Source organism: Pseudomonas lini, from assembly GCF_001042905.1.
In the GTDB taxonomy this organism is placed as follows: domain Bacteria; phylum Pseudomonadota; class Gammaproteobacteria; order Pseudomonadales; family Pseudomonadaceae; genus Aquipseudomonas; species Aquipseudomonas lini.
Genome location: NZ_JYLB01000012.1, coordinates 57,672 through 113,326, shown reverse-complemented (window position 1 = coordinate 113,326; position 55,655 = coordinate 57,672). Strand labels below are relative to the sequence as shown.

57 protein-coding genes and 1 pseudogene (1 of these 58 only partly in view) are annotated in these 55,655 nt (G+C 58.2%); 27 read left to right on the top strand and 31 right to left on the bottom strand.

The genetic code is table 11. The features are described from left to right. The first annotated feature begins 98 nt into the window (after positions 1–98). Positions 99–380: a GNAT family N-acetyltransferase gene (locus tag TU81_RS27470; RefSeq protein WP_030132333.1), complete on the top strand. Its 282-nt coding sequence runs from the start codon at positions 99–101 to the stop codon at positions 378–380. Positions 381–450: 70 nt separating this feature from the next. Here TU81_RS27470 and TU81_RS27465 read toward each other — a convergent pair whose 3' ends face one another. Beyond that, complete coding sequence (locus tag TU81_RS27465; protein ID WP_038982203.1) at positions 451–1,527, bottom strand: 3-deoxy-7-phosphoheptulonate synthase; 1,077 nt, start codon at positions 1,525–1,527, stop codon at positions 451–453. A 163-nt stretch (positions 1,528–1,690) separates the two neighbouring features. Next, positions 1,691–2,119 (bottom strand): PilZ domain-containing protein, encoded by a 429-nt coding sequence (locus tag TU81_RS27460; RefSeq protein ID WP_038982204.1) that lies wholly within the window; start codon positions 2,117–2,119, stop codon positions 1,691–1,693. Between TU81_RS27460 and TU81_RS27455 the strand changes: the two genes are divergently transcribed. From TU81_RS27455 to cysB, 5 genes are all read left to right on the top strand, one after another. After that, positions 2,118–2,504, top strand: coding sequence for a thioredoxin family protein (locus TU81_RS27455; RefSeq protein ID WP_048397596.1), 387 nt, complete (start codon positions 2,118–2,120; stop codon positions 2,502–2,504). The two genes, TU81_RS27460 and TU81_RS27455, sit on opposite strands and share 2 nt — an antisense overlap. After that, positions 2,501–3,457 carry a putative 2-dehydropantoate 2-reductase gene (locus TU81_RS27450; RefSeq protein ID WP_048397595.1) on the top strand — a complete coding sequence of 319 codons (957 nt, stop codon included), beginning with the start codon at positions 2,501–2,503 and terminating at the stop codon, positions 3,455–3,457. Before TU81_RS27455 ends, TU81_RS27450 begins: the two co-directional genes overlap by 4 nt. Positions 3,458–3,482: 25 nt before the next feature. Further along, positions 3,483–4,388, top strand: a complete 906-nt coding sequence (locus tag TU81_RS27445; protein ID WP_008075703.1) for a 5'-nucleotidase — start codon at positions 3,483–3,485, stop codon at positions 4,386–4,388. A gap of 97 nt (positions 4,389–4,485) precedes the next feature. Beyond that, the gene (locus TU81_RS27440; RefSeq protein ID WP_007899922.1) at positions 4,486–4,989 is read left to right on the top strand and encodes a universal stress protein; all 504 of its coding nucleotides are present in this window, start codon (positions 4,486–4,488) and stop codon (positions 4,987–4,989) included. A 113-nt stretch (positions 4,990–5,102) separates the two neighbouring features. Further along, positions 5,103–6,077 (top strand): HTH-type transcriptional regulator CysB, encoded by a 975-nt coding sequence (gene cysB / locus TU81_RS27435; protein ID WP_007899921.1) that lies wholly within the window; start codon positions 5,103–5,105, stop codon positions 6,075–6,077. Between the two features lie 9 nt (positions 6,078–6,086). Here the strand turns inward: cysB and TU81_RS27430 are convergent, their stop codons facing one another. Together TU81_RS27430 and TU81_RS27425 are read right to left on the bottom strand one after the other, a co-directional pair. After that, the gene (locus TU81_RS27430; protein WP_048397593.1) at positions 6,087–6,569 is read right to left on the bottom strand and encodes a GreA/GreB family elongation factor; all 483 of its coding nucleotides are present in this window, start codon (positions 6,567–6,569) and stop codon (positions 6,087–6,089) included. A gap of 14 nt (positions 6,570–6,583) precedes the next feature. Next, positions 6,584–6,985, bottom strand: coding sequence for a hypothetical protein (locus tag TU81_RS27425; RefSeq protein WP_048397592.1), 402 nt, complete (start codon positions 6,983–6,985; stop codon positions 6,584–6,586). Positions 6,986–7,109: 124 nt separating this feature from the next. On the opposite strand from TU81_RS27425, the gene earP reads away from it, so the two are divergent. Then, complete coding sequence (gene earP / locus TU81_RS27420; protein ID WP_048397590.1) at positions 7,110–8,267, top strand: elongation factor P maturation arginine rhamnosyltransferase EarP; 1,158 nt, start codon at positions 7,110–7,112, stop codon at positions 8,265–8,267. 48 nt (positions 8,268–8,315) lie between these two features. Beyond that, positions 8,316–8,885 carry an elongation factor P gene (locus TU81_RS27415; RefSeq protein ID WP_007943632.1) on the top strand — a complete coding sequence of 190 codons (570 nt, stop codon included), beginning with the start codon at positions 8,316–8,318 and terminating at the stop codon, positions 8,883–8,885. A gap of 167 nt (positions 8,886–9,052) precedes the next feature. Here the strand turns inward: TU81_RS27415 and TU81_RS27410 are convergent, their stop codons facing one another. The 4 genes from TU81_RS27410 to TU81_RS27395 form a co-directional block, all read right to left on the bottom strand. Beyond that, on the bottom strand, positions 9,053–10,066 hold the full coding sequence (locus TU81_RS27410) for an alpha/beta hydrolase (protein ID WP_038982210.1): 1,014 nt from the start codon (positions 10,064–10,066) through the stop codon (positions 9,053–9,055). A gap of 32 nt (positions 10,067–10,098) precedes the next feature. Further along, positions 10,099–10,518: an organic hydroperoxide resistance protein gene (locus TU81_RS27405; protein WP_048397588.1), complete on the bottom strand. Its 420-nt coding sequence runs from the start codon at positions 10,516–10,518 to the stop codon at positions 10,099–10,101. A gap of 329 nt (positions 10,519–10,847) precedes the next feature. Then, complete coding sequence (locus tag TU81_RS27400; protein ID WP_048397610.1) at positions 10,848–11,309, bottom strand: MarR family winged helix-turn-helix transcriptional regulator; 462 nt, start codon at positions 11,307–11,309, stop codon at positions 10,848–10,850. Positions 11,310–11,378: 69 nt separating this feature from the next. Then, a complete protein-coding gene (locus TU81_RS27395) occupies positions 11,379–12,335 on the bottom strand; it encodes a LysR family transcriptional regulator (protein ID WP_048397581.1) in 957 nt (318 codons plus the stop codon). Between the two features lie 109 nt (positions 12,336–12,444). Here TU81_RS27395 and TU81_RS27390 point away from each other — a divergent pair, with 109 nt between their 5' ends. After that, a complete protein-coding gene (locus TU81_RS27390) occupies positions 12,445–13,194 on the top strand; it encodes a sulfite exporter TauE/SafE family protein (protein WP_390176106.1) in 750 nt (249 codons plus the stop codon). On the opposite strand, the gene TU81_RS27385 is transcribed toward TU81_RS27390, so the two are convergent. Continuing rightward, positions 13,184–14,038: a LysR substrate-binding domain-containing protein gene (locus TU81_RS27385; protein WP_038982213.1), complete on the bottom strand. Its 855-nt coding sequence runs from the start codon at positions 14,036–14,038 to the stop codon at positions 13,184–13,186. The two genes, TU81_RS27390 and TU81_RS27385, sit on opposite strands and share 11 nt — an antisense overlap. A 96-nt stretch (positions 14,039–14,134) precedes the next feature. On the opposite strand from TU81_RS27385, the gene TU81_RS27380 reads away from it, so the two are divergent. Together TU81_RS27380 and TU81_RS27375 are read left to right on the top strand one after the other, a co-directional pair. After that, positions 14,135–14,350: a DUF1127 domain-containing protein gene (locus tag TU81_RS27380; RefSeq protein ID WP_038982214.1), complete on the top strand. Its 216-nt coding sequence runs from the start codon at positions 14,135–14,137 to the stop codon at positions 14,348–14,350. A gap of 58 nt (positions 14,351–14,408) precedes the next feature. Then, a pseudogene (locus TU81_RS27375) lies at positions 14,409–15,643 on the top strand (winged helix-turn-helix domain-containing protein). A gap of 116 nt (positions 15,644–15,759) precedes the next feature. Here TU81_RS27375 and TU81_RS27370 read toward each other — a convergent pair. Continuing rightward, a complete protein-coding gene (locus tag TU81_RS27370; protein ID WP_008009408.1) occupies positions 15,760–17,106 on the bottom strand; it encodes a class II 3-deoxy-7-phosphoheptulonate synthase in 1,347 nt (448 codons plus the stop codon). Positions 17,107–17,269: 163 nt separating this feature from the next. Between TU81_RS27370 and TU81_RS27365 the strand changes: the two genes are divergently transcribed. Continuing rightward, positions 17,270–18,025 carry a spermidine synthase gene (locus tag TU81_RS27365; RefSeq protein WP_038982217.1) on the top strand — a complete coding sequence of 252 codons (756 nt, stop codon included), beginning with the start codon at positions 17,270–17,272 and terminating at the stop codon, positions 18,023–18,025. A 110-nt stretch (positions 18,026–18,135) separates the two neighbouring features. Here TU81_RS27365 and TU81_RS27360 read toward each other — a convergent pair whose 3' ends face one another. Continuing rightward, the gene (locus tag TU81_RS27360) at positions 18,136–18,927 is read right to left on the bottom strand and encodes a crotonase/enoyl-CoA hydratase family protein (protein ID WP_048397579.1); all 792 of its coding nucleotides are present in this window, start codon (positions 18,925–18,927) and stop codon (positions 18,136–18,138) included. Positions 18,928–19,359: 432 nt separating this feature from the next. Here TU81_RS27360 and TU81_RS27355 point away from each other — a divergent pair, with 432 nt between their 5' ends. Then, on the top strand, positions 19,360–21,033 hold the full coding sequence (locus TU81_RS27355; protein WP_007943712.1) for a DEAD/DEAH box helicase: 1,674 nt from the start codon (positions 19,360–19,362) through the stop codon (positions 21,031–21,033). A gap of 215 nt (positions 21,034–21,248) precedes the next feature. Here the strand turns inward: TU81_RS27355 and TU81_RS27350 are convergent, their stop codons facing one another. After that, complete coding sequence (locus tag TU81_RS27350) at positions 21,249–22,016, bottom strand: DODA-type extradiol aromatic ring-opening family dioxygenase (protein WP_048397577.1); 768 nt, start codon at positions 22,014–22,016, stop codon at positions 21,249–21,251. A gap of 103 nt (positions 22,017–22,119) precedes the next feature. Here TU81_RS27350 and TU81_RS27345 point away from each other — a divergent pair, with 103 nt between their 5' ends. Further along, the gene (locus TU81_RS27345; RefSeq protein ID WP_048397572.1) at positions 22,120–22,776 is read left to right on the top strand and encodes a thiopurine S-methyltransferase; all 657 of its coding nucleotides are present in this window, start codon (positions 22,120–22,122) and stop codon (positions 22,774–22,776) included. Positions 22,777–22,970: 194 nt separating this feature from the next. On the opposite strand, the gene htpX is transcribed toward TU81_RS27345, so the two are convergent. Then, on the bottom strand, positions 22,971–23,858 hold the full coding sequence (htpX, locus tag TU81_RS27340) for a protease HtpX (RefSeq protein WP_007895034.1): 888 nt from the start codon (positions 23,856–23,858) through the stop codon (positions 22,971–22,973). Positions 23,859–24,175: 317 nt separating this feature from the next. Beyond that, entirely contained in the window at positions 24,176–25,387 is a 1,212-nt protein-coding gene (locus tag TU81_RS27335) for a pyridoxal phosphate-dependent aminotransferase (protein ID WP_038982221.1), read from the bottom strand. Between the two features lie 225 nt (positions 25,388–25,612). Here TU81_RS27335 and msrB point away from each other — a divergent pair, with 225 nt between their 5' ends. The 3 genes from msrB to TU81_RS27320 all read left to right on the top strand — a co-directional run bounded on the left by msrB (position 25,613) and on the right by TU81_RS27320 (position 27,139). Further along, on the top strand, positions 25,613–26,008 hold the full coding sequence (gene msrB / locus TU81_RS27330) for a peptide-methionine (R)-S-oxide reductase MsrB (protein WP_048397570.1): 396 nt from the start codon (positions 25,613–25,615) through the stop codon (positions 26,006–26,008). A gap of 187 nt (positions 26,009–26,195) precedes the next feature. Beyond that, a complete protein-coding gene (locus TU81_RS27325; RefSeq protein WP_038982223.1) occupies positions 26,196–26,681 on the top strand; it encodes a glutathione peroxidase in 486 nt (161 codons plus the stop codon). Further along, the gene (locus TU81_RS27320; RefSeq protein WP_038982224.1) at positions 26,678–27,139 is read left to right on the top strand and encodes a MarR family winged helix-turn-helix transcriptional regulator; all 462 of its coding nucleotides are present in this window, start codon (positions 26,678–26,680) and stop codon (positions 27,137–27,139) included. The genes TU81_RS27325 and TU81_RS27320 overlap by 4 nt, the downstream gene beginning before the upstream one ends. Here the strand turns inward: TU81_RS27320 and TU81_RS27315 are convergent. Continuing rightward, positions 27,123–29,444, bottom strand: coding sequence for a hybrid sensor histidine kinase/response regulator (locus TU81_RS27315; RefSeq protein ID WP_038982225.1), 2,322 nt, complete (start codon positions 29,442–29,444; stop codon positions 27,123–27,125). The two genes, TU81_RS27320 and TU81_RS27315, sit on opposite strands and share 17 nt — an antisense overlap. 153 nt (positions 29,445–29,597) lie before the next feature. On the opposite strand from TU81_RS27315, the gene TU81_RS27310 reads away from it, so the two are divergent. Continuing rightward, positions 29,598–30,488: an ATP-binding protein gene (locus TU81_RS27310; protein WP_038982226.1), complete on the top strand. Its 891-nt coding sequence runs from the start codon at positions 29,598–29,600 to the stop codon at positions 30,486–30,488. Further along, positions 30,485–30,967 (top strand): GAF domain-containing protein, encoded by a 483-nt coding sequence (locus tag TU81_RS27305; protein ID WP_007940023.1) that lies wholly within the window; start codon positions 30,485–30,487, stop codon positions 30,965–30,967. The genes TU81_RS27310 and TU81_RS27305 overlap by 4 nt, the downstream gene beginning before the upstream one ends. On the opposite strand, the gene TU81_RS27300 is transcribed toward TU81_RS27305, so the two are convergent. The 9 genes from TU81_RS27300 to TU81_RS27260 form a co-directional block, all read right to left on the bottom strand. Beyond that, positions 30,968–33,913, bottom strand: a complete 2,946-nt coding sequence (locus TU81_RS27300; RefSeq protein ID WP_048397567.1) for an HD domain-containing phosphohydrolase — start codon at positions 33,911–33,913, stop codon at positions 30,968–30,970. It lies immediately after the preceding gene. Between the two features lie 49 nt (positions 33,914–33,962). Further along, a complete protein-coding gene (locus tag TU81_RS27295; protein ID WP_048397565.1) occupies positions 33,963–37,607 on the bottom strand; it encodes a transporter substrate-binding domain-containing protein in 3,645 nt (1,214 codons plus the stop codon). Positions 37,608–37,615: 8 nt separating this feature from the next. Next, positions 37,616–38,242, bottom strand: a complete 627-nt coding sequence (locus TU81_RS27290; protein ID WP_038982229.1) for a response regulator transcription factor — start codon at positions 38,240–38,242, stop codon at positions 37,616–37,618. A gap of 256 nt (positions 38,243–38,498) precedes the next feature. Further along, complete coding sequence (locus TU81_RS27285) at positions 38,499–38,903, bottom strand: response regulator (protein WP_038982245.1); 405 nt, start codon at positions 38,901–38,903, stop codon at positions 38,499–38,501. A 169-nt stretch (positions 38,904–39,072) separates the two neighbouring features. Next, positions 39,073–40,404, bottom strand: coding sequence for a deoxyguanosinetriphosphate triphosphohydrolase (locus TU81_RS27280; protein ID WP_038982246.1), 1,332 nt, complete (start codon positions 40,402–40,404; stop codon positions 39,073–39,075). A gap of 67 nt (positions 40,405–40,471) precedes the next feature. Continuing rightward, positions 40,472–41,635: an EAL domain-containing protein gene (locus tag TU81_RS27275; protein ID WP_048397564.1), complete on the bottom strand. Its 1,164-nt coding sequence runs from the start codon at positions 41,633–41,635 to the stop codon at positions 40,472–40,474. Positions 41,636–41,758: 123 nt separating this feature from the next. Next, a complete protein-coding gene (locus tag TU81_RS27270; RefSeq protein WP_038982248.1) occupies positions 41,759–42,094 on the bottom strand; it encodes a hypothetical protein in 336 nt (111 codons plus the stop codon). Next, the gene (locus TU81_RS27265; protein ID WP_007895049.1) at positions 42,091–42,480 is read right to left on the bottom strand and encodes a phage holin family protein; all 390 of its coding nucleotides are present in this window, start codon (positions 42,478–42,480) and stop codon (positions 42,091–42,093) included. Before TU81_RS27265 ends, TU81_RS27270 begins: the two co-directional genes overlap by 4 nt. A gap of 1 nt (position 42,481) precedes the next feature. Beyond that, complete coding sequence (locus tag TU81_RS27260) at positions 42,482–42,796, bottom strand: DUF883 family protein (protein ID WP_008009371.1); 315 nt, start codon at positions 42,794–42,796, stop codon at positions 42,482–42,484. Positions 42,797–43,101: 305 nt separating this feature from the next. Here TU81_RS27260 and TU81_RS27255 point away from each other — a divergent pair, with 305 nt between their 5' ends. Next, positions 43,102–44,310 carry an ammonium transporter gene (locus TU81_RS27255; protein WP_038983648.1) on the top strand — a complete coding sequence of 403 codons (1,209 nt, stop codon included), beginning with the start codon at positions 43,102–43,104 and terminating at the stop codon, positions 44,308–44,310. Position 44,311: 1 nt separating this feature from the next. Here the strand turns inward: TU81_RS27255 and TU81_RS27250 are convergent, their stop codons facing one another. Further along, the gene (locus TU81_RS27250) at positions 44,312–46,024 is read right to left on the bottom strand and encodes a cation:proton antiporter (protein ID WP_038982249.1); all 1,713 of its coding nucleotides are present in this window, start codon (positions 46,022–46,024) and stop codon (positions 44,312–44,314) included. Between the two features lie 208 nt (positions 46,025–46,232). On the opposite strand from TU81_RS27250, the gene TU81_RS27245 reads away from it, so the two are divergent. From TU81_RS27245 to TU81_RS27235, 3 genes are all read left to right on the top strand, one after another. Next, positions 46,233–46,469, top strand: coding sequence for a glutaredoxin family protein (locus tag TU81_RS27245; RefSeq protein ID WP_038983650.1), 237 nt, complete (start codon positions 46,233–46,235; stop codon positions 46,467–46,469). A gap of 163 nt (positions 46,470–46,632) precedes the next feature. Then, a complete protein-coding gene (locus tag TU81_RS27240; RefSeq protein WP_007895054.1) occupies positions 46,633–46,953 on the top strand; it encodes a hypothetical protein in 321 nt (106 codons plus the stop codon). Between the two features lie 72 nt (positions 46,954–47,025). Continuing rightward, positions 47,026–47,916, top strand: coding sequence for a pseudouridine synthase (locus TU81_RS27235; RefSeq protein ID WP_048397561.1), 891 nt, complete (start codon positions 47,026–47,028; stop codon positions 47,914–47,916). An 89-nt stretch (positions 47,917–48,005) separates the two neighbouring features. Here the strand turns inward: TU81_RS27235 and TU81_RS27230 are convergent, their stop codons facing one another. Both TU81_RS27230 and mobA read right to left on the bottom strand, forming a co-directional pair. Continuing rightward, on the bottom strand, positions 48,006–48,227 hold the full coding sequence (locus TU81_RS27230) for a YgdI/YgdR family lipoprotein (protein WP_038982251.1): 222 nt from the start codon (positions 48,225–48,227) through the stop codon (positions 48,006–48,008). Positions 48,228–48,303: 76 nt separating this feature from the next. After that, positions 48,304–48,906, bottom strand: a complete 603-nt coding sequence (gene mobA / locus TU81_RS27225; RefSeq protein WP_048397559.1) for a molybdenum cofactor guanylyltransferase MobA — start codon at positions 48,904–48,906, stop codon at positions 48,304–48,306. Between the two features lie 81 nt (positions 48,907–48,987). Here mobA and moaB point away from each other — a divergent pair, with 81 nt between their 5' ends. Then, the gene (gene moaB, locus TU81_RS27220; protein WP_008075630.1) at positions 48,988–49,527 is read left to right on the top strand and encodes a molybdenum cofactor biosynthesis protein B; all 540 of its coding nucleotides are present in this window, start codon (positions 48,988–48,990) and stop codon (positions 49,525–49,527) included. After that, positions 49,511–50,737, top strand: a complete 1,227-nt coding sequence (locus tag TU81_RS27215; RefSeq protein WP_048397556.1) for a molybdopterin molybdotransferase MoeA — start codon at positions 49,511–49,513, stop codon at positions 50,735–50,737. The genes moaB and TU81_RS27215 overlap by 17 nt, the downstream gene beginning before the upstream one ends. 65 nt (positions 50,738–50,802) lie before the next feature. Here the strand turns inward: TU81_RS27215 and TU81_RS27210 are convergent, their stop codons facing one another. After that, a complete protein-coding gene (locus TU81_RS27210) occupies positions 50,803–51,111 on the bottom strand; it encodes a hypothetical protein (protein WP_038983652.1) in 309 nt (102 codons plus the stop codon). Between the two features lie 324 nt (positions 51,112–51,435). Between TU81_RS27210 and yegS the strand changes: the two genes are divergently transcribed. Continuing rightward, a complete protein-coding gene (yegS, locus tag TU81_RS27205) occupies positions 51,436–52,353 on the top strand; it encodes a lipid kinase YegS (RefSeq protein WP_038983654.1) in 918 nt (305 codons plus the stop codon). Here yegS and TU81_RS27200 read toward each other — a convergent pair. From TU81_RS27200 to TU81_RS27190, 3 genes are all read right to left on the bottom strand, one after another. Beyond that, entirely contained in the window at positions 52,337–52,996 is a 660-nt protein-coding gene (locus tag TU81_RS27200; RefSeq protein WP_038982254.1) for a response regulator, read from the bottom strand. The two genes, yegS and TU81_RS27200, sit on opposite strands and share 17 nt — an antisense overlap. Continuing rightward, positions 52,993–53,886, bottom strand: a complete 894-nt coding sequence (locus tag TU81_RS27195; RefSeq protein WP_038982255.1) for a sensor histidine kinase — start codon at positions 53,884–53,886, stop codon at positions 52,993–52,995. Before TU81_RS27195 ends, TU81_RS27200 begins: the two co-directional genes overlap by 4 nt. Before the next feature lie 476 nt (positions 53,887–54,362). Continuing rightward, positions 54,363–54,833: a hypothetical protein gene (locus TU81_RS27190; RefSeq protein WP_038982256.1), complete on the bottom strand. Its 471-nt coding sequence runs from the start codon at positions 54,831–54,833 to the stop codon at positions 54,363–54,365. Between the two features lie 463 nt (positions 54,834–55,296). Between TU81_RS27190 and TU81_RS27185 the strand changes: the two genes are divergently transcribed. Beyond that, positions 55,297–55,655, top strand: partial view of a chemotaxis protein CheV gene (locus tag TU81_RS27185; RefSeq protein ID WP_038982257.1) — the start only. 577 nt of this gene lie beyond the right edge of the window; the window shows 359 of its 936 coding nt (coding positions 1–359); the start codon lies at positions 55,297–55,299; its stop codon lies off the right edge, out of view.

Here is a 55,655-nt window from a genome sequence, read left to right as displayed (position 1 = left end):
CTCGGTGTCCATTCAGGCACGGGGTGGCGTAGATGTTCCTTCGCCGGAAAAACATCGGTAAGGTAGGGGTCAGAATTAAAGACCCGCGAGGAGTAGTGATGAGCGAGGCGTTGTCCATCCACCATGACCAGGCTGGTCATCAGTTCGAGACCACTGTGGACGGTTATCGTGCCTACCTGACCTATATGGATCTGGGAAAACAGACCCTGGATATTTATCGCACCTTTGTGCCCAACGCGCTGCGTGGTCGCGGCATCGCGGCGGCGTTGACCGAGCAGGCACTGCAATACGCCGAGGAAATGGGCTACACGGTCATTCCATCGTGTTCCTACGTGGAGCGCTACATGGAACGCCACCAGCGGCATGCCGCCAAGCTGTGAACAAAGCGAACGCATAAAAAAACGCCAGGTTTGAACCTGGCGTTTTTTTATGCGTGAAACGAAACGGCGATCAGCTGCGATTGCGTTTGGGCAGCACATCCTTGAGCTTGGCGTGCATGCTGCGCAAGGTGTTCTCGGTAGCGGTCCAGTCGATGCAGGCATCGGTGATTGACACGCCGTATTGCAGGTCGGCGAGGTCTTTCGGGATCGCCTGGCAGCCCCAGTTCAGGTGACTTTCGACCATCAGGCCGATGATCGACTGGTTGCCTTCGAGGATCTGGTTGGCGACGTTCTCCATCACCAGCGGTTGCAGGGCCGGGTCCTTGTTGGAGTTGGCGTGGCTGCAATCGACCATGATGTTCGGCTTGATCTTCGCTTTGTTCAGCGCTTGCTCGCAGAGCGCGACGCTGACCGAATCGTAGTTCGGTTTGCCGTTACCGCCGCGCAACACGACGTGACCGTAGGCGTTGCCCTTGGTGGTGACGATCGACACGCCACCTTCCTGGTTAATGCCCAGGAAACGGTGCGGGCTGGAAACCGATTGCAAGGCGTTGATGGCCACTGTCAGGCCGCCATCGGTGCCGTTCTTGAAGCCGACGGCCGAGGACAGGCCGGAAGCCATTTCACGGTGAGTCTGGGATTCGGTGGTGCGTGCGCCGATCGCCGACCAGCTGATCAGGTCCTGCAAGTATTGCGGGGAGATCGGGTCGAGGGCTTCGGTCGCGGTCGGCAGGCCCATTTCGGCCAGGTCCAGCAGCAACTGACGACCGATGTGCAAGCCATCCTGAATCTTGAACGAGTCGTCCAGGTACGGGTCGTTGATCAAGCCTTTCCAGCCGACGGTGGTGCGTGGCTTCTCGAAATACACGCGCATGACCAGATACAAGGTATCGGACACTTCCGCCGCGAGCACTTTCAGACGCTCGGCGTATTCGTGGGCAGCCTTGATGTCATGGATCGAGCACGGCCCGATCACGACGAACAGGCGGTGGTCGGTACCATCAAGAATGTTGCGAATGACTTCGCGGCCCTTGGTGACGGTGCGCAGGGCAGCGTCGCTCAGAGGAATATCACGCTTGAGCTGATCGGGAGTGATCAGGGTCTCGTTGGAAGCGACGTTAAGGTCGTTGATCGGTAAATCAGCCATCGTTTACTCGTCAGGTCACGGGTGCCGGCCGCCAGCGAACCCGCGCGGCGGAGCACAGCAAATTTAAGCGCGTCGGGGAGCTGAACCTTAGCGCGTTACACCGTGGCTCGACAATGGGCAGACACCGGTTTAGGGGGCAGAACGTCCCTTAAACCGGCACAGGCTATGCAAATGCCTTGCGAACCGTGTCGTGGGAGAACTCGTCGGCGTGTTGCTGGACCCATTCGAGAGCGAGGGCCTGAATATCCTGCAGGTCGTCGTGTGCGTCATGCTGGCGGCGGTAACGTTCGATCTGACACACCTGTTCGCCCATCCTGGCACTGAATAGCATCTGTTCGTCAACAAAGGCGATGCCGACCAGATAGCCGCGCTTGCGTCGCAGGCACCAAGCCACATAGCCCAGAAAACACAAGTCCGGGTTCAGGGTCGGCATGCGTACTTCCAGCGCCGTACCGTGGCGCCACGCGCGGTGGTAATTGCAAGCCATGCCACCGAGGCTGATAGTGTGCAGCTGTTGTCGCGAAATACACTCATGTTTGAACAACGTTAATTCGACGGGCACATCGTCAGGATGAGGAAGATAACGTCTCATGAACACGGACTCCCTGTGTCGGCCATATGACATCGTTTCTCCCAGTATAGTGGTCGAATCGGAACTGACTGATTTTGACGCCGACCAACGGTTGCTGGCGATGAGCGGCATTTCCCTGGTGATCTTTACCAGCGTCGGCTGCGCCAGTTGCCGTTTTGCCCGTGAGCAATTGCCCGTGCTCGATCTGGCGGTCGATCGACTGTGCTGGATTGATGCGGGGAACAACGGTGGCGTGGTCGAGCGTTATCGGGTCTTTCATTTGCCGGCGCTGTTTGTGGTGCGCGACGGTGAATTCTTTGGGGCACTACAGTCGCGTCTGACCCGCACAGCGCTCAACGAAGCTGTGAGTCAGGCGTTGAGTCGACAAGCAGAGGAGTTGCCATGACAGACACAGTGGCCAAACCGACAATCGGCATCATCGGGACCGGCGCAATCGGTGGTTTCTACGGGCTGATGCTGGCGCGTGCCGGCTTCGATGTGCACTTTTTGTTGCGCAGTGAGTTTTCAGCGGTGGCCGAACGCGGCTTGCATCTTGACCATGCGTCGTTGGGCCCGCTGACCCTGAACCCGGTCCAGGCCTATTCGTCGGCTGCCGACATGCCGCCGTGTGACTGGCTATTGGTGGGCGCCAAGACCACCAGTAATGCGGACCTGGCACCGGCCATTATTCAAGCCGCGGCACCTGATGCCAAAGTGCTGTTGCTGCAAAATGGCCTGGACGTCGAAGACAGTCTGCGCGTGTTGCTCCCCGATTCGCTGCATCTGCTCGGCGGGCTCTGTCTGATCTGCGTCCATCGCGCCGGCCCAGGGGTCATTACCCATCAGGCGCTCGGGGCCGTGAACGTCGGCTACCACAGTGGTCCCGTCGCCGATGAACAGGCGCGCATGAATATCGTCGAGGAGGGCGCCGGTCTGTTTCGCGTCGCCGGCATCGACTCCCAGGCCATGCCGAATCTGCATCAGGCGCGCTGGCAGAAACTGGTCTGGAATATCCCCTACAACGGCCTGTCGGTTCTGCTTGGGGCCAGCACCACGCCGTTGATGACGGATACCGACAGCCGCGCGCTGGTTCAGGCATTGATGGCCGAAGTGGTTCAGGGGGCCAAGGCCTGTGGTCACGACATGCCGCCGGGTTACGCCGATTATCTGTTCATGATGACCGAGAAAATGCCCGATTATTGGCCGAGCATGTACCACGACTTCCTGCACAAGCGGCCGCTGGAACTGGATGCCATCTACACTCGGCCACTGGCAGCGGCGAAAGCGGCGGGATGTGAGTTGCCGCGAATTGAAGCCTTGTATCGCAGCTTGAGTTTTATCGACCGACGTAATCACTGAGTCGGTCAACAGGAGAGGGAAGGGCATGGCCAATGGCATAGACGACAAACTGGTGTTGGCGATTTCTTCGCGAGCGCTGTTCGATTTGAGCGAGAGCCATAAGGTTTATCTGTCGAGCGGCGTCGAGGCCTATCGGCAATACCAGATCGAACACGAAGACGAAATTCTCGAGCCCGGCGATGCGTTCCCATTAGTCGAAAAACTCCTGAACCTGAACGCCAGTCTCGGCCGTGCCCGGGTCGAGGTGATCCTGGTGTCGCGCAACAGCGCCGACACCGGCCTGCGGGTGTTCAATTCGATTCATCACTATGGCTTGGCGATCTCACGTGCGGCATTTGTCGGCGGGCGCAGCCCTTATCCGTACCTCAAGGCCTTTGGCTGCGACCTGTTTCTTTCGACCCATTCCGACGATGTGCGCAGTGCGCTGGATGCGGGTTTCGCCGCAGCGACTATTCTATCGGGCGGTGCCAGTCGCGCCGCCAGTGATGAATTGCGCATTGCTTTCGACGGTGACGCGGTGCTGTTTTCCGATGAGTCGGAGCGGGTCTATCAGTCGGGAGGCCTGGCGGCGTTTCAGGCCAGCGAGCGTGAGGCCGCCCGCGAGCCTTTGCGCGGCGGGCCGTTCAAAGGCTTCCTCGCGGCGCTCAACCTTTTGCAGCGCGAGTTCCCCGATGATGCGTGTCCGATCCGCACCGCGCTGGTGACCGCGCGCTCGGCGCCGGCCCATGAACGGGTGATCCGCACCTTGCGTGAATGGGACATCCGTCTGGACGAATCGCTGTTTCTTGGCGGGCTGACCAAATCAGCTTTTCTCGAAGCCTTTGCCGCCGACGTATTTTTCGACGATCAGGCCGGCCATTGCGAGCTGGCCCGCGAAGTGGTCGCCACCGGTCACGTGCCGCATGGCATCAGTAACGAGCCGTCGATTTAAAGCGCCACGGTTCAATACGTTGCGCCGAACGCCGCTCTCGCCACGGCACTGCTAAGCTGAATCAATCTCCGCCATGTTGGCATTAAAGGAGGTCACTATGATTCATTCGATGCTGTATGCCACCGACCTCGGTCTGTATGCACCTTTTGTGATGCAGCATGCGTTGGCACTGGCTCGAACATTCAATGCCGACTTGTATGTGGTGCACGCGGTTGAGCCGATGGGGTTGTTCGCCGAATCGGTGCTTCAGAGTTACCTCGATGAGCAGGCCCTGAACGAGTTTCACAGTCAGGGGCTGAATACGGTGATTGCCAATATCGAGCAGCGGGTGCTCGACAGCTTTCGCGAAGAACTGGGGGATGAGGGGGAGCAGGACCTGGAACGGATTCGGGCAGTGCGGGTGCTGCAGGGCGATCCGTCGCAGGTGATTCTCGACCAGGCGCAGAAACTCTCCGTCGATTTGCTGATCGTAGGGAGTCACAGTCATGGCGCTGGCGCGGAAACGCCATTGGGTCGAACCGCTGCGCGCGTGTTGCAACTGTCCAGGGTGCCGGTCTATTTGGTGCCGCTGATGGAACGTCGCCGCAAAGGGGATCGCTAGGACACGAATAATGGCATTTTGATAAAAAAGTTCTAGATTTATTAATCAAACCATTAATATAGTTATATACCGTCGCTGATGCCCGTGGCGTCTACCTGCTTTGAGGGATTCATATGAAGCTCCAACAATTGCGCTACATCTGGGAAGTGGCGCACCACGACCTCAACGTTTCAGCTACAGCCCAAAGCCTCTACACCTCGCAACCGGGCATCAGCAAACAGATTCGTCTGCTGGAAGACGAATTGGGGGTCGAGGTTTTCGCGCGCAGCGGCAAGCACTTGACCCGGGTGACCCCGGCCGGCGAGCGCATCATCACCACCGCTGGTGAGATCCTGCGCAAAGTTGAAAGCATCAAGCAGATCGCCCAGGAATTCTCCAACGAGAAAAAAGGCACCCTGTCGATCGCCACCACGCACACTCAGGCCCGTTACGCGTTGCCACCGGTGATCAGCAATTTCATCAAGCAATACCCGGACGTTGCCCTGCACATGCACCAGGGTTCGCCGATGCAGATCGCCGAGATGGCTGCTGACGGCACCGTCGATTTCGCCATCGCCACCGAAGCCCTGGAACTGTTCGGCGACCTGGTGATGATGCCGTGCTACCGCTGGAACCGCTGCGTGGTCGTGCCTCAGGGCCACCCGCTGACCAAGCTGTCGAAGCTGACTCTCGAAGCGTTGGCCGAATACCCGATCGTGACGTACGTGTTCGGTTTCACCGGTCGTTCGAAACTCGACGAAGCCTTCAGTCATCGCGGCCTGACACCGAAAGTTGTATTCACCGCCGCCGACGCCGACGTGATCAAGACTTACGTTCGTCTGGGCCTGGGCGTGGGTATCGTGGCGAAAATGGCGGTCGACACCAAGCTCGATAGCGACCTGGTGGTGCTCGATGCCAGCGAGTTGTTCGAATCCAGCATTACCAAAATCGGTTTCCGTCGCGGCACGTTCCTGCGTGGTTTCATGTGCGACTTCATCGAGAAATTCGCGCCGCACCTGACCCGCGAAGTCATGGCCAAGGCCATCCAGTGCCACAACAAACAGGAACTGGAAGAGCTGTTCGACGGCGTCGAACTACCCGTGCATTAATCGTTTTTTCTAAATCACCTCGGTGACAGAAAATTGTTGCCGAGCGCCCGCCACCAAAATCTCCACTTCATCCCCTTCGAACTTGCCCAGCAGGCTTTTGCCGAGTGGCGAGCGAGGGGTGATGACGGTAATCAGTTGCCCCACCAGATCAATCTTCAACCCGGCCGCGTCAGGGGCCAGGAACAGCCATTGTTCGCGACCTTTTTCGTCTTCCAGACCGAGCAGGGCACCGACTTCGATACCGCGCTGATCATCATAAGGCCGCAGTGTCAGGTTCTGGCAAAGGGTCAATGACTGCCTGATTTCTTCCACTCGTCTGGCCTGTCCTGCCGCCAGGTAAGACGCCTCCAGCCCCAACGTGTCGTACTTGTTTTCGGCTATGTTTTCTTCGTGGGTCGCGGTTTCGTAAGCGGTTTGCGCGGCTCGTTCGGCGATGTCGAGATCGATCCGCAGCTTGTCGATAATCAGTTGGTGGACGGTCGGCTTGTGCATAGAGAGCTTCATGATCAATCGCAGAATTGCAGGACGTTGGCGCGACTTTTTTCGCTCGGCGCAGTTTGATTCTGCTGCAGCCAGAACTGGCATTTTGGATTGGACAGATTGTGTTTGCTGCTTCTGGCCTGTTCCACCATTTGCTGTTGTTCATTCCTGCGCAGGTGGTCCTCGTACTGTTCGAACATCGGGTTCTGCGGGGCAGGTTGGGCAGGTTGCTCAATCGGCTTGGCCAGTTGTTCCACCGCCTGGGCCAAGGGCGCCAATTGCTCGTTGAACAACAGGCGCCAGGCGAGCCAGCAAGTCAGTGCGATCGCGATGAATCCCAGCCACAAACCGAGGGCAATACTGCCGGTCAGTTGCAGCGCATTAAACTGAATCGGCAAGGGACGACGCGGGTTGGGACGGTAGGGCATTACTGCCTCCTGGCGGGTGGTCGCGGGCAAGTGGCGATTGTCGCATGAAGATTAATCGCCGTCGGCTCTTCTGCGCGGGGTAATTTATGCGGACAATCGGCGCCTTTGCCAACGGGAGCCTGGAATGCCTGAAATGCCTCAAGTGAAAAACCGCTGGCGCTGGGATATTTTTTGCACCGTGGTCGACAACTTCGGCGACATCGGTGTGACCTGGCGTCTGGCCCGACAGCTGGTGGCCGAACATGGCGCGACGGTGCGCTTGTGGGTCGATGACCTGCGGGCCTTTGAGCGTTTGTGTCCGCAAATTGATATCAACGCTGCGCAGCAATGGCAGCAGGGCGTCGAGGTGCGACAGTGGTCGGCCGACTGGCAACCCACTGAAGCCGCTGATGTCGTCATCGCCGCATTCGCCTGCCAGTTGCCGAGTGCCTACATGGAGGCTATGGCCGAACGGGAAAAACCGCCGCTGTGGATGAACCTCGATTATCTGAGTGCTGAAGACTGGGTCGTCGGCTGCCACGGCTTGCCCTCGGTGAAGTACAAGAACGTGCAGAAGTTCTTTTTCTTCCCGGGCTTTCGCAAGGGCACCGGTGGCTTGCTGCGTGAAAGCGGATTGCTGGAGCGGCGTCGGCAGTTTCAGCAAAGCCCGCAAGCTCAGCGAGAATTCCTGCAAGGCTTGGGAATTGATCGCGCGCCGAATGCATTACTGATCTCGTTGTTTGCCTACGAAAATACCGGACTGGCCAGTTGGCTGGACACGATGGCGGCCGACTCGACGCCGACTCATCTGCTGGTACCCGAAGGCCGGATTCTCGGCGACGTCGAACGTTGGCTCGGGGTGGATGGGCTGAAGGCCGGGGTGGTGCATGTGCGCGACGCCTTGACTGTGCAAGTGCTGCCGTTCGTCCGACAGGATCAATATGACCTGCTGCTGTGGAGCTGCGATTTCAACGCCGTGCGCGGTGAAGACTCCTTTGTCCGCGCTCAATGGGCAGGTCGTCCGCTGCTCTGGCACATCTATCGGCAGGACGAAGATATCCATCTGGACAAGCTCGATGCTTTCCTGACCCTGTACACCCAAGGCCTGTCCGAGCCTGCCCGCGAGGCGATCAGCGGTCTATGGCGGGCATGGAATGCAGGTGAGACAATGACTGATCACTGGAAATCAACCCGCAAACATTGGCCTGAACTGGAAAAACATGCCGAGACATGGTGTCTGGAACAAGCCTTGCAGGCAGATCTTGCCGCAGCGCTGGTACAGTTTTACCTAAATTGGATATGATACGCGGCCTAGATTTTTGTAAATCCCATCCAAATTCGGATATTCGCAATGAAAACTGGTAAAGAACTGAAACCCGGTACCGTGATCCGTCTCGAAAACGATCCTTGGCTGGTTCAGAAAGCTGAATTCACCAAGTCGGGTCGTAACAGCGCGATCATGAAGACCAAGCTGAAAAACCTGCTGACCGGTTACAAGACCGAGATCGTTTACAGCGCCGACGACAAGCTGGACGACGTAATCCTCGACCGCAAAGAAGCGACCCTGTCCTTCATCAGCGGCGACACCTACACGTTCATGGACACCACCGACTACACCATGTACGAGCTGAACGCTGAAGACATCGAAGCCGTTCTGCCTTTCGTTGAAGAAGGCATGACCGATGTTTGCGAAGCGATCTTCTTCGAAGAGCGTCTGGTTTCCGTAGAACTGCCGACCACCATCGTGCGTCAGGTTGACTACACCGAAGGTTCCGCTCGCGGTGACACTTCCGGCAAGGTGATGAAGCCTGCCAAACTGAAGAACGGTACCGAACTGTCGGTTGCTGACTTCATCGAAATCGGCGACATGATCGAGATCGATACCCGCGAAGGCGGTTCCTACAAAGGCCGTGCTAAATAAGCACAGCTTCAGGAATGAAAAAGCCCGACCATTGAGTCGGGCTTTTTTGTGGCCGATGCCCCCATCCTGTAGGAGCGAGGCTTGCCCGCGAAGGCGGTTTATCATCCGACAGTGTTGTCGGCTGACAGTACGCTTTCGCGGGCAAGCCTCGCTCCTACAAGTGGTCGTTATTTCAGGTGTTGCTTGAGCTCTTCAGACGCCTGCAACATCGCCGAGCGCACCGCGGGCACCTGGCTCACTACGTTGAGCAAACCGTAATCGTGGATCATGCCGTTGTAGCGAACTGCCGTGACCGGTACACCCGCCTCGTCGAGTTTGCGGGCGTAGGCTTCACCCTCATCGCGCAGTACATCGGCGCTAGCCGTCTGCACCAGCGCGGGTGGCAAGCCCTTGAGTTGCGCGGTAGTGGCCCGTAGCGGTGAGGCGTAGATTTCGTTCCGCTGTTTGGCATCGGTGGTGTAGTTGTCCCAGAACCACTTCATCATGTTTTTGGTGAGGAAGTGCCCCTCGGCGAACTGGTTGTAGGACGCCGTCTCGAAGCTGGCGTCAGTCACCGGCCACAACAACACCTGGAATTTGATCGCCGGCGTGCCTTTGTCTTTGGCCATCAGCGCAACCACGGCCGCCATGTTGCCACCGACGCTGTTACCGGCCACGGCCAGACGTTTGCCGTCGACGTTGATCTCTTTACCGTGCTCGGCCACCCACTTCGTCGCGGCGTAGGCCTGGTTGATCGCCACCGGATAACGCGCTTCCGGCGACGGTGTGTAATTGACGAATACCGCTGCCGCGCCCGAACCCGTTACCAAGTCGCGAACCAGCCGTTCGTGGGTCGGGAAGTCCCCCAGCACCCAACCACCACCGTGGAAGAACATGAACACCGGCAGCTCGCCTTTGACCCCGGCCGGCCGAACGATGGTCAGGCTGATCGGTTGGCCGTCGACCTGGATGGTCTTCTCGCTGACGTCGGCTTTGGGCAGCGTCAGTTTCACCCCGGCCTGCGCACCCACCAACACCGCGCGGGCATCGGCAGGAGTGAGCTGTTCCAGCGGTTTGCCGGTGCCGGCATTCAGTACATCGAGGAACGCCTGGGTGTTGTGTTCAACCCCATTGCCTGCGAATGCACTGCTGATGGACAGGGCGAGAAGGGTACCGGTCAAGACTTTGCTGAAAGTGTTCATATTCATTTCCTGTTCGACCTTGGAGTCAGCGGTTAGACGGTTACGTGCAGGCGCACATCGACGTTGCCACGGGTGGCGTTGGAGTACGGGCAAACCTGGTGGGCAGCTTCGACCATGCTTTGTGCATCAGCTTGCTCAAGACCCGGCAGGCTGATGTGCAGGTCGATGTCCAGACCGAAACCGCCAGGGATCTGGCCGATGCCGACATGGGCGGTGATCGACGCGTCGTCCGGGATTTTGCGTTTGGTCTGGCTGGCGACGAATTTCAGTGCGCCGATGAAGCAGGCGGAGTAGCCGGCTGCGAACAGTTGTTCAGGGTTGGTTGCGGCGCCGCCAGCACCACCGAGTTCTTTCGGGGTGGCGAGTTTGACGTCGAGAACGTTGTCGCTGGAGATCGCACGACCGTCACGGCCGCCGGTGGAGGTTGCGATTGCGGTGTAGAGAGTTTGCATGGTGTGAGCCTCGTTCGGATTTGGATGTTTTGCGCTAAATATTTGCGCGCTAAGTAAGTGCGAGGTGAATGTAGCTCGCAAGCATTTAGCGCGCAAGATAAATTTTCGAAAAAATTTGTTTTGAGTCGTCATTCAGCAATTCGATTGGGGAGGATAAGCTTGAGATAGAGGCTTTGGTGCGGGATTTTTGCGAGGTGAAATTTTTTGCGGCGGGGAGGACGTCTTCGCGGGCAAGCCTCGCTCCTACAGGTTTTGTGTCGTTTGCAGATTATGTTATCGACCGAAAACCTGTAGGAGCGAGGCTTGCCCGCGAAGAACGATAACGCGGTCTAAAGGCTATCTTGCAGATGACTCCGCAACGCTTGAAGATCCGCTTGCAGCTTCTTCAACTGTTCCAGCGTTTGTCCGCTGGCGCCGAGGATGCACTGGGGAATGCCCCGTGCCTTGTCTCGCAGCGCACGGCCTTGCTCGGTCAGTTCGACAATCACCACTCGCTCGTCTTCACGGCTGCGGGTGCGGCTCAGCAGGCCTTCGGCTTCCAGGCGCTTGAGCAGCGGGGTGAGGGAACCGGGATCGGTCAGTAGTCGGGTGCTGATTTCGCCGACCGTCAGCCCATCCTTTTCCCACAACACCATCATCGCCAGGTACTGCGGATAGGTCAGGCCCAGCGCTTGCAGCAGCGGCTTGTAGACCTTGGTCATCAGCAGCGAGGTGGAATGCAGGGCGAAGCAGACCTGATTGTCCAGCAGCAGGTCGTCGCAGTTGTCCGGGGTGTTGCGCTCGGTGTTCATTTCAAAGCCTTGATCAGTGATCGTCATGAATCTAGCGGGCGAATCTTTAATGCGCCAGATAATTCTGGACTAGTGGCGGTCCAGGTTGGTTTGCAGCGCCAGATCCCACGGCGGGATGGGGCTGAAACGGGTCTTCAGGTATTCCAGCAACAAGCGGCTGCGCGAACTGGGTTGCTGCTCCAGGCGCAACGCATAAATGCCGGTACTTTCCGGTTTTGGCAGACCATTCTCGCAAAACAGCGGCAGCAGTTCGCCGCGCAATAAATATTCGCTGGCCAGCCAGGTCGGCAAATGCGCGATGCCCAACCCGGCCAGTGCGCCGCAGACCAGTGCCTCTGCATTGTTGGCGCTCATGCGGATTCGCGCTGGTCGGTGCAAGTGCATCTGCCCATCCCGCTCGAAGCGCCAGGCGAAGGGCGGAGCCAAGCCCTCCCAGTCGAGGCCGTCGTGGTCGACCAACTGCGCCGGATCGGTCGGCAAGCCACGGCGTTGCAGGTAATCGGGGCTGGCGCAGGCGATGCGCACCATGCTCGCCAGCGGCGTCGCCACCAGTCGGGTATCGGCCATCTGCCCGGCACGCAGCACCAGATCGACCTTGCCCAGGTTCGAGCCCTGCATGTCGACAAAGCTGTCGATCAGGTGCAATTGCACGTCGAGGCCGGGGTAAAGCGTCAGGAAATCGGCAATCACCGGCGCCAGGTGTCGGCGTCCGAACGCTGCCGGCGCATCCACCCGAATCAAGCCTTCCGGCGCACTGCTCAAGGACACTGCTTCCGCCCGGGCCAGGCGCAGTTCAGCGACGATCCGCCGCGCGCGCTCGGCAAAAGCCAGCCCGGCCGGGGTCGCACGCACGGCATGGGTGCTGCGAATGAACAACTGGCTGCCGACCGCGTTTTCCAAGCTATCAATACGTCGTGCCACCGCCGATGGCGTAAGTGGATGACGACGGGAGGCGGCGGAAAAACTGCCGCTTTCCAGCACATCGAGAAACAGGCCAAGTTGTTCGGTCAATTGATTGGGGTTCATGGTTCGTCGGCGCTTGTGCGAAATTGGCACAGCCATTGTGCGTTGCTGTGCGTTTCCCCGCCAGAGCCGACTGCGTAGGATGAACAGCCTGACAAAAGGAAATTCGCCTGTGATTGAGTTTTTGATGTATCTGGTTTTTGGCGCAGCGTTGGGAACCCTCGGCGGCCTGTTCGGCATCGGTGGCGGGTTGGTCGCGATCCCGCTGCTGGGCGTATGGTTCGGTCTTGATCAGCAGATCGCCCAAGGCACAGCGCTGGTAATGGTGGTGCCGAACGTGATGCTGGCGCTGTGGCGCTATCACCAGCGCAATCGCATTGAATTGCGGCATGCGCTGCCACTGGCCTCGATGGGGTTCTGCTTTGCCTGGATCGGTTCGATCTGGGCGGTGGGTATCGATGCGCAAACCATGCGCTTGGGCTTCGTCGCTTTCCTGATCGCTCTGTCGGCCTACAACCTGATGCGAATGTTCACCACCAACGCACCGGCCTCTTCGCAGATGCGCTATTCCTGGCCGTGGTTGGGCGTGCTCGGCGCGGCTTCCGGGACCATGGGCGGACTATTTGGAGTGGGCGGAGCAGTAGTTGCAACGCCGGTGTTGACCAGCCTGTTCGGTACCACTCAAGTGGTTGCCCAGGGGTTGGCGCTGGCGCTGGCGTTGCCGAGTACGGGCGTCACCCTGGCGACTTATGCGGTGCACAATCAGGTGCATTGGGCGATTGGCGTGCCGTTGGCGGTCGGAGGATTGATGAGCATCAGTTGGGGCGTGAGAATTGCCCACGCATTGCCGGAGCGGCTCCTGCGCGGGTTGTTCTGTGGGTTTCTGGTGGTCTGTGCGGTGATGCTCGCGTTTAAAGTTTGAAACCCTCGACGATGTGCTCGGCCAGGCATTCGGTGATCGGCGAAGGGTTGTTCAGGTTGCGGATCAGCATGATGCTGGCTTCCGGCAACAGCGGCAGGTCTTCGTTGGCACCAAGGATGCGCATGTCCGGGGTGATCAGGCTTTCCAGCTGCGCGGTGATCGCCAGACCCGCGCTGACCACGGCCATCAACGCTGACAGGCTGGAGCTGTTGTAGGCAATGCGGTAATCGCGGCCCATGGCATCCAGGGCATTGCATGCCCAGACGCGGCAGAAACAATCACTGTTGAACATCGCCAGCGGCAGCGGTGTTTGCTCATGGGCGCTGAAGCATTGGGCCTCGGCCCAGACAAAACGCTCCTTGCGCAACAATTGGCCAATCTCGTTACCCGGCTCACGGGTGACGATGGACAGGTCCAAATCCTGGCGCTGCAACAGTTGTCGGGTCGATTCGCAATGAACCTCGATCTGGATCAGCGGGTAGAACTGCGCAAAGCGCGACAGGATGCCCGGCAGAAAGCGCATGACGTAATCATCGGGCGTGCCGATGCGCACCGTGCCGACCATGTGCGGTTCGCGCAGGGTATTGAAGACTTCGCTATGGAGTTTGAGGATGCGCCGCGCATAGCCCAGTAATACCTGGCCTTCGGCGGTCAGTTTTACCTGGCGCCCGTCGCGTTCGAACAGCTGGCGCTGCAACACGTCCTCTTCCAGGCGCTTCATCTGCATGCTCACCGCCGACTGGGTGCGGTTGACCATTTCACCGGCGCGGGTAAAACCGCCCTGATCGGCAATCGCGACGAAGGTGCGCAGTACATCGGTGTCGATACTGGGGTAGGCGGACATTCATCAATCTCCGAGATGTATGCCATCAGAAACATTCGTTGGATTGATCTTAGCGCTGGCGCGAGACTTGAGCCATCCCTAAAGGAGGGCAACACGATGAAAGGTCACAACGAGCATGTAACGGAACAAAAATTCTCAATCCACGCGGTATCCGATCTGTTGCACAAGTTTAGTCGCTGGTACGAACTTCACCGTGAACGTGAAATGCTGGCGGGCTTGAGCGACGAAGCACTGAAGGATATCGGCGTGAGCCGTGCGGATGTGGAGCATGAGGCGGTAAGACCGTTCTGGGATGATCCGATGCATAAATGATGATGCCATCGCTACACAAACCACTTGCGGGTGAGGTAGGTTGCGAGCAGACAAGGAGATGCTCATGCCCGCCACACTGTCTTTTTCCCTCAATCAGGCTCGACGTCTGGCGCTGGCTGCCCAAGGGTTCAACGGGCGCCAGCCGCCGGCGACGATCAAACCGGTTCAGCTCAACCGGCTGATCGAGCGCCTGGGCATTCTGCAGATCGATTCGGTCAATGCGTTGGTGCGTTCGCACTACCTTCCCTTGTTCTCCCGTCTTGGCAATTACTCATCCGACTTGCTTGATCAGGCTGCCTGGAGTCAGGGTCGTCGACGCACGTTGTTCGAGTACTGGGGCCATGAAGCGTCTCTGTTGCCCTTATCGATGTACCCCTTGATGCGCTGGCGCATGCAGCGCGCGACCCACGGCGAAGACATCTATCAGCAATTGGCACGCTTCGGTCGTGGCGGCAGGATACGATTCGCCGCGTTTTGGCGTCGGTTCAGGAACTTGGTGCGCTGGGTGCGGGCAGCCTGTCGACCCGGCAGGAGCGGGCTGGTCCGTGGTGGGACTGGAGCGCGGAAAAGCATGCGCTGGAATGGCTGTTCGCTGCCGGTGAAGTGACCGTGGCCGGCCGGCGCGGGTTCGAACGGCTTTATGATTTGCCGGAGCGGGTGATTCCTTCGGCGATTCTTCAGCAGCCCTTGCTCAGCGAGGCCGAGGCTCAGCGTGGCCTATTACTGCACGCCGCCACGGCTTTGGGTGTCGGTACGGAAAAGGACCTGCGGGATTATTTTCGCCTGAGCCCGGCAGACAGCCGACCGCGGCTGGCGGAACTGGTCGAGGAGGGGGATCTGCTGGTGTGTGAGGTTGAACGCTGGCGGCAACCGGCCTATTGCCTGGCAGAGCCGAAAGTACCGCGCAAGGTCGAGGCCAGTGCGCTGCTTTCACCCTTCGATTCGCTGATCTGGGAACGCAGTCGTACCGAGCGATTGTTTGATTTCCGTTATCGGCTGGAGATTTATACGCCACAGCACAAGCGCGTCTACGGCTATTACGTATTGCCGTTTTTGCACAACGAGCGGATTGCTGCGCGGGTCGACTTGCGGGCCGAGCGAGCGTTGGGCCGGTTGGCGGTGCATGCCGTGCATGAGGAGGAGCCGGGGCTGGATGAGGCGGGTATGCTGGCGTTGGCGGTCAATCTGCGGCGAATGGCGGATTGGTTGGGGCTTGCGCAGATTCAATTGAATTGCCCGCGGGCGAGTGCAGCAAGATTGCGGGTGGCATTGGCACAGATTGATGGTGATTGAACTGGCCTTTTCGCGGACAAACTGTCTCCCTGTAGGAGCTGCCGCAGGCTGCGATCTTTTAGCGGTCTGGAATCAAAACAAGATCAAAAGATCGCAGCCTTCGGCAGCTCCTACACTCACCGCCGAACCTGCTTCAGGGTTTCAGCAATCAAAAACGCCAACTCCAGCGACTGATCGGCATTCATCCGTGGGTCGCAGTGGGTGTGGTAACGATCCGACAAGCCATCCTCGGTAATCGGCCGCGCGCCACCGATGCATTCGGTAACGTTCTGCCCGGTCATTTCGATGTGGATGCCGCCGGCATAACTGCCTTCCGCTTCGTGAACCTGGAAGAACTGCTTCACCTCGCCAAGAATCTGCGCAAAGTCGCGGGTCTTGTAGCCGCTGCTGGCCTTGATGGTGTTGCCGTGCATCGGGTCGGAGCTCCAAAGCACCTGCTTGCCTTCGCGCTGCACTGCGCGGATCAGCTGTGGCAGGTGATCACCGACCTTGTTCGCGCCCATCCGCGCAATCAGGTTCAGGCGGCCCGGGTCGTTGTCCGGGTTGAGCACATCGATCAGGCGAATCAGGTCTTCGGGGTTCATGCTCGGGCCGACCTTCACGCCGATCGGGTTATGCACCCCACGCAGGAATTCGACATGCGCGCCGTCCAGTTGACGGGTACGGTCGCCAATCCACAGCATGTGGGCCGAGCAATCGTAGTAGTCGTTGGTCAGGCTGTCGCGGCGCACGAAGGCTTCTTCGTAATTCAGCAGCAGCGCTTCGTGGGCGGTGAAGAAACTGGTTTCGCGCAGTTGTGGCGAGCTGTCCATGCCGCAAGCACGCATGAAGGCCAGGGTTTCATCGATGCGGTCGGCCAGGTGGCTGTACTTCTCGGCCAGCGCCGAGTTGGCGATGAAATCCAGGTTCCACTTGTGCACCTGATGCAGGTCGGCAAAGCCGCCCTGGGCAAAGGCACGCAACAGGTTCAGGGTTGCAGTGGACTGGTGGTAAGACTGCAGCAAACGTTCCGGGTCCGGTACGCGGCTTTTTTCGTCAAAACCGATGCCGTTGACGATATCGCCACGGTAGGCCGGCAGCGTTACGCCGTTGATGGTTTCATCGTTGGCCGAACGGGGTTTGGCGAACTGGCCCGCCATGCGTCCGACTTTGACCACCGGGCAACCGGCGGCGAAGGTCATGACGATCGCCATTTGCAGCAACACTTTAAAAGTGTCACGAATTTTCGCAGCGGAGAATTCGGCGAAGCTTTCGGCGCAGTCGCCGCCCTGCAACAGAAACGCCCGGCCCTGGGTGACTTCGGCAAACTGACGGCGCAACTCCCGGGCTTCACCGGCAAATACCAGCGGCGGATAGCTCGCCAGGGTTTGCTCGACGTGCAGCAAGTGCGCCGCGTCGGGGTATTGGGGTTGTTGCTGGATCGGCAGGGCGCGCCAGCTGTCAGGGCTCCAGGGTTGGCTCATTGCAGTCTCTAGTGTTTTACGCTCGGACGGTTATGTTATCAGCAATTAGTGCGTGACCTGTTCCCGTCGCTTCGCGGACAATCGCGCCTTTGCCGCACCACCCACGCGGTCTTATTGCGCTGCTATTTATTACATTGCAGGCCCGGTGACATCAGGAGACGAGATGACTGAGGAGCGCGTCGAGCATCTGCTCGCCGAGGTACAGGATGAGTTCGGCGTGATTCGCGTGCTGGAAGTGGCTGATTACCGTTTTCTGGAGTTCGGTGATGCCATCGAACAGAGCTGCGTGTTCACCGCTGACCCGAGCTGGCTCGAGTACGATTACACCCGGGCGATGCTGATTGGCGCGCTGTGCCACGAACAGCCGGAAAGCGCGCTGTTCCTCGGTCTTGGCGCCGGCACTCTGACTCAAGCCTGTCTCAAGTTCCTGCCTTTGGAAGATGTCGAAGCCATCGAGCTTCGCCCCGATGTGCCGCGTCTGGCCATCGAATACCTCGGGCTGGATGACGATCCACGGCTGTACATCCGCGTCGGCGATGCCTTGGAGCTACTCGAAACGGCTGAACCGGCCGATCTGATTTTCGTCGACCTCTATACCGATGTCGGGCCGGGTGTCGGGCATCTGGCCTGGGGTTTTCTGGAAAACTGTCAGAAACGGTTGAATCCGGGGGGCTGGCTGGTGATCAACCAGTGGGCCACCGACGATGGTCGTCCGTTGGGGGCGGCGTTGTTGCGCGGTCTCTATCACCGGCATTACTGGGAATTGCCAGTGAAGGAGGGCAACGTGATTCTGATCGTGCCATCTGAGCTGGATCAGGAACTGGATCTGGATGGGCTGATCGCTCGCGCTGAAGGCCTGGCACCGCGATTGGGGTATTCGTTGCAGTCGTTGATCAAGGCGATTCGGCCGGCGACATAAGTCGTTGTCTGTTCGGGCCCCTTCGCGAGCAAGCCCGCTCCCACATTGGATCGCGTTCTAATGTGGGAGCGGGCTTGCTCGCGAAGAGGGCCGCACAGCCAATACATCCCTCAAACCCCTTTAAAGATGCCCGGCCGTTTCTCGATCATCGACCGAACACCTTCCTTGGCATCTTCGCTATTGAGCAATGTCTTCACCAGCGCCGGCAAAGCCTGAGCTGCCGCCATTTCACCCTCATAGCGCGCCTGCCGGGCAGACATCAGCGTTGCCTGAACCCCAAGCGGCGCCTGCCGGGCAATCCGCTCCGCCAATTCAATGGCCCGCGGCAACAAGTCCTCGCTGGCCATGACTTCCTGCACCAACCCCAGATGCAAGGCGTCATGAGCGTCGAATTCATCCCCGGTAAGCAACCAGCGCATGGCATTGCCCCAACCGGCGACCTGATGCAGGCGCAAAGTGGCGCCGCCGAACGGGAAGATCCCGCGCTGCACTTCCTTCTGGGCAAAACGGGTATTGCTGGCACACAGGTTGATGTCGGCAGCCAGCATCAACTCGATGCCAACGGTCAGGCAGTAGCCTTGAGCCGCGACAATCACTGGTTTGCTGACCCGCGGGCCTGCGAGCACACCCCATGGGTCGCAGCCTCCGGGCGGTGCCTGCCAGCCTTCGGCCAGGGCTGCGCCGGCGCTGACCAGATCGAGCCCGGCAGTGAAATGCTCACCATGACCGAACACCACCGCGACCCGCGCTTCGCTGTCAGCCTCGAACTCGCCATAGGCAAGACTGAGTTCGTTGAGCAGGTCGAGGTCGAATGCATTGCGTTTGGCCGCCCGATCCAGGCCGATCATCAGGACATGGCCGTGTCGTTCACGGGTTACACGACTGGTGCTGGGCTGATTCATGGGACATTTCCTCGGGTGGGAAGGGGCGGGAAGGGATATGTGAGACCGAAGGTCTGTGTCACAAGAGTGAACCGTTTTAGCGCCATCGTCAGCAGGGCCGGGCCTTTGCAAAATAGACCGTCGCACAATTATCCGCAAAGCCCGTGACACAACGGCGTACGCCGGTTTTTTCCGATAAAAAAAGCTCCCTTTTCAGGCTAATTCCGGTATAGTGCGCGCCGGCCTTTAACCGGGCCGCGTTTAGGTAGCGCAATTCCCCGAAGCCAGCTTCGGCTGCACGTCCGCACAGCGGACTCTTCCTTGACGAATCTTTTTCATTCATTCGTTTTCGCAAATCCCCGCCGACAAAGCAGCCAGGGCGACTCTTGAGTCTTACACGGCATGCGCAGCTTTGGAGCATGGGTCTTTGCGGATGCACTTAGAGGCAGACCCATGACCCAGGAAACCGGCGGCTTCGCCGCTTTTAATCTTAATCCGAATATTCTTGCAGCCGTCATTGCGACCGGCTACGAAGAACCTTCGGCTATTCAGCAGCAATCGATCCCGATCATCATGGCCGGTCACGACATGATTGGTCAGGCGCAAACCGGTACCGGTAAAACCGCCGCGTTCGCCCTGCCGATCCTGCACCGCATCGATCCTGCAAAGCGCGAGCCGCAAGCCCTGATCCTGGCGCCAACCCGTGAGTTGGCGCTGCAAGTAGCAACCGCTTTCGAAACCTACGCCAAGCAAATGCCGGGCGTTACCGTTGTGGCCGTTTACGGCGGCGCGCCTATGGGCCCACAACTGAAAGCAATCCGTAATGGCGCACAGATCGTTGTCGCCACGCCGGGCCGTCTGTGCGACCACCTGCGTCGCGACGAAAAAGTTCTGGCTACCGTGAACCACCTGGTTCTCGACGAAGCGGATGAAATGCTCAAACTGGGTTTCATGGACGACCTCGAAGTCATCTTCAAGGCCCTGCCAGCAACCCGTCAGACCGTATTGTTCTCGGCCACCCTGCCGCAGTCGATCCGTGCCATTGCCGAACGCCATCTGCGCGATCCGCAACACGTGAAGATCCAGACCAAGACTCAGACTGTTACCGCGATCGAACAGGCTCACCTGTTGGTTCACGCTGACCAGAAGACCTCGGCTGTATTGAGCCTGCTGGAAGTGGAAGATTTCGACGCCCTGATCATGTTCGTGCGCACCAAGCAAGCGACCCTGGACCTGGCCAGTGCCCTGGAAGCCAAAGGCTACAAAGCCGCTGCGCTGAACGGTGACATTGCTCAGAACCAGCGTGAGCGCGTGATCGAATCCCTCAAGGATGGCCGTCTGGACATCGTTGTGGCGACCGACGTTGCCGCTCGTGGTCTGGACGTTCCGCGTATCACTCACGTGTTCAACGTTGATATGCCGTACGACCCGGAATCCTACGTTCACCGTATCGGCCGTACCGGCCGTGCCGGTCGCGAAGGTCGTGCGCTGCTGCTGGTGACTCCTCGTGAGCGCCGCATGCTGCAAGTGATCGAGCGTGTAACCGGTCAGAAGGTTGCCGAAGTTCGTCTGCCGGATGCTCAGGCCGTTCTTGATGCCCGCATCAAGAAGCTGACCAACAGCCTGTCGCCGCTGGTCGCTGATGCCGAATCGACTCACGGTGATCTGCTGGATCGCCTGACCGCCGACATCGGTTGCACCCCGCGTGCACTGGCCGCTGCTCTGCTGCGCAAGGCAACCAACGCTCAGGCGCTGACCCTGGCCGCAATCGAGAAAGAACGTCCACTGGTGCCGAACAACGCACCGCGTGGCGATCGTCCAGAGCGTACCGGTGATCGTCCGGACCGTGGTGATCGTGAGCGTCGTGCTCCGGTTCCATTGGCTGAAGGTCGTGCTCGTTGCCGTACCGCGCTGGGTGCGCGTGATGGTATCGCTGCCAAGAACCTGCTGGGCGCTATCCTGAATGAAGGCGGTTTGGCCCGTGAAGCCATCGGTCGCATCCAGGTGCGTGACAGCTTCAGCCTCGTCGAGCTGCCGGAAGATGGTCTGGAGAAACTCCTGACCAAGCTGAAGGACACTCGCGTTGCCGGTAAGCAGTTGAAGCTGCGTCGCTATCGCGAAGATTGATCCGCTCTCGAGCTGATTGATCGAACATAAAAAATCCCCGACTGGTTCGGGGATTTTTTTTGTCTGCTGTTTCTGCCCGGCTTTTGAGCGGAGTCGCCTCCTTCGCGAGCAAGCCCGCTCCCACACTTGATCTTCAGTGAATTCAGAATTCATGTACGACGCAGATCCAGTGTGGGAGCGGGCTTGCTCGCGAAGGGGGCAATTCGGTCTACCTGTCAGCCAAAGCGATAAATGTCCATCCCCAGCGCCCCCATGGTGAACCCCTGGTGCGCAATGCTGAACTCACCCCCGGCCGCGCGGGCAAAGTACAGCGGCAGCAGATGCTCGTCACTCGGATGGTTACGCGCAGCATTTGGAGCTTGCTGGCGATAGTCGTGCAATGCGGCTTCGTCGTTCGCTTCGAGTTTCTCGATCACCCAGTCGCGGAACACCTTGGCCCAGGGTTCGACGCTTTCCGGGCCGGCGTGCCAGTCCAGTTCGCGCAGGTTGTGGGTGATGCTGCCGGAGCCGATCAACAGCACACCGTGCTCGCGCAGACTGGCCAAGGCATGGCCCACGCGGGTTTGCAGGGCAGGACCGCCACGGGTGGGCAGCGAGACCTGCACCACCGGGATATCAGCTTGCGGATACATCAACGACAAGGGTACCCAAACGCCATGGTCGAACGGTCGCTGGCTGTTTATGCGCGCCGGCAGGCCATCGGCTTTCAGCAGCTCGACCACCTCCGCCGCCAGTTGCGGATTGCCGGGGGCCGGGTATTGCACCTCGAACAAGGCCTGCGGAAAGCCGCCGAAGTCGTGCCAGGTTTCAGGCTGAGGGTTGCCGCTGACTAGCAGCTCGCTGCTTTCCCAATGCGCGGAAACTATCACGATGGCCTTGGGTTTCGGCAATGCGGCGGCCAGGCGCGCAAGAGCCGGCCCGCTGGCGCCCGGTTCCAGGGCTAGCATCGGGGAGCCATGAGAGATATACAGGCTGGGGAACATGAATGAGCTCCTGAGAGTAAGATGGCACCATCTTCAGTCAGATCATTGATCTAAATCTAATATAAGTTTTAGGGTCTTTTGATCGAATTTTTCGGGGTTAATTATGCAGCCGGAGTTTTGGCATAAACGATGGGCGTCGAATCAGATCGGCTTTCATCTGCCGGAAGTGAATCCTCATCTGCAACGGTTTTGGCCAGCGTTGGGCCTGGAAGAGGGCACTCGCGTGCTGGTGCCGTTGTGTGGGAAAAGTCTGGATCTGTTGTGGCTGGCGCACCAAGGTCATGAGGTCTTGGGGATTGAGCTGTCGGAAAAGGCCGTGGAGGATTTTTTCAGTGAGCATCAATTTGACCCGGACGTCAGTGAACAGGGGCCGTTCAAGGTCTACCGTGCCGGTTCAATCGAGTTGTGGTGTGGCGATTTCTTTGAGCTGACGGCAGGCGATGTCGCCGATTGCAGCGGGCTGTACGACCGCGCGGCGTTGATTGCCCTGCCGCCGGCGATGCGTGAGCAATACGCGGCCCATCTGATTCGGATTCTACCGAAGGATTCTTTAGGGCTTTTGATTACGCTGGATTACGACCAGGCGCAAATGGCCGGGCCGCCGTTTGCGGTGCTGGATGATGAAGTGCAGCGGTTGTTCGGCGATGTGTGGGCGCTGAAGATTCTGGAAGACCAGGACGTCCTGGGCGAGAGCTGGAAGTTTCTTGAGGCTGGTGTGACGCGGCTTGAAGAGCGGGTTTATCGGGTTTCCAGCCATTAAGGTGTGTTGAGTTTGCTGGCATCTTCGCGGGCAAGCCCGCTCCCACAGGTTTTGTGTAATTCGCCGAATATGTGAACGACACAAAACCTGTAGGAGCGAGGCTTGCCCGCGAAGAGGGCCTGAAGAGCACCGCACTGATCAAACAGACAAAAAAAGGCCCGCATTGCGGGCCTTTTCTTTTAGTGCAGAGCCTGTCAGCCCCGACGACGCAATGCGTCAATACGCTCTTCCAGCGGTGGGTGGCTCATGAACATGCGGGCGAACCCTTGTTTGAGACCACCGTTGATGCCGAAGGCATTCAGCGTGTCCGGCATGTGCACCGGCAGCCCTTGTTCTGCACGCAGACGCTGCAGGGCACCGATCATTGCACTGGTACCGGCCAGGCGTGCACCGGCTTCGTCCGCACGGAACTCACGTTTGCGCGAGAACCACATGACGATGGCGCTGGCCAGAATACCCAGGACCAGTTCGGCGAAGATGGTCGCCACGTAGTAGGCAATGCCCTGGCCTTCTTCGTTCTTGAAGATCACCTTGTCGACAAAGTTGCCGATGATCCGGGCGAAGAACATCACGAAGGTGTTCACCACGCCCTGGATCAACGCCAGGGTAACCATGTCGCCATTGGCCACGTGGCCGATTTCGTGGGCCAGAACGGCTTTCACTTCATCCGGCGAGAAACGCTCGAGCAAGCCCTGGCTGACCGCGACCAGTGCGTCGTTCTTGTTCCAGCCGGTGGCAAAGGCGTTGGCTTCATAGGCCGGGAAAATCCCGACTTCGGGCATCTTGATCCCGGCTTCGCGGGACAATTGCTCGACAGTTTGCAGCAGCCATTGCTCGTGCCGGGTGCGCGGCTGGCTGATGATCTGGGTGCTGGTACTCATTTTCGCCATCCACTTGGAGATGAACAGCGAGAACAGGGAACCGGCGAAACCAAAGACCGCACAGAAAATCAGCAGCTGATTGAGGTTGAGATCAACCCCGTTGGCCGCCATGAACCCGTTGAAGCCGAAAAGGCTCAGGGTGATGCTGGCAATCAGCACGACCGCCAGGTTAGTGGCCAAAAACAGCAAAATGCGCATCATGGTTGTAGAAATCTCCTCGTGCTAAATATGTAGCGTACTGCGGGGTATATAAGGTGCTGCACCGGGCTATTCAACCGAGTGACTATTTCAAACTGTGTCCTACAGCAACAGTCTAGCGGCTTGAAGGGCGTTTCCGACGTCGGCATGGGAAACGGTTGTCAGCCAATTAGCCTCGCAGGCCCCCGCCGTTGTTAGGCGCGGGCATGAAACGTGTCGTCAGTCAGCGCTTGAAACAACGATGCAGGGCAGGGTGCAAAGATATGTTGCTGAATTAATCACCGTGCGACATTAACCAGCGTCGCACGGTGACAGGCCACTTATTGGCGATAGGATTTGAGGAAGTTGCCGATCCGGCCAATCGCCTGATCCAGGTCGTCGAGTCGTGGCAGGGTGACCACACGGAAGTGGTCCGGCCATGGCCAGTTGAAGGCCGTGCCTTGTACCACCAGCAGCTTCTCCGAGAGCAGCAGGTCGAGCACGAATTTCTCGTCGTTGTGGATCGGGCAGACTTTCGGATCGATCCGCGGGAACGCATACAGCGCGCCCATCGGCTTGACGCAGCTCACGCCCGGAATGTCGTTCAGCAGTTCCCAGGTACGATTGCGCTGTTCCAGCAGACGCCCTTGTGGCAGCACCAGATCGTTGATGCTCTGATAGCCACCCAACGCGGTCTGGATGGCGTGCTGGCTCGGCACGTTGGCACACAGGCGCATGTTGGCCAGCATGTCGATGCCTTCGATGTAGCTCTGGGCGTGGTGTTTCGGACCGGAAATGGCGATCCAGCCGGAACGGAAGCCGGCCACGCGATAGGACTTGGACAGGCCGTTGAAGGTCAGGCACAGCAAGTCCGGCGCCAGTGAGGCGGTGCAGATGTGCACGGCGTCGTCATACAGGATCTTGTCGTAGATCTCGTCGGAGAACACCACCAGATTGTGCTGACGGGCCAGTTCCAGCATGCCCAGCAGCACTTCCTTCGAATACACCGCGCCGGTCGGGTTATTCGGGTTGATGATCACCAGCGCTTTGGTGTTCGGGGTGATCTTGGCCTTGATGTCGGCCAGGTCCGGCCACCAGTTGGCCTGCTCGTCGCACAGGTAATGCACCGGATTGCCGCCCGACAGGCTCACTGCAGCCGTCCATAGCGGATAGTCGGGAGCGGGCACCAGTACTTCGTCGCCGTTGTTGAGCAGGGCCTGCATCGACATCACGATCAGCTCGGAAACGCCGTTGCCCAGGTAGATGTCTTCGATGCCGACGCCTTCCACCTGCTTTTGCTGGTAGTACTGCATCACGGCCTTGCGGGCGCTGAACAGGCCCTTGGAGTCGCTGTAGCCTTGGGCGGTCGGCAGGTTGCGGATCACGTCCTGAAGGATTTCATCCGGCGCTTCGAAACCAAAGGGCGCCGGGTTGCCGATGTTCAGCTTGAGGATGCGATGGCCTTCCTCTTCCAGGCGTTTGGCGTGCTTGAGCACTGGGCCGCGAATGTCGTAGCAGACGTTGGCGAGCTTGTTCGATTTGCTGACCTGCATGGCGATGTGTTCCCGAAAATGAACGATCCAGGCGGCGTATGAACGACCGTACTGGGAATCCTGCGTATTCACACAGGCCTGACGCCTCGAGTGGCGGCACTCATAATCCGTTTGAATGCGCGTGGTCTGGCTGCCAGACTGGCGTTTGACGAGGCGCAATCATACGTGCCGCCCGATCCGTGGAAAAGGTACAGATCGGGCTTTTTCAGCTGCTGAGGTGTGATCATGGAAAAGTTGGAAAAAACCCTGGAAGAATGGCGTGAAATGCTCGATCCGGAGCAGTACAACGTTTGCCGCCTCAAGGGCACCGAGCGGCCGTTCTCCGGTAAGTACAACGACAGCAAGGTCGACGGTGTTTACCACTGCATCTGCTGCAACGCACCACTGTTCGACTCAAAGACCAAATTCGATTCCGGCTGCGGCTGGCCAAGTTTCTACGCACCGATCGGCGACAGCGCCATGGTCGAGATCCGTGATGTCAGCCACGGCATGGTCCGCACGGAAGTGGTCTGTGCCACATGCGATGCACACCTTGGGCATGTGTTCCCGGACGGTCCGCCGCCCACGGGCCTGCGTTATTGCATCAACTCGGTGTGCCTGGACCTCGTTCCCCGCTCGTAATGCGAGCCCCGTAGGAGCGAAGCTTGCTCGCGAAGGCGCCGGACCAGTCAGCATCAGTGTTGAATGCCAAGACGTCTTCGCGAGCAAGCTTCGCTCCTACAGATGAACGGCGTTCAATATTTTAAATTGCACACAATTCAATTGCTCGCTATGTTTGGTCTTTGTTCTTCCATTCGGAGTTCGTGCCATGAGCGACAACCTGTTGAGCATCCCTTGCACCACCATCAAGGGCGAGCAAAAGACCCTGGCCGATTTCGCCGGCAAAGCGGTGCTGGTGGTCAACACCGCCAGCAAATGCGGGTTCACCCCGCAGTACAAAGGCCTTGAAGAGCTGTGGCAGACCTACAAGGATCAAGGTCTGGTGGTGCTCGGCTTTCCCTGCAATCAGTTCGGCAAGCAAGAGCCGGGCAACGAAGGGGCGATTTCCGAATTCTGCGAGCTGAATTACGGGGTGAGTTTCCCGCTGTTCAAGAAGATCGAAGTGAATGGTGCCGACGCCCATCCACTGTTCGTTCAGCTGAAAAAGCGCGCACCGGGCGTGCTGGGTTCCCAAGGCATCAAGTGGAACTTCACCAAGTTCCTGATCGGCAAGGACGGCCAGATGGTCAAGCGCTTTGCTCCGGCGACCAAACCGCAGGACCTGAGCCGCGAGATCGAAGCCCTGCTCAAATGAACACGTTGTCAGTTGATTCGCTAAAGCTCGACAGTCAGCTCTGTTTCAAGCTGTACGCCGCTTCTCGGGCGGTGATCCGTGCCTACAAGCCGATGCTCGATCAGTTGGGCCTGACTTACCCGCAATACCTGGCGATGCTGGTGCTGTGGGAATGGCAGGAGGCGGCGCCGGAGCAGCCGACGGTCAAGGCCTTGGGTGAGCGCCTGGCGCTGGATTCCGGGACCTTGACGCCGCTGCTCAAACGGCTTGAGCAACTGCAGCTGGTGCAGCGTCAGCGTTCGGCGCGCGATGAGCGTGAGGTGCACTTGAGCCTGTCGCCCGCCGGCAAGGCTTTGCGCGATCAGGTCGGGCCGCTCAAGGCCCGGCTGTTGTGCGATAGCGGCGTCGATCTTGATCGCCTGAATGATCTGCGCGATGGTCTTGATCACCTGTTGGGGCAAATCAAAGCACTGTCGTAGTGGGTATCCACAAGTCGAGCAGGGCGGCCAGTTCTTCCCGGCGGAAAGGTTTGGCCAGGTAGTCACTCATGCCCGCCGCACGGCAGCGTTCGCGTTCTTCGGACATGGCGTTGGCGGTCAGGGCGACGATGGGCAGCTGTGGCCAACGCCCGCTGCGACGGATCTGCCGGCTGGCTTCATAGCCGTCCATCACTGGCATGTTGCAGTCCATCAGTACCAGATCGAATTCACTCTGCTCAAGCTGATCCAGCGCTTCGCCGCCGTGGGCCGCGATGCTCACCTCGCAACCGAGTTTTCCGAGCATTCCCTTGGCCACCAACTGATTGACCGGGTTGTCCTCCACCAGCAGGATGCGTCCGCGTCGCAGGGGTGAGATGGCTTCGACCCGGGCACCGTTGATCGTGGTGAGTTCCGGCTGCAAGATCCGCCGCAATGCCTGGTAAAGCGCATTGCGCGCCAGAGGCCGTGCCTGTTGCTGTAAGGGCGCGAGGGCGTTGACTTGCTCGCTCGGCAGGAAACTGCCGTAAGCGGTTACCAACAGAATCGGCGCAGCGAAGGTAGGCCGCAGGCCAAACAGGCATTCGGGACAGTCGGTGATCAGTACATCTGGCTCCAGACCGATCAATCGATCATCGATGGAACGCTGCTGATAGTCGAGCCCCCAGCCGGGCAACAGACTGCTCAACAATTCCGCCAGACCGCTGCTGGCGGCGGTAATCGCGACGATGTTGCCCCGCAGTGCGGTCGGAGAAATGGCCCGGGTATGGCAGGGCAGGGGCAGGTCGGCGCAGAACTGACTGCCAAAGCCCGCTTCCGAGCTGATCGTCAGACGCCCTTGCATCACTTCGCAGAGGCTATAAGTCAGCGCCAGACCCAACCCGGTCCCGCCGAATTGCCGGGTAATGCCGGCGCCGGCCTGGGTGAACGGCTGGAAGATCTTGACCTGCGCGTCCTGGGCGATGCCGATGCCAGTGTCGCAGACCTCGATTCGCACACCGTCTTCGAACGTTGAAAGGCGCACATCGACCCGCCCGAAACGGGTGAACTTGAGGGCGTTGGACAACAAGTTACTGACGATCTGCCGAACCCGGGTCGGATCACCGAGCACCAGCGCGGGAAATTGCGGGTCGATCAGGCATGCCAGCTCGACACTCGGCGCGGCGTTCTGGGACAGCAGGTTGGCGGTGTCTTCGATCAACGAACCAAGGTCGAATGGAATGTGTTCGAGTTCGAGCTGGCCGGCGTCGAACTTCGACAGGTCGAGAATATCGTTGAGCAGTTCCACCAGCACTTTGCCCGAGTCATGGGCGATGGACAGCTGTTGCTGCTGCTCGGCATTGAGCGGGCCGTCCAGCGAGAGCGCGATCATCCCCAGCAGACCGTTGAGAGGCGTGCGGATTTCATGACTCATGTTGGCCAGGAACACCGAGCGCGCTTCGGCCATGTCCAGGGCAGTGCTGCGGGCGACTTCCAATTCCTCGTTGGATTGGCTGAGGCGGGTATTGATCGCCTTGAGTTCCGCGGTGCGGGCCGAGACGATGTTTTCCAGTTGCGAGAGGTAGTCGGTCAGGCGGTTTTCGGCGTTGCGTCGTTGCTGGATTTCGGTGGCAATGTTTTCGAACTGCTGATTGGCGACCTCGACCAAGACCCCGATTTCATCGTTTTCATGCCCCGTCGGACACTCCAGCAACGTCGGTTCCGCGCTGCGGGGGTCACGGCCACTGAGTTCGCGGATAACCCGCACCAGCGGTTTGGTCAGCATCACGTAAAACAGCGCCAGCAGAATGCCCGTAAGAATCAGGCTGCGCGCGAAGCCGTTGAGCAGGGTCACTTCGGCCCGGCGCAGGAAACGACTGCCGAAGGTGTAGGTATCGACTTCCAGGCGCAAGATCCCGAGGGATTCGTCCGGCAAGTGGTCGAGATAAAGGCGGTCTTCGAACTGCCGGTTGGCGCCGAACAGGAAGTCGCTGATCATCCGGTCATTGTTTTCCAGGCCCGGACGTTTGACGCTGGCCAGCACGGTATCGTTGTTGTCGATCAATTGCGCGCCGATGATTGCCGGAGAGCGCAGCAGGCCCAGGCTCAGCTCTTGGGCGAGTTCGGCATCGATGTTGTAGGCGATGCGGGACGCGGGGTTATGGCTGATTTCCAGCAAGGACAGTATTTCACGGTTGATGGAGGCGTCTTCGCTGGCATAATCGATGCCTATTTGCAGCAAGCTGAGCAGCGTGCCCAGAATGAAACCGGCCAGTACCGTAAGCCTGGCTTGTTTGTACGACAGCCGGTGGCTGAACTTGATATCCATGGGATGTTGAACCACTTCCGTTTCCCTTCGCTGCTCAAGCATAGTCGATCATCAATGGATACCGATGTTCTCGCAAAACACCTGTAGGGGTGTAGATGCTGTGTTTCGTCGATGTACCGCCATCATTACCGTGAACGTGCCCGAGGAGAAGACGTGGATTCCCGATTGAATGCTTTTCTTGAACGCGCCGATGCCGTTCTGGCCCGTATCGAGCCGCTGCTGCCCGCGCCTCGGCAAACCATCGACTGGACGCACTGTCTGGCCGCACGCTGGCAGCGCGAGGGGCGCAGCGGTTTTCTGTTGCCGCTGCAAGTCAGCCTGGACACGCGTTTGTCCGACTTGATCGGCGTTGATCGGCAACTGGAGCAACTGGGCCGCAACACCCGACAGTTTCTCGACGGCATGCCGGCCAACCACGCATTGCTCTGGGGCTCGCGTGGCACCGGTAAATCGTCGCTGGTGCGCGCCTTGCTGTCGGAACATGCCAAGAGCGGCCTGCGGCTGATCGAGATCGAACGCGATCACCTGGCGGACTTGCCGCGCGTGGTCGAGCAGATCGCCAAGTTGCCTCAGCGCTTTGTGCTGTTTTGCGATGACCTGTCGTTCGAATCGGGCGAGGGCGATTACCGCGTGCTCAAGAGCGTGCTCGATGGTTCGCTCGAACAGGCGCCAGACAACGTTCTGCTGTACGCCACCTCCAACCGTCGCCATCTGGTGCCGGAAAAGGAAAGCGATAACGAGAACTGGAAAAGGGTCGATGGCGAACTCCATCCCAGTGAGGCAGTGGAAGACAAGATCGCGCTGTCGGACCGTTTTGGTCTGTGGCTGTCGTTCTATCCGTTTACTCAGGAGCATTTCCTCAACGTCGTCGAACACTGGATCGGCCAATTGGCCGACAAGGCCGGCCTGCAGTGGCAGCGCGACGAAGCGCTGGACATCCTCGCCGTGCGCTGGGCCACGGGCCGAGGCAATCGCAACGGACGTTGCGCGTATCAATTCGCCCGCTATTGGGTCGGGCTGAAGCTGTTGGAGCATAAGGCATGATCGATTTACAAAAGAGCGGCCAAGGCCTGGAGGGCTACGGCATGCTATGGGCGCAGCTGGAATCGCTGCTGGCGGACGAGCGTGATTTTATCGCCAATGCCGCACAATTTTCGGCGTTTCTGTTCAACCAGCTCGATGACCTGAACTGGGCCGGTTTCTACCTTAATCGCAACGAAGAACTGGTGCTTGGCCCGTTTCAGGGGCAGATCGCCTGTGTACGGATTCCATTCGGTCGCGGCGTGTGCGGGGCGGCGGCGGCCACCCTGCAGACCCAGCGGGTCGAAGATGTCCATGCGTTCCCCGGGCACATTGCGTGCGACAGTGCCTCGAACAGCGAGCTGGTGGTGCCGCTGGTCAAGGACGGTCGACTGATCGGTGTGCTGGACCTCGACAGCCCGAAACTCGCGCGTTTTACTGCTGACGATCAGGCCGGTATCGAGCAACTGGCGGCGATTTTCCTGCGTCTGACCGACTGCTGATCAGGCCATCAAGCCGGCCTTGATCAGCAGGCTTGACGGGTCGACCGCATCAATCTGTCGTGGGTCGAGAAAACGCTTGGCGTACTGCAAGTAGACTTCGTCGTTGATGAACAGCCCGAACAATTCAGCGTCAATGTGGGCGTCACGGCACATGGTGGCCATGATGCCCAGTGCTTCGCTCAAGGACTTGGCTTTCTTGTAGGGGCGATCGGCCGCGGTCAGCGCTTCGAAAATATCGGCAATCGCCATCATCCGCGCCGGCAGGCTCATGTCTTCGCGCTTCAATCGTTTGGGATAACCGGTGCCGTCCATTTTTTCGTGGTGGCCGCCGGCGATCTCCGCGATGTTATTGAGGTGGCCGGGGAAAGGCAGGTGCCTGAGCATCAGGATCGTCTGCACCATGTGGTGATTGATGATGTAACGCTCCTCACGGGTCAGGGTGCCTCGGGTGATGCTCAGGTTGTAGAGCTCGCCCCGGTTGTATTTGTAGCGCGGCACGTCGAGCTTGAACCCCCACGGATTGTCGGCCGGGATCAGTTCGCTGTCGGCGCGTTCGAGCAAGTGTTCGGGTTTATCCGCCAGCAGCGGCTCGCTGACCGGCAGGGTCGGCGCCGGGGTCCGGGCCTGACGACGGTTCTCTTCCCACGAAACCCCCAGTCGATCATCCAGGGTTCGGGTCCAGGTGCGTTGGGCGATGGTGTTCAGGCGTTGCAGATCGGCCTCGGCCATGGCCTCGCTGCCAAGGTTGCAGCGGGCGATGAACGCGAAATCATCATCCAGCGCCGCCAGGTTCGCATTGCGCAATTGAGCCAGATGCTGCTCGTCACCTCCCCGCGTGATGGCCTGCCAATAGTTGATCCAGGCATCACGCTTGAGCACTTCGAAACGGGTGCGGATTTCGTGGATGCGGTCGTTCAGGGTCTCAAGCTTCGTGGCTTTGTCGACCACGTATTCAGGCGTGGTGACCTTGCCGCAATCATGCAGCCAGGCAGCGATGTGCAGGGCTTCCCACTCATCTTCGGTGGGCCGATAGCTGCTGAAGGCCGGATCCTGACTGGCCGCGGCCGCCTGCGCCAGCATCAGGGTCAGTTCCGGCACCCGCTGACAGTGCCCGCCGGTATAGGGACTCTTGGCATCGATCGCGCCAGCCAGCAGCTGAATAAAAGAGTCCAGCAACTGTTTCTGTTTGGCTTGCAGGCGCTGACTTTCGATACTCACGGCGGCGGCACCGGAAACCGCTTGGAGAAACGCGATGCGGTCCGGGCGAAGTTTTTCCAGGTCGTCCTGCGTGCCGCTGTCGGTCAGCAGCAGGATCAGCAGGCCGACGGTTTCGTTATGACGATTGTGCAGCCGGATACCGATCAGATGAACCCTTGGGCACTCCAGTGCGAGCAAAACCTTCTGCAAGTCCCCTGCCTCTTCGAAACCCAGGCTGGTGACGACATTGTTGGCGTTCGACAATTGCTGCATCCATTGAGGGCTCTGCGGATCCTGAGGCGTGTGTCCTTGAATGGCGAATGACGGTAATGCCTGTGAACTGCCGTTGATGACCAGCGCATGAGGCTCCACGCGATCGTCATCACTTTCCCGCAGGTAGAGCAGACCGGCCTGGGCCTGGCCGATCTTTACGGTTTCAAACAACACCCGTTGCAGCAGCGGGGCGAAACGGGTCTCGGCGCTCAGACTGTCGGTGATCTGGAAAAAACTCGCCAGGGTGTCTTTCATGCGCGCCATCGACACACTCAGTTGGTCGACTTCAAGCACCGGCGAGCGACGGGAGGGCGGAAAATTGAAATCGAAACTGCGAATCGCATCGGCTTCCTGCACCAGGGCGCGCAAGGGTTTGACCAGGATTCTCGAGGTCAGCCAACCCATCGGCAGGCACAACAGCAGCGTCGCCAGGGTAATCAACGCGCCTTGCCAGCGCATGCGGTAGGCATCGACGAGCAATTCATCCTCCGGCACCAGTAGCGCCAATTGCAGTCCCTGCGGGCCACCCTCCTGGATGCTGCTGCGCGCCACGATCCATTGGCGACCTGCGGCGTTCAATCGATTGACCTCGGCGGGGCTGGTGAGCAGCGCCGCGAGTGTGGGGCTCAGGTCTGCGGCTTTGGTCAATCGCGCGGTTTGGTCGTCGACGATCAGTTTGCTGCTGTCGGGGTAGGCGATGGCATTCCCTTGGGCATCGAACAGCACAATTTCGGTACTGGGGGTCACCACATGTTCGGCCAGGGTCGCCGACAGTTCAGCCAGCGTGAGGTCGGCCCCCATCACCGCATGCTCGCCACTGCGCCGGGCCAGTGTGGTGCCGACGTTGTGGGTGGAGAAAAAAAGGTAGGGTTCGGTGGTGATCTGATCACGCTCGCTACGAGCGCTGGAGAACCAGGCGCGGGTACGGGGATCGTAGGTTTCATCGGGATTGTCCTGACGGCTGATGAGGGCCAGGTTCTGATCGAAAAACATTGATTGGGAGCGGATCTGACCGCTACCTGGGTGCTCGATGCTCCATACCTGATACGCCGCCATCTCAGGTGCCTTGACCAGCGTTTTCAGGGCGCCGGTGCGCAGCGGGCGAACCATGAAGAAGTCGCCATTGCCGTATCCCAGGTACAGCGAGGCCAGATCGGGGTTGTCCTTGAGCGATTGGCTGAAAGGCTTGAGCAACGCCAGGCGTTGCTCAAGGTCGGGCGCCTCGGTCGCCGGATTGTCCGCCAGCAGGCTCAGCAGATGACGAATCGGCTGATAGGTGCGATGCAGGTCCAGACGGACATCCTGCTCGATGCGGTTGAAGAGTTTTTCGCTGCTGGAAAGAATGATCTGGGTGGTTTGCCGATAGTTGAAAATGCCCAGTACCACCCCGGTCAATAACAACAGGAAGGTGAACATCACGCTGATGTGGATGTGCAGAGGAAACCGGCGTTGATCCGGGTGCAGTGGGCTGGGCATTGCAGCTTTCTCCATGATGATTAACACACTGCTCAGCCCCCAAGCATAGTTAATGCTCCTTCATTCTGCTTTTGTCATGGCGTGCCATCTGTTGTTGCAATGCCTGCTCCAGTTCGAGCATGGCGCGCTCCATGGACTTGCTGCAATTGGCCACTTCATCGTGGTGGAGCCTGTTATTGCAGGCCTGTTCGAGCGCCTCGCAGCTGTCGATCAGCCGGGATGCCTGGACGATTCGGGCCGCGCCCTTGATTTTGTGGGCAATGTCGAGGAGTGACTGCCGGTCCTTTGACTCGGATAACGCCAGCAGCGCTTTTCGGTCCAGGCGGTTGCTGTTAAGCAGTTCGGTCAACAATCGCTGGTTCAGTGTCGGGTTGCCACCGGTCAACAGGTGCAGCCCCTCCAGACTGAAGGCTGGCTCGCGGACCATCGGCGTGATGCCTTCGACCCATTGGTTCAAGGCCGTCAGGCTGAGGGGTTTGAACAGGCAATCGTCCATCCCGGCCAGTTTGCAGCGTTGTCTTTCCTCCGGCTGCGCGTTGGCGGTGAAACCCAGAACGGTGCAGGGAGGGCGCTGCAGGTGCTGTTCATGTTGGCGAATGGCACGGACCAGCTCATATCCATTCATGATCGGCATGTTGCAATCAGCAATCACCAAATCGAATGGCTGATTCTTCCATGCCTCGAACCCCGCCTCGCCATCCGCTGCGACGTTGAACCGATGCCCCAGAAACTCCAGTTGCTGGCACATGAGCAAGCGATTGGCGGGGTGATCATCGACCACCAGAACGTTCAAGGGGGCAGTGCTCGGGTGGATTTGCAGCTCGGCAGGTTCCGGCATCCGTTCTGTCGGCAGGGTGGCCAGGTTCAGCGAAACCCGGACCTGGGTGCCGACTCCCGACTGACTGTTCAATTGCAGGCTGCCGCCCATCATTTCGCACAAATTGCGGCTGATCACCAGGCCCAGCCCCGCCCCGCTTCTGGCTAACTGGCCGGAGTTATCGGCCTGGACGAAGGGCTCGAACAAGCGCTGTTGATCCTGTTCGCTGATCCCTGCGCCACTGTCTTCAACCCGCAACTGCAACTGGACCCGGTCGGGCTCGTCGGTCGGCTGCAACTCGACGCTGATCCTGACTTGGCCCTGTTGCGTGAACTTGATGGCATTGCTGATCAGATTGGACAGCACCTGCTTGAAACGCATCGGGTCCAACATGACATCGGTCGCCGGTTTGGCAGGGCTGAATTCCAGTTGCAGTCCGAGGTTTTTCTGCCGGGCCAACCCGTCGAAAATTCGCACCACGGAGGCTACGGTTTCAGCCAGATTGACGCGCTCCGGGTTCAGGCTCAGACGCCCCGATTCGATATGCGCAATATCGAGAATGTCCCCGATCAGTTCCAGCAGGTCTTTCGCCGAGTGGTACGCGACATCGATGGCGGGTCGATCCGGATGACTGTGATCGATACGTTTGAGCGTCAGTTCGAGCATGCCGATGACTGCGTTCATGGGCGTACGGATCTCATGGCTCATGGTCGCCAGAAAGGTACTTTTAGCTCGGTTGGCAGCATCGGCTTGCTCTTTAGCGGCCCGCAACTCATCGAACAGTTGCCGGCGTTCGCTGATGTCGATCCAGCCGCCAATGATGCCTTGCACGTCACCGCTCGAGTCGCGATAGGGAAGAATCCAGTGATAGATCGTCAGCTTGCGGTCGTCGATGTGCAACGGACGGTCGAGAATCAGCGGCGTCCCTTCGGCCATGACGCGCTGGTAGTCCGCCTGATATTCCCGTGCTTCGAAGGCGTTGCCGAGGCTGCCCTGCATGACACCTTTACCGATGATGTCTTCGCGTTTCGCGCAGAAGGTTTGCAGGTAACTGTCGTTGCAGCTTTGCAGCAATCCCTGGCGATCCCGCACATAAATGGGATGAGGCGTGCCATTGACCAGCGATCGCATGAATTCCAGTTGATCGTTCAAGGCGCGCTCGGCCGCTTGCCGCTGTTTTATCTGGCGCCTCATATAGGCGTTCCAGGCAATGGATATCAGCAGCAATACACCGGCGCTGATAACGATCTGATAGAACACGCGGTGATAGTTGCGCCAGGTACTTTGCGTGGCCGCTGAATAGCCACGCCAGCGGTTGTTGATGATGCCCAACTCTTCCGGTGCGATGCTCAGCAGTGCCTTGTCGAGGATGGCGTTCAGTTCTTTGGCGTCGCGCCCGGTTGCCAGGGAAAACGCTGCCTGTCGGGTACCGATGGTGGTGCTGATCTGAAGTGTCTGTTCGAAGATCCGCGATGAGATGAAGTAGTTGGCAATCACCAAAGAGTTCACCGCACCTTCTGCCTGGCCCTCGGCGAGCAACTCCACGGCACTGAACGTGTCCGGGGTTTCAACCAGGTTGATCCGCGGAAACTCGCTGCGCAGGTAACCCACCAGTGGATGGCCTTGGGCGATGGCCAGGCGTTTGTCCTGCAATTGCGTGAGGTTTGTCGGGCTGTCGGCCGCTTTGCGCGTCAGAAGTACAAAGGAGTTTTCCAGATAGGGGCGGCTGAAGTTCAACGTCGTTTCACGTTGGACGCTGGGGAGCAAGGCGGCGATCAGGTCAGCCTGATGGTTAGCGATCTGCTCGATCATCTCGTCATCGCTTCGGCTGCGCTGGATTTCGAAACGCAAACCGGTGCGCAATCTGATCAGCTCGAGCAAATCCGCCGTGACACCTCGAAAGTTGCCGTCGCTGTCGAAAAACGTCAGCGGCGCAAACGCTTCATTGACCACGACGCGCACGACTGGATGTTGTGCCAGCCAGCGTTCTTCGCGGTGGCTGAGTTGCAGTTTGTGATCGGTGAGAAGTATGTCGCTGCCGGCACTCCAGCGCTTGGCGATGTTTTCTCGCTCGCTGGTGGGGATGGTCTTGAGTACCGCGTTGATGATCCCGAGCAGATCCGGGTTGTCCTTTTGCACGGCAAAGCTGAAACCATGGGCTTCGTGTTTACCGAAGTTGGCCATGCGGATGTTGTTCAGATACCCCTTGTTGATCATGTAGTGGGTTGAAATGGTGTCGCCGAGAAAAACGTCGGCCTGGTCGAAGGCAACCGCATTGATTGCATTCTGGTAGGACGGATAGGAGGTGATGATTGCCTTCGGATACAGCGCCCTGACCTCGTCCAGAGGCAGATAGTGATACACCATGCTCAGCCGCATGCCGGCAAGTCCATCGGTCAGCGACCTGGTTTCTCCTTCTCGTGTCACCAGTACGGGTTGATCCACCGCATAAGGGGTGGATAGGGCAATGTCGGCATTGTCGGCCTCGAACCCATTGGCGGTGCCGAGCATATCGACCTGGCCTTTTTCCAGCGCCTCGATCGCGGCCCCCCGGGATGCGAAGCGCTGAACCTTGACCGGCAACCCTATGGCCTTGCCAAGGATGCCTGCGTAATCGGCGGTGAAACCTTCATAGTCATGGCCGCTGAGGGTCAGGTCGAAAGGAGGATAATCCGGGGCCGATGTACCGAGGATCAATTCACGTTTTTCTTTAACCCATTGTCGTTGTGAGGTATCCAGTTGGACTTCCATGTGTCCGGCCGTCGATCGACTGAGCAGGGTGTAGTGCTCGCTGGCCGTCTGAGCCGCGAGTACTGAGGTGCTCAGGCATAAACCCGCGGCCATGAGTATTAGATAATCCTTGAAACGGCTGGGCATCCTGTTTCTCACACTAACGCGTTACGTTTTGCCATATCGATGAGTTCAACCAGGGATTTGGCCTTGAGTTTTTGCATGAGTCGTTTTTTATAAGTGCTGACAGTTTTATTGCTGAGAAACATACCCTTGGCAATTTCTTTATTGGTGCGGCCTTGGGCGAAAAGTTGTAACACCATCAGTTCTCGATCGTTAACGGATTTAAATAACTCCAGATCGGCCCACTGCGCGTCGTCACACCGAACAGGGTTCAAGGCCTGACTGGGGAAATAGTTGTAACCTGATAAAACCGCTTTTATCGCGCTCATCAATTCACTGAGTTCTTCCTGTTTGCATACATACCCCGATGCACCGGACTGCATGCAGCGAATACCGAAAAGCTTCGGGCATTGTGCAGTTAATACCAATGTTTTTAATGGTGTACTCATGGCGTTGAAACGGGAGAGAACTTCCAGTCCATCCAGTTTGGGAATGCCGATGTCGAGGATGATCAGGTCTGGCATGCATTCGCGAACCATCTGCATTGCATCGACCCCATTGTCAGTTTCGCCGACGACTTTGTAACCTTCATGTTCCAGCAGCATTCGAACGGCAAGGCGGATGACAGGGTGATCGTCGACAATAAAAACGGAGTTCATAATCAAATCCCATACGTGCACAAATAAAGCGCGCACCTTAGCTCAGATAGTTGAGGGGCCGCATGAACTGAGGGGGCTGTAGCGGCAATATAGGAAAAGTCCTACAAATGAAGAAGAATGGGACTACGTATCAACTAGGTTTTGCATGAGGAAAGGCAAAAATTTGGTAAGACTAGTCAAGAGGTTGAAAGTATTGAGTTGGAGGTTTGGACCTATATGTTGGTCATTGTTTTAGTACGTTTGGGTTCTCGTGTTTTTATGCTGAGGCCAAGGTCAACAAGTTTCTGAAGTCTGATTGTTTCAATGGCTTGATCAAGTAACCGAGCAAGGGTAGTCCATGTTCGTAGGCCATTATTTTAAGTTTGTCCAGTTCGACGGATGTCAGGCTGCTCAGAAGTATGGCCTGTCTGATCATCCCCCGGTGACTGGCGTATTCAATCAAATCAAGGCCGGGAAGGTCGGGCAGGCATTGATCGCACAGAAGAATATCGAACGGTTGCGCAACCTTGAGCATTTGTTGCAAGGCGCCTTTGGCACTGTCAGTGGCGGTCAGTTGGGTGAAGCCATAACTCTCGAGCAGGTACTGAGTCGCCCGTAGCTGAAAGGGATGATCTTCCACCAGCAGGATGCGCCAATCATGTTTGAACATAGGAGTTTTCATGCGTCATCTGTCGAGCAGGGGAGGGTGATTATTTCGCGAGACGGCCGAACAATCGATCAGTCAGCTCTGCACAAGGTGTAGGGCGATTCTGTTGACGTTGAAATACGGATGATTGTCGAGAAATTCGATCAGCCGCTCAGAGCTCTCTGACACGGCTGATCGATACGTTTTATCGGTGGCTTGAACGACCGGTCATTTCCAGCGCCATTTCACCGGCATAGCTGTCGGTCATGCCGGCGATGAAATCAATCATGCGCAAGAAGGAGGTGTGTAAAGGGCCGTGAGGATCGGGTGCATTGTTGCCCAACAGGTCGAGTATGCGACGGTGCTTGAAGGATGGCGTACGGCCGTTGTGCTGCTCTAGTGCCGCGCCGCAAAAGGCGTTGAGCAGGATTTCAAGGGTGGTGTAGGCGCCGATTTCATGGAGCGTCTTGCGCTTGTCCTGGAAGATTTTTTTGCGCGCCATGTCCTTGGCATTCAAGACGCAGCGTTTGGCGGGGCCATGCATGTGTTCCACCAGGTCACCAGGCAGCGTGCCGGCCAGTAGCGCGTCTTGTTGCTCGACGAACGCTCGGGCTGCTGCGTTGGTCAGGTGTTCGATGGCTTTGCCCCGCAGGATCGCCAGTTTGCGCCGACGCGAATCCTGCGAACCGAGCTGGCGATAGGTTTCCGGGAGGTCGTCGCCCACCAGGTCCAGCAGCAGGGACTCGACTTCGGCGTATTCCAGCAGCTCCATTTCCAGGCCATCTTCCAGATCGATCAGCGCGTAGCAAATGTCGTCGGCGGCCTCCATCAGGTACACCAGTGGATGGCGCGCCCAGCGCTGTTCGTCCAGCTGGGGCAGGCCGAGCTTTTGAGCGATCTGTTCCAGCAGCGGCAGTTCGCTCTGATAGCAACCGAACTTGTGCTTCTTGTAGCCCAGTGAGTCGGCGTGCCGAGCCGTCCACGGGTATTTCAGGTAGGTGCCCAGCGTGGCGTAGGTCAGCCGGGTTCCCCCTTCGAACTGGTGGTATTCAAGCTGGGTAAGCACCCGGAAACCTTGGGCATTGCCTTCGAAATTGAGGAAGTCATTGCGTTCGGCTTCGTTCATCGCATCCAGCCAGCCACGGCCTGCGGCCTGCTGGAACCAGTGGCGGATCGCGTCTTCACCGGAATGACCGAAGGGCGGATTACCGATGTCATGGGCCAGGCAAGCCGATTGCACCACCATTCCCAGGTCGCTCGGTTCGCACCAGTCAGGCAGGGCGCTACGGATGGTTTCACCGACGCGCATGCCCAACGAACGACCGACGCAACTGACTTCCAGTGAGTGGGTCAGGCGCGTGTGGATGTGATCGTTGCTGGAGACCGGATGGACCTGGGTCTTACGCCCGAGACGGCGAAACGCGCCCGAGAAAATGATGCGGTCGTGGTCTTTATGGAAAGGGCTGCGGCCGAGTTCTTCCGGGCTGTGCACAGGCTTTCCGAGGCGTTCGCGGGTAAGCAGGGTTTGCCAATCCAAGGCTGGTTTCTCCGTCAGGTGACTGATTCCCTAGCTTCCCGGTTCGTGCCGGTCCCTGCAAGAAGAACTACAGCCCCGCGGCATCGATATCGATGAGCAGCAATCGCTCGCCATTGTCGAAAAATTGCCCGGCGGTGAGGCAGTACTGATTGCTGGTGGCGTCGCGGTAGGTGTTGGAAAGCGTCAGCCGGCGCTCCTCCCAACCCTCGGCCAGCAAGTGATAAAAGTAGGGGCGCCATGACCAGTTATGGCCCAGGTAGCGGTTATCCGCCTCCCAACCGTTGTTGCGCCATTCCAGGTTGGGGGTCAGCTGCGTGCCGTGGCGGTCGCATTGATAAAAACGCAACAACCAGGGAAACGCTTCCAGTTGCGGCAAGGTGCTGAGGGGCGCGCTGGCTTGAGCCCAGGCTTGCAGGATGGTCATCAATTCGCTGAGTTGCTGGCGCATGATCATCAGGCGTGCGCGCTCAGCCAGTTTTTGCTGAACATAGCGCTGGCGCAGTTGTGCGAAGCGCTCGACAAAGGCATCTGTGGCGAAGAAATCAGCTTGCGCGCGGGCAAACAGAAAGCCCTGTACGTAGCGTGAACCACACTCCAGGGCAAAATTCAGTTGAGCTTCGGTTTCCACGCCCTCAGCGATAATCCAGCACCCGGTTTTTTCCGCCATTTGCGCCAGGGCCTTTACCACGTCGCTGCTGGGGCCACCCAATGCGGCGGCCTGGAACAGCCGCATGTCGAGCTTGAGAATGTCCGGTTGCAGGGCCAGCACGCGATCAAGCTGAGAGTAACCGGCACCGAAATCATCGATGGCGATCCGCGCCCCGGCTTGTCGGTAGCGGGCCACGACTTCGGCAAGACGCTGGCTGTCGCCGCCCAGTTCGGTGATTTCGAAGACGATTCGTTGCGCGTCGACGCCATGCCTGCTCAGTTGCTTGAGGCTCGGCAGTGCCTGGTCCCGGCGCAAGCGGCTGATCCAGCGGGGCGATATGTTCAGGCTGAGAAACCAGTCTGGGGGCGCTTCATGCAGACGGCTCAGGGCATTATCGCGAATCTGGCGATCGAGACGACGCAGGGCGATGGCGGGCGTTCGCGGGTCGGCGAACAGTGGTCCTACCGAGGTCAGTTGGTCGTCGGCCTGACGCAGTCGACCCAGCGCTTCGACGCCAGCGATGCGGCCCGTGGCGGTATCGATAAACGGCTGAAAGCAGGCGAGCGGTTGCCCGTCGATCACGAGGCCTCCTTAGTGAGGTTTTGTTCTGGGTAAACCTGGACACCAAGCAGGCACGCAGGACTAACCTCTCGATAAAAGAGGCTAATCCCGGTGGTGTGCAAGAATGCAGCCAAACAGGACTGATTAGTGTTTGCGCGAATTCTGCATGATCAGCTTGATCAGTGGCCCCAGCGTGACGCCCAAGCGAGCCAGCCGAGTCAGGCTGCCGATACCACCCTTGGCACCCTTGCCGGTCAGAAAGCCCAACCCGATCACGGCCGCGATGCCCCAGAGCGGGGCGTGTTTGATGCCGAGGCCGTCTTGCAGGTTTTGCGTCATGCCACGCACCCGTTGCAGGGGATGCAGCAGGTGTTGGGATTCGTGGCGGATTTCCTGGCGATGCATTTCCATGCGCAGGCGAATCAGCGCCTTGCGCATTTCCGTGCGCGAGCTGTTGCGGGGAAGTTCAGACATGCTCATGGCAACAGGCGCTCCCGATCATTGGCCAACTCTTCCAGGGTGCCGTGGAAGGGCGAGGACTCATCGAAAATCGCTGCTCTCAAGCGCATCGCACAGAACAACGCGGCGAGGGTATAGAACACACAGAGCCCGATGATTGCGGCCAGGCGATAGGTGTCCCAAAACAGGATCAACACCAGCGTCGACAACCCCACCAGCAACAACAAGGCAAAGACCAGCGTGAGGCCTGCAAACAGCAACAGGCTTACGGTGCGTGCTTTTTGTTCCTGCAATTCAATGCCAAACAACTCGACATGACTGTGCAGCAGTCCAAGAAACGCGGCACCGAGGCGCCGCGGTGATGAGCCGGTGCCCGTCGCGGACGGGCCGGATTCGCCGATCGCCATATCAGCGCCGAGTGGCCAGCAGGCCGATCAGGAAGCCCACGCCCGCCGCGATTCCGACCGATTGCCATGGGTTGGCCTGGACGTAATCTTCCGTGGCGGTGACAGCGGCTTTGCCGCGCTCGCGCACAGAGTCTTCGGTCAATCTCAGGGTTTCCCGCGCGCGCAGCAGACTGTCATGGATCTGCTGGCGCAACTCATCGGCTTGATCGCCAGCCAGGGATTTGGTGTGTTCCAGCAATCTTTCAGTGTCGGTGACCAGTGTCTGAAAATCTTCCATCAGAACTTCTTGAGCAGTCTTTGCTGTGGTGCGGGCCATTGGTGATCTCCGTAAGTGGCTTCTGAAGCGTTCGAGTATGAGCCTTGTGTGAAGGTTCAGTACAAATGACTGGTACAACTTTTGCTGTGTCGTGGTGCGCCAGCCTGCGCTGTTGCGCTGTTGCTGGGCATGATTTCAGGAAAACCTTAACTCAAATAATCAAAACTCGCGCGGAGGCTGCGGTCTTGTGCGCCAAAGCGGTTCATCCAGATAAACGCTGTGGTCTGGATGAGCTGCAACTTGGTGCGTCAGCCATCTACGCGAACTGCTTTGGTGCTTTTTTCAGCCTTCAGGTCTGCCAATCCATGGAAAATCTGCAAAGTGCTGTGGACAGTCTGGTCCATAGCTCCAACACGTTGTTCATCCTTATCGGTGCGGTCATGGTCCTGGCCATGCACGCCGGTTTCGCCTTTCTCGAGGTGGGTACGGTTCGACAAAAAAACCAGGTCAATGCCTTGTCGAAAATCCTCAGCGACTTCGCCATTTCGACCCTGGCCTATTTCTTTATAGGCTATTGGATTTCCTACGGAGTCACTTTCATGCAGCCGGCGGCGGTGATCACCGCCGATCATGGCTATGGGCTGGTGAAATTTTTCTTTCTGCTGACCTTTGCTGCGGCGATACCGGCAATCATTTCCGGAGGCATCGCCGAGCGCGCCCGGTTCGCACCTCAATTGTGTGCGACGGCGCTGATCGTAGCGTTCATCTATCCCTTCTTCGAAGGCATGATCTGGAATGGCAATTTTGGTCTGCAAGCCTGGTTGTTGGAACGCTTTGGCGCCAACTTCCATGACTTCGCAGGCTCCGTGGTGGTTCACGCCATGGGCGGCTGGCTGGCACTCGCGGCGGTGTTGTTGCTCGGTCCAAGGCAAGGTCGTTATCGCGACGGACGACTGGTGGCTTTCGCACCGTCGAGCATTCCCTTTCTGGCGTTGGGTTCTTGGATTCTGATCGTCGGCTGGTTCGGCTTCAACGTGATGAGCGCCCAGACCCTGCAAGGTGTCAGCGGGCTGGTGGCGGTGAATTCGTTGATGGCCATGGTCGGTGGCACCGTGGCGGCGTTGATCATCGGCCGCAATGACCCGGGCTTTCTGCATAACGGCCCATTGGCCGGACTGGTGGCGATCTGCGCCGGCTCGGATCTGATGCACCCGGTGGGCGCATTGGTGACCGGAGCCATCGCCGGGGCACTGTTTGTCTGGTGCTTTACCGCCGCCCAAGGCAAATGGCATATCGACGATGTGCTGGGCGTCTGGCCTTTGCATGGACTGTGTGGTGTCTGGGGCGGGATCGCTTGCGGCATCTTCGGTCAAACCGCCTTGGGTGGTTTGGGGGGCGTGAGCCTGATCAGTCAGTTGATCGGCACTTCTCTGGGGGTGATCGTGGCGCTGGTCGGTGGTTTTGCGGTGTATGGAGCGATCAATGCGTTGTATGGTCTGCGCCTGAGCCAGGAGGAGGAGTACTACGGCGCGGACTTGTCGGTGCACAAGATCGGTGCCGTGAGTCAGGATTGAATCAGCGTTCTTCATCGTCGGTGCCGGGGTAGAAACCATGCAGCAGGCGATAACGGTCATGCCGTACCTGGTCGACCCGGTCTTGCACCTGTTGGCCGGGAATGCCCAGCATGATCAGCGCATGGGAGGCGAGCATCAGGCTCGACTCCAGCAACTCGGGTACGACTTCGCTGGCACCGGCCGCCTTCAACTCGGCCAACTGACTGTCGTCCCGTGTGCGCACCAGGACCGGCACGCTCGGGTTGAAGCGGCGCGCTTCCTTGAGTATCAATAGTGCGATGTCCGTCTGGTCCACGGCGACCACCAGCAGTCTGGCGCGTTCCAACCCTATCGCGACCAGCAGTTCGCCGCGACGTGAGTCGCCGTAATGAACACAGCTTTCATTGACGGCTGCTTCCTGGACCCGCACCGGGTCGGTATCCAGCGCAATGTAAGGTTGATGCACATTACGCAGGACGCGCCCGATGGACTGACCTACACGGCCATACCCACAGATCACTACGTGATTGTGCAAGCCCGCGTTGAGCGCGCTGATTTCTTCGAGTTCGGCTTCTTCGTTGGGCTTGTGGTGCAGGCGTGTGGCGATGTGGGGAGCGGCGCGTAGCAGTAAAGGCGTCACCAACATCGAGCAGAACGTGGCGGCCAGCAGCAGGCCACCGAAGTCGGCGGGCATCAGTTTGTTTTGCTGCATTTGCGTCATCAGGGCAAAGCAGAATTCGCCCCCTTGAGCCAATGCCAGACCGCTGCGCCAGGCGGTTTCGACATCGCTGCCGCGCCATTTGACCAGCAGCGCGACCACGGTGCCTTTGATCAGCAGCAGCCCCAGCGTCAGACCGAGAATCAGCAATCCGTGGCTGGCAAACAAGCGCAAGTCGATCAACATGCCGATACTTACGAAGAACACCCCGAGCAGAATGTCGCGAAACGGACGGATGTCCGCCTCGATCTGATGTCGGTAGTGGCTTTCCCCCAGCAGCATGCCGGCGAGAAAGGCGCCCAGGGCTGGGGAGAGGCCGAGCAGGTGAGTCAGCCAGGCCGTCAGCAGAACGATCACCAGCGCCAACAGCACGAACAGCTCAGCGGACCGGGACGCGGCGACTTCATGAAACAGCCGTGGCAAAAACCAGCGACTGACCAGCAGCAGACCGACGAACAGCACGATAGTCTTGCCCAGCGTCAATGGCAGAGCCCAATACCAAACCTGGTCGCTGGTGCCTGCGAACACCGGCACCAGGGTCAGTAGCAACACCGCGACCACGTCCTGGAACAACAGCACGGCGATGGCATTCTGGCCGTGGCGGCTGAAAAGCTCACCGAGGCTGCTTAACTCCTTGCTGACAATGGCGGTGGACGACAACGCCAAACCGGCCCCGAGTAACAGTGCAGGCGTGGTTGGCATGCCAAACAACATCAGCAACCCCCCCAGCACTATCCCGGAAAGCAGCACTTGCAGGCTGCCCAGGCCAAAAACCACTTGGCGCAGTGCGAGCATTTTCGACAGGGAAAACTCAAGCCCGAGGGAGAACAGCAAGAACACTACGCCCAACTCGGCAAGGTCGGGCAACTCTTCACTTTCATTCACCCAGTTGAACGCGGTCGGCCCGATCATCAGCCCCACGCACAGGTAGCCCAGCACCGGTGGCAAGCGCAGACGCTGGAACAGTGCAATCACCACCAGGGAGGAGGTGAAGATGATCAACAGATTGGCGAACACAAAAAACTCCGGTGAGGTTCTGGCTACTCAAGCGTAGAAGTAAAAAAGACGCGAGCATCGTGCAAATGGCCGTTGAGGCGAATGATGTGCGTCAGGAGTTTGCCGAAATCTCTTGAAATCAGCCATTGCTCAGACAGATAGGGCATCGGCTCGACGGCTTTTGATAGCGGGCCTAGAATGAGCGCTTACTTCGATGGGTCTTGTCGTCATGCCTCCTGAATGTCAGCTGTTCGGCACCATTGGTTGCCATCTCTGTGAACTCGCCGAAGCCATGCTGATGGAATTTGTCGAGCGTGGTCTGTTGGTGGAGCTGGTGGATATCGCTGACGATGAAACCTGGTTCGAAGCTTACAGTCTGCGTATTCCGGTGTTGCGGCGGGTCGATACCGGCGCTGAGCTGGGCTGGCCGTTCGGTGCCGATGAAGTGGTAGCGTTCCTGCGGTAGGGGGGACGGCGACGATGTTCCCGCGTGTCGAACTTTATGATTGATACCTTGGCTTAACCGATGTTATTCGGATACTGTATGCGCATACAGTTATTCCGATTGCCTGCCATGCTTTTCCCTTTTCGGGTTTGGCAGCCGATCCCGGACGTCAGAGGGATGAACCTTGGTCAATGTCGAGCAATTGAAGAACAGCGTGAACCGGATGTCGGCGGACGTGGTGCGCGAGGCCGTCCTCGAATTGCGTTTGGATGGCCTGGTCACGGAGGGAAAAACGCCCTTCAACAAATTGCATTTCAATACCTGTTTCGCCGAGATCGAAGCCTTGTTCCAGCGTGCGGGCTATCACCGGCAGCTGGATGTCGTGGGCTATCAGGGGTTGTTGTATGCGCTTTATGATCCGGGTCGCTGGGAAGCGGTCGATGTGCTGCGCTGGCTCAAGGAGTTCACCGAAGCGGCCGCTCGCACACAGTCGATACCGGCCTGAGGATTCTCTTCTAGGTTCGTTCCGGCCACTGTTGGATAATGCCGCCCTGCATTGAGGGTTAGAGCTTTTCGTATGTCCATTTCATCTTTTTCTGCTGCACATAACCAGGCCAGCACGCTCTATCTGCCGCCGGGGCCGTGGCAGACCGTACTCGATTGCCTGTGCGAACACTTCAGCGCCATCGGTCGTGAACAATGGCTGGACAGAATTGCTCGCGGTCGCGTCCTCGATGGGCAAGGCCTGCCGATCGCCCTGGACCTGCCTTACAAGGAAGGCCTGCGGATTCATTATTTTCGTGAGGTGCCGGACGAAAAACCGATCCCGGTGGTGGAGTCGATCCTCTATGCCGACGAGCATCTGGTGGTAGCGGACAAACCGCACTTTCTGCCCGTGACTCCGGCGGGTGAATACGTGGAACAGACGTTGCTGCGACGGCTGATCCGTCGCCTGGGTAACCCACATCTGGTGCCTTTACATCGCATTGACCGGCATACGGCGGGGCTGGTTCTATTTTCAGCCAACCCGCAGAGTCGGTCGGCGTATCAGTCATTGTTTCCTACACGCCAGATCGAAAAGCGCTATGAAGCAATCGCTCGGGCATTGCCTGAGCACTCCTTCCCACTGGTCCATAAAAGTCGACTTGTCAATGGCGAGCCGTTTTTTCGCATGCAAGAAGGTCCGGGCGTCAGCAATACCGAGACGGCGATCGAGGTCAGGGAAAAAAACGGTGAGCTCTGGCGTTTTGCGCTGTACCCGGTGACGGGCAAGAAACATCAGTTGCGAGTTCACATGACAGCCCTGGGGGCCAGCATCTGCAATGATCCGTTCTATCCGCAGGTGCTCAAGGACGTAGAAGATGACTATGCCAACCCCTTGAAGCTGTTGGCCCAGGGGCTGCGATTTGTCGATCCGGTCACGGGGCAGGAAAGAGAATTCGAAAGCACCATCACCTTGCAATGGTGATCACAGGGCTAACGACTCTGCTTTTCTTCAGCCACGAAAAAGCCCGCTTTAAAAGCGGGCTTTTCTGTATCTGGTTGTCGCCGTAAAGATTACAGATCTTTAACGGTACGGACCTGATCTTTGTTGACGCGGGTTTGCTTGCCATCCAGTTGTTCGAATTCGTAAAAGCCCGATTCTTCATCGTACTTAGGCGCGTCGACGGCCTGGATTTCTCGACCGTCATTCAAGGTGATCACTGTAGGCGATGCGCAACCGGCGAGGGTGGCAAGGCCCAGTGCGAGCATGAAAGTGGCGAGGGTCCGTTGAGTCATGAGTGTGTCTCCGAATGGGAATTCTTTTGGTTGCTGGTCTTGAGACGTATACAACGCGCGCAAGTTCCTTCGCGTGTCAGTCTGACACAGTGCGGTGTGTGCTTAACAGTTCCGGCGTATTGAGATTAGCCAGGCGAGGGTCGTTATCCAGGCATTGCAGGGCTGTGGCGCCCAGCTTGCGCATAAGGCGACCCGGGCTGCGCTCACCTTCGTTCCAGGCGGTTTCGAAAGCCGCTGAAAGGGCGACAGGAATCATGCACAGCAAGGGTTCCCAGTGTTCGCCATGGCGCAGCATCAGCGGTTTGTCCGGATGCTGGCCGGCGGTTTCACGCATAGTCTGGAGCAGCGCAGCATCGATGCGTGGTACATCGCAGGGCAGCACCAGTAGGTGAGTGTGGCGGGCGGCTTTCAAGCCTGCGCGAATACCGGCCAACGGCCCTGGAAAGTCGCCTTCGTCGTCATGGACCAACTGATCCGCATAAGGCGCATATTTTTCCAGGTTTCTGTTGCAGGAGATGATCAGGTCATCACTCAACGGGCGCGTCTTGCGGTGCAGATGCGCGATCAGCGGTTCGCCATGCCAATCCAGCAAACCCTTGTCCTGACCGCCCATGCGTTGGCCGCGCCCGCCCGCCAGGAGCAGAATGGAGCAAGGCGCCAGAGGTGTATTCGAGGTCATCGCACTTCTCCATGGGGGCGGCGAAAAAATGAGGCGCTGTGATATAACACCGGGCTGTTTCTCCTACAACTGGACGAGCCTATGAAAGCCAAGGCTGATGTACCTTTCGCACCGCTCAACATCGCGGTGCTGACTGTCAGCGATACCCGTACCCTGGAAACCGATACCTCAGGCCAGGTCTTCGTCGACCGCTTGAGCGCTGCCGGTCATAACCTGGCGGCCCGTGTACTGCTTAAAGATGACCTCTACAAAATTCGCGCGCAAGTCGCCAACTGGATTGCCGATGAGGTCGTGCAAGTGGTGCTGATCACCGGCGGTACCGGGTTCACCGGTCGCGACAGCACACCCGAAGCCGTGAGTTGCCTGCTGGATAAGCAGGTCGATGGTTTTGGTGAATTGTTCCGGCAGATATCGGTAGCGGATATCGGCACCTCGACGGTTCAGTCCCGGGCCTTGGCCGGCCTGGCCAATGGCACGCTGGTTTGCTGTTTGCCGGGCTCGACCAATGCGGTGCGCACCGGTTGGGACGGCATTCTCGCCGAGCAACTGGATTCGCGTCACCGTCCGTGCAATTTCGTGGCCCATCTGAAACAGGCGGCACCCTGTGAAACCCGCGGGTAAGCCAGGCAAGACTGGCAGTCTGATGGCTGTCGAGGTGGCACTGGCGCGTTTACTGGAAATGGCCGACGCCTCGAAAATTAGTGAGCACGAACGCTTGCCGTTGGCGCAGGTTCAGGGGCGTGTACTGGCCGCTGACCTGGTCTCGACACTGGATTTGCCGCCTTGGCCCAACAGTGCCATGGACGGTTATGCCTTGCACCTGGCCGACTGGACGGGAGAGCCGTTGGTGGTCAGTCAGAAGATTTTTGCAGGCCAGGCCCCGGAACCTTTGAAGCCGGGTACCTGTGCGCGGATCTTCACCGGCGCGCCTGTGCCCGCAGGTGCCGACTGTGTCGAGATGCAGGAGAACGCCGAAGTTCAGGCGGATGAGCGGGTACGTTTCACCAAGACCATGAAATCAAGACAGAACATCCGTCCACAAGGTCAGGAAGCCACTGTCGGTGAGCTGATCTTGCCCGCCGGAACACGTCTGGGGCCTATCGAGCAGGGGCTGGCGGCATCGCTGGGATGCGCTGAGCTGGACGTGGTTCGCAAAATTCGTGTTGCGGTCTTGTCTACCGGTGATGAGTTGATTGAGCCAGGTCAGGCCCTTGGGCCGGGACAGATCTACAACAGCAATCGAGTATTGCTCTGCAGCTGGTTGCAGCGCTTGGGTTGTGAAGTGATCGATGCCGGCATTCTTCCCGATGATTTAGCGACCACTCGGGCCCGCCTCGGTGAGTTGAAGGATGTCGACCTGATTCTCTCGACCGGTGGCGTATCAGTGGGAGAGGCCGACTTTCTGGGCATTGCCTTGCGGGAAGAGGGCGAATTGACCCTGTGGAAGCTTGCCATCAAACCAGGTAAGCCGCTGACGTTCGGGCATTTTCGCGGCGTGCCGGTAATTGGTTTACCCGGCAATCCGGCATCGACCCTGGTGACTTTTGCTCTGTTGGCAAGGCCCTACCTTTTGCGCCGCCAAGGGGTAAAAGAAGTCGAGCCCCTGAAGTTTCAGGTGCCGGCAGGGTTTGTCTGGCCCAAGGCTGGTAACCGACGTGAGTACTTGCGCGGACGTCTGGAGAATGGTCGGGCAATCATCTACAGGAATCAGAGCTCTGGTGTACTGCGCAGTGCTGCCTGGGCTGACGGTCTGGTTGAAGTGCTGGAGGGCCGTACGCTGATCGAGGGTGATTGTGTGAGCTTCATCCCGCTGAGTGAAGTCTTGAGCTGATACAGGCACTGGTTTTGTCCCGCAAGCCCGGTTGATCGCATCGGGCTTGCGTGCATGACCATTTCTTAATGTGCCAGAAGTGTCACGACCTGGTCGAAGCGGCTGTTGGCGATCCAGGTCAGAAGTCCCAGGATCACGGCTGTTCCGCCAGCTGAATAGGCAAGCCTGTGTTTGATGGATTTGACGTCACCCCGGACTTCATCCGTGTCTCTTCGGATGTACTTGAGGTGTGTCTCCAGTTCAATGACGCGAGATTCCATATCCACTTCTCCGACGGGCTTTGCGCTGTTTTTGAGTTCAGCCTGATGATTGGCGCGATTGTCTGCGAACGGCGCGACCGGAGTTACCGGTAGTCTGAGGTCATGGCTTTGCATGGAGAAACTGGCCCCTTGCGTTAAAACCATTCAAGTGATCGATGCCGTTGTTGCTTGCGCTTTTTGAGGCCCTTAAGGGGGTTCCATTCATTGTTTTCACGTCCCTGTGTAAATTAACGGGTGATAACTGATAACCGAGATCCAACGGTGTACCAATTGTTCGGGTGGGTCAATTGAGCCGATTCCTCATGTTTTGTAAGAAAAAATACCGCTCTGTAGGACTCACGTTTCCTTCCCTTGGAAATAATTGAAATCCTGTCGACTTTTATCAGGGGCTGCGAGGTCAACATATCCTATGGAATTGCGGATATGGGAGTGGCAAAAATGAGCGAGCGCAAGGCGCTGTTGATTCTGCATGGCAAGCAGGCACTCAATGAGGAGGTCCGTGCAGCCGTCGAAGGCAAGCGCCAGCAGGGCTGGAAACTGGCTGTTCGACTGACCTGGGAGGCCGGCGATGCGCAACGGTTGGTGGAGGAAGCGCTGACGGCAGGTTATACGCAGCTGATTGCCGGCGGCGGCGATGGGACCTTGCGTGATATCGCCGAAGCCATGACAGCGCATTCGACGCAGGCCAGCCTGGTACTTTTACCCCTGGGCACCGCCAACGATTTTGCTCGCGCTGCCGGTGTGCCTCTGGAGCCCGCTCAGGCGTTGGACCTTCTGGAGACTGCCCCCCGAGCCATTGATCTGGGAGAAGTCGGCGGGCAGGTTTTCCTGAACATGGCCACTGGCGGCTTTGGCAGTCAGGTCACGGCCAATACCTCCGAGGATCTGAAAAAAATTCTTGGAGGCGCCGCTTATCTCTTCACGGGTTTATCGCGCTTCAGTGAGTTGCATGCGGCCTATGGTGAATTGCAGGGGCCGGATTTTCACTGGAGCGGCGAATTGTTGGCATTGGGCATTGGCAATGGTCGACAGGCTGGTGGTGGTCATGTGTTGTGCCCGCAGGCGCTGGCTGACGATGGTCTGTTGGATATCAGCATTTTGCCCGCGCCACAGGAAGTGGTCGGTACCTTGAAAGATTTGCTGACCGATGGCTTCGGCATCGACAACATGTTTGTGCGAGCTCGCTTGCCATGGGTCGAAATCAAAGTCTCGGAGGGCCTTTATATCAACCTTGATGGTGAACCTCTGGAGGGCGATAGTCTGCGTTTCTCGGCGCGTCCGGCGGCATTGCGTGTGCATTTGCCCGAGGGCTCGCCGCTATTGAGTGTCTCGAGTCCAGCTAATCGTCCAGACTGATGATTTGCTCGCGCACGGCGAACAGCACCAGGCCGGCCACATCATAGATCTGCAAGCGTTTCATGATTTGCGAACGGTGGGTTTCCACAGTCTTGATGCTCAGACCCAGGCCATTGGCGATTTCCCGGGTGGATTTTCCACGAACAATCAGTCGCAGGATTTCCAGCTGACGTGCCGTCAGGTTGTGCGAGTCCTGGGTTTGTACCTGATTTTTCTGGGTTCGGGTCAGCGCCTGGTTGATGACGGTATGGGCAATGGCCGGGCTCAGGTAGCGTTCGTTATTGCGCAAGGCATCCAGGGCATGTTCGAGTTCGGTGGCCGTGGTGTCTTTGAGCAGGTAGCCATGAGCCCCTGATTCCAGTGCCTGCATGATGAGCGCCGGGTCGGTATGCATCGACAGGATGAGCACTTTGCACTGCGGGCGTACGCGCTTGAGTCGCTGCAAGGCTTCAAGGCCATCGGTTTCCTTCATGGAAATATCCAGCAGAATGATGTCCGGGGATAGCTGCTCGACCATCTCGACCAACTGCGAGCCGTCATTGGCCTCCCCGATTACCGCATAGCCGGGAATATCCAGCACCAGAGCGCGCACGCCAGCCCTGATCAGCGAGTGGTCGTCCACCAGAAGTAAGTTACAAGTCAATGCATAACCTTATTCGTACTGGCCCGTTCTAGCGCACGGGGCTCCCAGGGGAAGAGTGCTTCTATTTGAGTGCCTTTGCCCGGTTCGCTGGTCACGGTCAGTGTGCCACCTAACTGATCGATCCGTTCCGACATCCCGGCCATTCCCCGTTGCCCCTCGCGAGCGGGATCTGCCGCTGGCGCGAAACCCCGGCCATCGTCGCTGATCAACAACGTCAGGCCCTGGGGCAGGCGTTGCAGGCGGACCAACAGATTACTGGCCTCGGCGTGACGCAGTATATTGGTAATTGCTTCTTGAGTGATTCGAAAAGCTGCCACCGCCATTTCCTCCGGTATGCCCGTCAAGCGTTGATGGCATTCCAGGCTCCAGTGCACGGAGGTATTGGCCAGAGTCCTGAGTAAATGCGCACGCAGACTGGCTTCCAGCCCGAGACTGGCCAGTTGCCGCGGATTGAGGATGGCCGAGACGTCACGAACCTTGGTCAGGGTTTCGTCCAGCGTATCGCTGAGTACCGAACACTGACCCTGCAGTTCTTCGGGCAATCGACGTTTGAGCCATTCACTTTGAAGTTTTGCGGCGGTCAGCAGTTGACCGATGTCATCATGCAGCTCCCGACTGAGCCGGTGGCGTTCGTTTTCCTGCACTTCCAGTAGGCGGTCAGCCAGTTCTTGAGGTTGAAACTTTATCGATTTGCGCGAGAGGCAATGTCTCACCCAGACACAGGTCAGCGCTGCACTATTGAGCACCAGCAGACTCAACGGCAGAGGTATGGACAAGCTATAGACCAGCAGGCTGCCAAGCGCCGAGCAGATGCACAGTAAAAGCGTAAACCGGCGCGCGTTTTTTCGGGAAGGTGGCCACAGGGTAATTGACTTGAGGCTGGCGTACATAGCGGATGGAGCCAATGGATGTTCGCTGCGGGCAGACCGGCCATAAGGCTGACGCGTCTGTGTGTGGAAATCGTTGTGTGAAGACGCCTTCAATGGCTGCGGTGCAGTGCTCGAAACACAGCCTTCAATGTGCTCGTCTGGAGTCACTCTGTCATTAATTGACGTCAACTAATGGTCGGCATAATACCACTTAAGGTACCGTTGGTCGCGTTCGGTACATAGCTCTAATACAGTTAATATAATTTTTGGACGATAGTTCCATAATGGAAAAAACTTTCGAGTTTTATCGTAGGAAGATATTGATTGCCAGGCACTTTGTTTTTATTGGGCAGGCACTATCTGAAGTCGAGACAGAGATAACTATTTGTTTCGAGCTGTCGTCGAATGGTCAGAAATATTCAGTTGCGACATGAGCGCACCAGGTTATAGGGCAGCTCATGACAATAAAAAGCGCAACACGGCCAGAGGCGGTAATTTCAAGCTTGCCGTTCCGCGAACGAAACGAGCCTGAACGGTCTTGAGTGGCGGGGCGTCTGAAACTGACTGTGTCCCACTTGAAACGCAAACGCTTCAATCAGCGAGGTCTGTTCACTGTCATCGAGACCGAGCTGGCCGGTAGTCTGATCGATGAGTTCGAGTTGCCAGGCCATTAATGTGAAGCAGTCCTTGAGCGCGTCCAGCGCTTGATCGTGCAGGTCCATGTGGTTCTGCGCGTGGCTCAGCAACCCATGAATATGCAGCGAGAACTCCGAGACCGTCGCCAGTGCCAAGGCATCGGCCTTGCTGGACAGCTTGAGAAGGGTGCTGAGCATGCAATCGATGGCGTCCTTGTCATTGCTGATCAGTTGCAAATGACTCAGGCATTCCTCGGATTTGGCCAAGAGTGTTTCGGCCTCGACGAGAAACTCTGGAAATCGTTGAGCCCACTCTTTGGTGTCGTTCGGCATGCTTATCTCCACAACGTCATGTCAGATGAGGGAATGTCGTGTGTGCCGACGGGAACCATACGCGTCCCGGCGCTGGCAAGCCTTCGTGAGATCGCACTCCGGCAGGTTTGAGCGCCGGCTGGGGAACTCGAGAGGGTGGATGGCCACTGACCTGCGATCGCACACAAAAGCCTGACTCCGTTCATGCAATGAGAATGGCGTCACATTAATGGCTATTGGATATTGCGAATATCAGGTTGGGCCTGATTGTTACTAGGGGAATCCCTTACGCAGGGGAACCTAACGTGCAAACCGAGGTCGCGCCGCAGGGAATGAAGCAGATGAAAATCACGGAGCCAGTAAAGCATGATGTTAATGTGACATCAATGCTTGATCGTGGCATTTCGTCTGGGGGTCAAGGTCCGGCAAAAACAGCCGATAACTCCCTTTAGTGAATTCATCAGAACAAGCCCAGGAGTCATTAATGGCCGGCATTCTCGACACGGTAGACCAACGCACGCAACTAGTGGGTGAGAATCGCCTGGAAATTCTCATGTTTCGGCTGGCCGGACGGCAATTGTTTGCGATCAACGTTTTCAAAGTCCAGGAAGTGCTGCAGCTGCCGAAGCTGACTCTGATGCCGCAACGTCATCCCTTTGTCTGCGGCGTGGTCAACCTGCGTGGCCAGACACTGCCAGTGATCGACCTGTCCCAGGCCATCGGCATGCGTCCGCTGGTGCCAAGCCCCACCAGTACCATTATCGTCACCGAATACAACCGCTCGGTGCAGGCGTTCCTGGTGGGGGGTGTGGACCGCATCGTCAACATGAACTGGGAAGCCAT

Excerpts from the sequence above, each read along its gene's own strand:
- TU81_RS27285 (WP_038982245.1), bottom strand. The coding sequence starts at position 38,903 with ATGAAAACTCCTATGTTCAAACATGATTGGCGCATCCTGCTGGTGGAA.
- TU81_RS27315 (WP_038982225.1), bottom strand. The coding sequence starts at position 29,444 with ATGGATATCAAGTTCAGCCACCGGCTGTCGTACAAACAAGCCAGGCTT.
- TU81_RS27465 (WP_038982203.1), bottom strand. The coding sequence starts at position 1,527 with ATGGCTGATTTACCGATCAACGACCTTAACGTCGCTTCCAACGAGACC.
- TU81_RS27335 (WP_038982221.1), bottom strand. The coding sequence starts at position 25,387 with ATGCAGGTCAGCAAATCGAACAAGCTCGCCAACGTCTGCTACGACATT.
- earP (WP_048397590.1), top strand. The coding sequence starts at position 7,110 with ATGCCTGAAATGCCTCAAGTGAAAAACCGCTGGCGCTGGGATATTTTT.
- TU81_RS27320 (WP_038982224.1), top strand. The coding sequence starts at position 26,678 with ATGAACACGTTGTCAGTTGATTCGCTAAAGCTCGACAGTCAGCTCTGT.
- TU81_RS27360 (WP_048397579.1), bottom strand. The coding sequence starts at position 18,927 with ATGAATCAGCCCAGCACCAGTCGTGTAACCCGTGAACGACACGGCCAT.
- TU81_RS27190 (WP_038982256.1), bottom strand. The coding sequence starts at position 54,833 with ATGCCGAACGACACCAAAGAGTGGGCTCAACGATTTCCAGAGTTTCTC.
- TU81_RS27370 (WP_008009408.1), bottom strand. The coding sequence starts at position 17,106 with ATGAGCCAACCCTGGAGCCCTGACAGCTGGCGCGCCCTGCCGATCCAG.
- TU81_RS27270 (WP_038982248.1), bottom strand. The coding sequence starts at position 42,094 with ATGAGCATGTCTGAACTTCCCCGCAACAGCTCGCGCACGGAAATGCGC.
- TU81_RS27430 (WP_048397593.1), bottom strand. The coding sequence starts at position 6,569 with ATGCACAAGCCGACCGTCCACCAACTGATTATCGACAAGCTGCGGATC.
- TU81_RS27325 (WP_038982223.1), top strand. The coding sequence starts at position 26,196 with ATGAGCGACAACCTGTTGAGCATCCCTTGCACCACCATCAAGGGCGAG.
- TU81_RS27400 (WP_048397610.1), bottom strand. The coding sequence starts at position 11,309 with ATGAACACCGAGCGCAACACCCCGGACAACTGCGACGACCTGCTGCTG.
- TU81_RS27265 (WP_007895049.1), bottom strand. The coding sequence starts at position 42,480 with ATGGCGATCGGCGAATCCGGCCCGTCCGCGACGGGCACCGGCTCATCA.
- TU81_RS27440 (WP_007899922.1), top strand. The coding sequence starts at position 4,486 with ATGATTCATTCGATGCTGTATGCCACCGACCTCGGTCTGTATGCACCT.
- TU81_RS27195 (WP_038982255.1), bottom strand. The coding sequence starts at position 53,886 with ATGTACGCCAGCCTCAAGTCAATTACCCTGTGGCCACCTTCCCGAAAA.
- TU81_RS27295 (WP_048397565.1), bottom strand. The coding sequence starts at position 37,607 with ATGCCCAGCCGTTTCAAGGATTATCTAATACTCATGGCCGCGGGTTTA.
- TU81_RS27290 (WP_038982229.1), bottom strand. The coding sequence starts at position 38,242 with ATGAACTCCGTTTTTATTGTCGACGATCACCCTGTCATCCGCCTTGCC.
- TU81_RS27415 (WP_007943632.1), top strand. The coding sequence starts at position 8,316 with ATGAAAACTGGTAAAGAACTGAAACCCGGTACCGTGATCCGTCTCGAA.
- mobA (WP_048397559.1), bottom strand. The coding sequence starts at position 48,906 with ATGACCTCGAATACACCTCTGGCGCCTTGCTCCATTCTGCTCCTGGCG.
- TU81_RS27460 (WP_038982204.1), bottom strand. The coding sequence starts at position 2,119 with ATGAGACGTTATCTTCCTCATCCTGACGATGTGCCCGTCGAATTAACG.
- TU81_RS27245 (WP_038983650.1), top strand. The coding sequence starts at position 46,233 with ATGCCTCCTGAATGTCAGCTGTTCGGCACCATTGGTTGCCATCTCTGT.
- yegS (WP_038983654.1), top strand. The coding sequence starts at position 51,436 with ATGAGCGAGCGCAAGGCGCTGTTGATTCTGCATGGCAAGCAGGCACTC.
- TU81_RS27230 (WP_038982251.1), bottom strand. The coding sequence starts at position 48,227 with ATGACTCAACGGACCCTCGCCACTTTCATGCTCGCACTGGGCCTTGCC.
- TU81_RS27350 (WP_048397577.1), bottom strand. The coding sequence starts at position 22,016 with ATGTTCCCCAGCCTGTATATCTCTCATGGCTCCCCGATGCTAGCCCTG.
- TU81_RS27345 (WP_048397572.1), top strand. The coding sequence starts at position 22,120 with ATGCAGCCGGAGTTTTGGCATAAACGATGGGCGTCGAATCAGATCGGC.
- TU81_RS27395 (WP_048397581.1), bottom strand. The coding sequence starts at position 12,335 with ATGAACCCCAATCAATTGACCGAACAACTTGGCCTGTTTCTCGATGTG.
- TU81_RS27445 (WP_008075703.1), top strand. The coding sequence starts at position 3,483 with ATGGCCAATGGCATAGACGACAAACTGGTGTTGGCGATTTCTTCGCGA.
- TU81_RS27210 (WP_038983652.1), bottom strand. The coding sequence starts at position 51,111 with ATGCAAAGCCATGACCTCAGACTACCGGTAACTCCGGTCGCGCCGTTC.
- TU81_RS27455 (WP_048397596.1), top strand. The coding sequence starts at position 2,118 with ATGAACACGGACTCCCTGTGTCGGCCATATGACATCGTTTCTCCCAGT.
- TU81_RS27425 (WP_048397592.1), bottom strand. The coding sequence starts at position 6,985 with ATGCCCTACCGTCCCAACCCGCGTCGTCCCTTGCCGATTCAGTTTAAT.
- TU81_RS27255 (WP_038983648.1), top strand. The coding sequence starts at position 43,102 with ATGGAAAATCTGCAAAGTGCTGTGGACAGTCTGGTCCATAGCTCCAAC.
- TU81_RS27470 (WP_030132333.1), top strand. The coding sequence starts at position 99 with ATGAGCGAGGCGTTGTCCATCCACCATGACCAGGCTGGTCATCAGTTC.
- TU81_RS27380 (WP_038982214.1), top strand. The coding sequence starts at position 14,135 with ATGAAAGGTCACAACGAGCATGTAACGGAACAAAAATTCTCAATCCAC.
- TU81_RS27235 (WP_048397561.1), top strand. The coding sequence starts at position 47,026 with ATGTCCATTTCATCTTTTTCTGCTGCACATAACCAGGCCAGCACGCTC.
- cysB (WP_007899921.1), top strand. The coding sequence starts at position 5,103 with ATGAAGCTCCAACAATTGCGCTACATCTGGGAAGTGGCGCACCACGAC.
- msrB (WP_048397570.1), top strand. The coding sequence starts at position 25,613 with ATGGAAAAGTTGGAAAAAACCCTGGAAGAATGGCGTGAAATGCTCGAT.
- TU81_RS27405 (WP_048397588.1), bottom strand. The coding sequence starts at position 10,518 with ATGCAAACTCTCTACACCGCAATCGCAACCTCCACCGGCGGCCGTGAC.
- TU81_RS27305 (WP_007940023.1), top strand. The coding sequence starts at position 30,485 with ATGATCGATTTACAAAAGAGCGGCCAAGGCCTGGAGGGCTACGGCATG.
- TU81_RS27260 (WP_008009371.1), bottom strand. The coding sequence starts at position 42,796 with ATGGCCCGCACCACAGCAAAGACTGCTCAAGAAGTTCTGATGGAAGAT.
- htpX (WP_007895034.1), bottom strand. The coding sequence starts at position 23,858 with ATGATGCGCATTTTGCTGTTTTTGGCCACTAACCTGGCGGTCGTGCTG.
- TU81_RS27365 (WP_038982217.1), top strand. The coding sequence starts at position 17,270 with ATGACTGAGGAGCGCGTCGAGCATCTGCTCGCCGAGGTACAGGATGAG.
- TU81_RS27385 (WP_038982213.1), bottom strand. The coding sequence starts at position 14,038 with ATGTCCGCCTACCCCAGTATCGACACCGATGTACTGCGCACCTTCGTC.
- TU81_RS27355 (WP_007943712.1), top strand. The coding sequence starts at position 19,360 with ATGACCCAGGAAACCGGCGGCTTCGCCGCTTTTAATCTTAATCCGAAT.
- moaB (WP_008075630.1), top strand. The coding sequence starts at position 48,988 with ATGAAAGCCAAGGCTGATGTACCTTTCGCACCGCTCAACATCGCGGTG.
- TU81_RS27450 (WP_048397595.1), top strand. The coding sequence starts at position 2,501 with ATGACAGACACAGTGGCCAAACCGACAATCGGCATCATCGGGACCGGC.
- TU81_RS27410 (WP_038982210.1), bottom strand. The coding sequence starts at position 10,066 with ATGAACACTTTCAGCAAAGTCTTGACCGGTACCCTTCTCGCCCTGTCC.
- TU81_RS27300 (WP_048397567.1), bottom strand. The coding sequence starts at position 33,913 with ATGCCCAGCCCACTGCACCCGGATCAACGCCGGTTTCCTCTGCACATC.